The organism is Bacteroidales bacterium (assembly GCA_035342335.1).
GTDB lineage: Bacteria > Bacteroidota > Bacteroidia > Bacteroidales > JAGONC01 > JAGONC01.
In genome coordinates this window covers 115,343-171,829 of record DAOQWY010000006.1, presented here as the reverse complement: position 1 = coordinate 171,829, position 56,487 = coordinate 115,343, and the positions used below count along the sequence as shown (strand labels likewise).

General features: G+C 46.8%; 45 protein-coding genes and 2 tRNA genes (1 of these 47 running past the window's edge). 22 read left to right on the top strand and 25 right to left on the bottom strand.

Going from position 1 to position 56,487, the window contains the following annotated elements:
* Positions 1 to 36 precede the first annotated feature (36 nt).
* Positions 37 to 1,248 (bottom strand): carbohydrate porin, encoded by a 1,212-nt coding sequence (locus PKI34_05090; GenBank protein HNS17180.1) that lies wholly within the window; start codon positions 1,246 to 1,248, stop codon positions 37 to 39.
* 513 nt (positions 1,249 to 1,761) lie between these two features.
* Positions 1,762 to 3,306, bottom strand: a complete 1,545-nt coding sequence (locus PKI34_05085) for a DUF1254 domain-containing protein (protein HNS17179.1) — start codon at positions 3,304 to 3,306, stop codon at positions 1,762 to 1,764.
* Positions 3,307 to 3,703: 397 nt separating this feature from the next.
* Here PKI34_05085 and PKI34_05080 point away from each other — a divergent pair, with 397 nt between their 5' ends.
* Together PKI34_05080 and PKI34_05075 are read left to right on the top strand one after the other, a co-directional pair.
* Complete coding sequence (locus tag PKI34_05080) at positions 3,704 to 4,147, top strand: hypothetical protein (protein ID HNS17178.1); 444 nt, start codon at positions 3,704 to 3,706, stop codon at positions 4,145 to 4,147.
* 132 nt (positions 4,148 to 4,279) lie between these two features.
* Positions 4,280 to 5,272, top strand: a complete 993-nt coding sequence (locus tag PKI34_05075; GenBank protein HNS17177.1) for an HAD family hydrolase — start codon at positions 4,280 to 4,282, stop codon at positions 5,270 to 5,272.
* Positions 5,273 to 5,509: 237 nt separating this feature from the next.
* Here the strand turns inward: PKI34_05075 and PKI34_05070 are convergent, their stop codons facing one another.
* Positions 5,510 to 5,863 carry an HXXEE domain-containing protein gene (locus PKI34_05070; protein ID HNS17176.1) on the bottom strand — a complete coding sequence of 118 codons (354 nt, stop codon included), beginning with the start codon at positions 5,861 to 5,863 and terminating at the stop codon, positions 5,510 to 5,512.
* Between the two features lie 668 nt (positions 5,864 to 6,531).
* Between PKI34_05070 and PKI34_05065 the strand changes: the two genes are divergently transcribed.
* The 3 genes from PKI34_05065 to PKI34_05055 all read left to right on the top strand — a co-directional run bounded on the left by PKI34_05065 (position 6,532) and on the right by PKI34_05055 (position 11,962).
* Entirely contained in the window at positions 6,532 to 6,939 is a 408-nt protein-coding gene (locus PKI34_05065) for a hypothetical protein (protein HNS17175.1), read from the top strand.
* Entirely contained in the window at positions 6,936 to 8,168 is a 1,233-nt protein-coding gene (locus PKI34_05060; GenBank protein HNS17174.1) for a T9SS type A sorting domain-containing protein, read from the top strand. Before PKI34_05065 ends, PKI34_05060 begins: the two co-directional genes overlap by 4 nt.
* 365 nt (positions 8,169 to 8,533) lie before the next feature.
* On the top strand, positions 8,534 to 11,962 hold the full coding sequence (locus PKI34_05055) for an adenylate/guanylate cyclase domain-containing protein (GenBank protein HNS17173.1): 3,429 nt from the start codon (positions 8,534 to 8,536) through the stop codon (positions 11,960 to 11,962).
* Between the two features lie 195 nt (positions 11,963 to 12,157).
* On the opposite strand, the gene PKI34_05050 is transcribed toward PKI34_05055, so the two are convergent.
* Positions 12,158 to 12,234, bottom strand: a tRNA-Asn gene (locus tag PKI34_05050).
* A 170-nt stretch (positions 12,235 to 12,404) separates the two neighbouring features.
* Between PKI34_05050 and PKI34_05045 the strand changes: the two genes are divergently transcribed.
* Both PKI34_05045 and PKI34_05040 read left to right on the top strand, forming a co-directional pair.
* Positions 12,405 to 13,379, top strand: a complete 975-nt coding sequence (locus PKI34_05045) for an adenosine kinase (GenBank protein ID HNS17172.1) — start codon at positions 12,405 to 12,407, stop codon at positions 13,377 to 13,379.
* Positions 13,380 to 13,478: 99 nt separating this feature from the next.
* Positions 13,479 to 15,677 carry an elongation factor G gene (locus PKI34_05040; protein HNS17171.1) on the top strand — a complete coding sequence of 733 codons (2,199 nt, stop codon included), beginning with the start codon at positions 13,479 to 13,481 and terminating at the stop codon, positions 15,675 to 15,677.
* Positions 15,678 to 15,752: 75 nt separating this feature from the next.
* Here PKI34_05040 and PKI34_05035 read toward each other — a convergent pair whose 3' ends face one another.
* The 5 genes from PKI34_05035 to PKI34_05015 form a co-directional block, all read right to left on the bottom strand.
* Positions 15,753 to 16,898, bottom strand: a complete 1,146-nt coding sequence (locus PKI34_05035; GenBank protein HNS17170.1) for an iron-containing alcohol dehydrogenase — start codon at positions 16,896 to 16,898, stop codon at positions 15,753 to 15,755.
* Positions 16,899 to 16,919: 21 nt separating this feature from the next.
* Positions 16,920 to 18,014 carry a tRNA 2-thiouridine(34) synthase MnmA gene (gene mnmA / locus PKI34_05030; GenBank protein ID HNS17169.1) on the bottom strand — a complete coding sequence of 365 codons (1,095 nt, stop codon included), beginning with the start codon at positions 18,012 to 18,014 and terminating at the stop codon, positions 16,920 to 16,922.
* 86 nt (positions 18,015 to 18,100) lie between these two features.
* Entirely contained in the window at positions 18,101 to 19,153 is a 1,053-nt protein-coding gene (locus PKI34_05025; GenBank protein HNS17168.1) for an ATP-binding protein, read from the bottom strand.
* A 6-nt stretch (positions 19,154 to 19,159) separates the two neighbouring features.
* Positions 19,160 to 19,843: a response regulator transcription factor gene (locus PKI34_05020; GenBank protein ID HNS17167.1), complete on the bottom strand. Its 684-nt coding sequence runs from the start codon at positions 19,841 to 19,843 to the stop codon at positions 19,160 to 19,162.
* Positions 19,844 to 19,896: 53 nt separating this feature from the next.
* Positions 19,897 to 20,862, bottom strand: a complete 966-nt coding sequence (locus PKI34_05015) for an NAD-dependent epimerase/dehydratase family protein (GenBank protein ID HNS17166.1) — start codon at positions 20,860 to 20,862, stop codon at positions 19,897 to 19,899.
* 136 nt (positions 20,863 to 20,998) lie between these two features.
* Here PKI34_05015 and PKI34_05010 point away from each other — a divergent pair, with 136 nt between their 5' ends.
* Both PKI34_05010 and PKI34_05005 read left to right on the top strand, forming a co-directional pair.
* Positions 20,999 to 22,120: a GNAT family N-acetyltransferase gene (locus PKI34_05010; GenBank protein ID HNS17165.1), complete on the top strand. Its 1,122-nt coding sequence runs from the start codon at positions 20,999 to 21,001 to the stop codon at positions 22,118 to 22,120.
* Positions 22,121 to 22,194: 74 nt separating this feature from the next.
* Positions 22,195 to 23,433: a glycine C-acetyltransferase gene (locus PKI34_05005; protein HNS17164.1), complete on the top strand. Its 1,239-nt coding sequence runs from the start codon at positions 22,195 to 22,197 to the stop codon at positions 23,431 to 23,433.
* Between the two features lie 115 nt (positions 23,434 to 23,548).
* Here PKI34_05005 and PKI34_05000 read toward each other — a convergent pair whose 3' ends face one another.
* Positions 23,549 to 23,914, bottom strand: coding sequence for a four helix bundle protein (locus tag PKI34_05000; protein ID HNS17163.1), 366 nt, complete (start codon positions 23,912 to 23,914; stop codon positions 23,549 to 23,551).
* A gap of 152 nt (positions 23,915 to 24,066) precedes the next feature.
* Between PKI34_05000 and cysS the strand changes: the two genes are divergently transcribed.
* Positions 24,067 to 25,539, top strand: a complete 1,473-nt coding sequence (gene cysS / locus PKI34_04995) for a cysteine--tRNA ligase (protein HNS17162.1) — start codon at positions 24,067 to 24,069, stop codon at positions 25,537 to 25,539.
* A gap of 200 nt (positions 25,540 to 25,739) precedes the next feature.
* On the opposite strand, the gene tyrS is transcribed toward cysS, so the two are convergent.
* A complete protein-coding gene (gene tyrS / locus PKI34_04990; GenBank protein HNS17161.1) occupies positions 25,740 to 27,032 on the bottom strand; it encodes a tyrosine--tRNA ligase in 1,293 nt (430 codons plus the stop codon).
* Between the two features lie 77 nt (positions 27,033 to 27,109).
* Complete coding sequence (locus PKI34_04985; GenBank protein ID HNS17160.1) at positions 27,110 to 28,561, bottom strand: transporter substrate-binding domain-containing protein; 1,452 nt, start codon at positions 28,559 to 28,561, stop codon at positions 27,110 to 27,112.
* A gap of 423 nt (positions 28,562 to 28,984) precedes the next feature.
* Here PKI34_04985 and PKI34_04980 point away from each other — a divergent pair, with 423 nt between their 5' ends.
* On the top strand, positions 28,985 to 30,412 hold the full coding sequence (locus tag PKI34_04980) for a DUF5723 family protein (GenBank protein HNS17159.1): 1,428 nt from the start codon (positions 28,985 to 28,987) through the stop codon (positions 30,410 to 30,412).
* Positions 30,413 to 30,442: 30 nt separating this feature from the next.
* Here the strand turns inward: PKI34_04980 and PKI34_04975 are convergent, their stop codons facing one another.
* Positions 30,443 to 30,895 carry a DUF2147 domain-containing protein gene (locus PKI34_04975; protein HNS17158.1) on the bottom strand — a complete coding sequence of 151 codons (453 nt, stop codon included), beginning with the start codon at positions 30,893 to 30,895 and terminating at the stop codon, positions 30,443 to 30,445.
* A 132-nt stretch (positions 30,896 to 31,027) separates the two neighbouring features.
* Here PKI34_04975 and PKI34_04970 point away from each other — a divergent pair, with 132 nt between their 5' ends.
* The gene (locus PKI34_04970; GenBank protein HNS17157.1) at positions 31,028 to 32,398 is read left to right on the top strand and encodes a thioredoxin-like domain-containing protein; all 1,371 of its coding nucleotides are present in this window, start codon (positions 31,028 to 31,030) and stop codon (positions 32,396 to 32,398) included.
* Between the two features lie 7 nt (positions 32,399 to 32,405).
* Here PKI34_04970 and PKI34_04965 read toward each other — a convergent pair whose 3' ends face one another.
* Together PKI34_04965 and PKI34_04960 are read right to left on the bottom strand one after the other, a co-directional pair.
* Entirely contained in the window at positions 32,406 to 33,020 is a 615-nt protein-coding gene (locus PKI34_04965; protein ID HNS17156.1) for a hypothetical protein, read from the bottom strand.
* A gap of 4 nt (positions 33,021 to 33,024) precedes the next feature.
* Positions 33,025 to 33,261, bottom strand: coding sequence for a hypothetical protein (locus PKI34_04960; GenBank protein ID HNS17155.1), 237 nt, complete (start codon positions 33,259 to 33,261; stop codon positions 33,025 to 33,027).
* 322 nt (positions 33,262 to 33,583) lie between these two features.
* Between PKI34_04960 and PKI34_04955 the strand changes: the two genes are divergently transcribed.
* The gene (locus tag PKI34_04955) at positions 33,584 to 33,991 is read left to right on the top strand and encodes a hypothetical protein (GenBank protein HNS17154.1); all 408 of its coding nucleotides are present in this window, start codon (positions 33,584 to 33,586) and stop codon (positions 33,989 to 33,991) included.
* A 166-nt stretch (positions 33,992 to 34,157) separates the two neighbouring features.
* On the opposite strand, the gene PKI34_04950 is transcribed toward PKI34_04955, so the two are convergent.
* The 5 genes from PKI34_04950 to PKI34_04930 are packed head-to-tail and all read right to left on the bottom strand — an operon-like array spanning position 34,158 to position 40,688.
* Positions 34,158 to 34,451 (bottom strand): hypothetical protein, encoded by a 294-nt coding sequence (locus PKI34_04950; protein ID HNS17153.1) that lies wholly within the window; start codon positions 34,449 to 34,451, stop codon positions 34,158 to 34,160.
* A 39-nt stretch (positions 34,452 to 34,490) separates the two neighbouring features.
* A complete protein-coding gene (locus PKI34_04945) occupies positions 34,491 to 37,616 on the bottom strand; it encodes an efflux RND transporter permease subunit (GenBank protein ID HNS17152.1) in 3,126 nt (1,041 codons plus the stop codon).
* Between the two features lie 41 nt (positions 37,617 to 37,657).
* The gene (locus PKI34_04940; protein ID HNS17151.1) at positions 37,658 to 38,722 is read right to left on the bottom strand and encodes an efflux RND transporter periplasmic adaptor subunit; all 1,065 of its coding nucleotides are present in this window, start codon (positions 38,720 to 38,722) and stop codon (positions 37,658 to 37,660) included.
* Between the two features lie 24 nt (positions 38,723 to 38,746).
* Positions 38,747 to 40,045, bottom strand: a complete 1,299-nt coding sequence (locus PKI34_04935) for a TolC family protein (protein HNS17150.1) — start codon at positions 40,043 to 40,045, stop codon at positions 38,747 to 38,749.
* Between the two features lie 37 nt (positions 40,046 to 40,082).
* On the bottom strand, positions 40,083 to 40,688 hold the full coding sequence (locus PKI34_04930; protein HNS17149.1) for a TetR/AcrR family transcriptional regulator: 606 nt from the start codon (positions 40,686 to 40,688) through the stop codon (positions 40,083 to 40,085).
* A gap of 38 nt (positions 40,689 to 40,726) precedes the next feature.
* Here PKI34_04930 and PKI34_04925 point away from each other — a divergent pair, with 38 nt between their 5' ends.
* Positions 40,727 to 40,960 carry a hypothetical protein gene (locus PKI34_04925; protein ID HNS17148.1) on the top strand — a complete coding sequence of 78 codons (234 nt, stop codon included), beginning with the start codon at positions 40,727 to 40,729 and terminating at the stop codon, positions 40,958 to 40,960.
* Here the strand turns inward: PKI34_04925 and PKI34_04920 are convergent.
* Positions 40,903 to 43,434 (bottom strand): serine hydrolase, encoded by a 2,532-nt coding sequence (locus PKI34_04920; GenBank protein HNS17147.1) that lies wholly within the window; start codon positions 43,432 to 43,434, stop codon positions 40,903 to 40,905. The genes PKI34_04925 and PKI34_04920 overlap by 58 nt on opposite strands.
* Before the next feature lie 313 nt (positions 43,435 to 43,747).
* Between PKI34_04920 and PKI34_04915 the strand changes: the two genes are divergently transcribed.
* The 4 genes from PKI34_04915 to PKI34_04900 all read left to right on the top strand — a co-directional run bounded on the left by PKI34_04915 (position 43,748) and on the right by PKI34_04900 (position 48,985).
* On the top strand, positions 43,748 to 45,082 hold the full coding sequence (locus PKI34_04915) for an exo-alpha-sialidase (protein ID HNS17146.1): 1,335 nt from the start codon (positions 43,748 to 43,750) through the stop codon (positions 45,080 to 45,082).
* Between the two features lie 462 nt (positions 45,083 to 45,544).
* Positions 45,545 to 47,347 (top strand): KamA family radical SAM protein, encoded by a 1,803-nt coding sequence (locus PKI34_04910; protein ID HNS17145.1) that lies wholly within the window; start codon positions 45,545 to 45,547, stop codon positions 47,345 to 47,347.
* Between the two features lie 29 nt (positions 47,348 to 47,376).
* Entirely contained in the window at positions 47,377 to 48,675 is a 1,299-nt protein-coding gene (locus tag PKI34_04905) for an aminotransferase class I/II-fold pyridoxal phosphate-dependent enzyme (protein HNS17144.1), read from the top strand.
* A gap of 76 nt (positions 48,676 to 48,751) precedes the next feature.
* Positions 48,752 to 48,985, top strand: a complete 234-nt coding sequence (locus PKI34_04900) for a hypothetical protein (protein ID HNS17143.1) — start codon at positions 48,752 to 48,754, stop codon at positions 48,983 to 48,985.
* A gap of 65 nt (positions 48,986 to 49,050) precedes the next feature.
* On the opposite strand, the gene PKI34_04895 is transcribed toward PKI34_04900, so the two are convergent.
* Entirely contained in the window at positions 49,051 to 49,932 is an 882-nt protein-coding gene (locus PKI34_04895) for a hypothetical protein (protein HNS17142.1), read from the bottom strand.
* A 138-nt stretch (positions 49,933 to 50,070) separates the two neighbouring features.
* Positions 50,071 to 50,493, bottom strand: coding sequence for a transposase (locus PKI34_04890; GenBank protein ID HNS17141.1), 423 nt, complete (start codon positions 50,491 to 50,493; stop codon positions 50,071 to 50,073).
* A gap of 195 nt (positions 50,494 to 50,688) precedes the next feature.
* Here PKI34_04890 and PKI34_04885 point away from each other — a divergent pair, with 195 nt between their 5' ends.
* The gene (locus PKI34_04885) at positions 50,689 to 52,047 is read left to right on the top strand and encodes an FAD-dependent oxidoreductase (GenBank protein HNS17140.1); all 1,359 of its coding nucleotides are present in this window, start codon (positions 50,689 to 50,691) and stop codon (positions 52,045 to 52,047) included.
* Positions 52,048 to 52,245: 198 nt separating this feature from the next.
* Here PKI34_04885 and PKI34_04880 read toward each other — a convergent pair whose 3' ends face one another.
* On the bottom strand, positions 52,246 to 52,968 hold the full coding sequence (locus tag PKI34_04880; GenBank protein HNS17139.1) for a DUF364 domain-containing protein: 723 nt from the start codon (positions 52,966 to 52,968) through the stop codon (positions 52,246 to 52,248).
* Between the two features lie 246 nt (positions 52,969 to 53,214).
* On the opposite strand from PKI34_04880, the gene PKI34_04875 reads away from it, so the two are divergent.
* Complete coding sequence (locus tag PKI34_04875; GenBank protein HNS17138.1) at positions 53,215 to 54,360, top strand: ATP-binding protein; 1,146 nt, start codon at positions 53,215 to 53,217, stop codon at positions 54,358 to 54,360.
* Between the two features lie 118 nt (positions 54,361 to 54,478).
* On the opposite strand, the gene PKI34_04870 is transcribed toward PKI34_04875, so the two are convergent.
* A tRNA-Arg gene (locus PKI34_04870) sits at positions 54,479 to 54,550 on the bottom strand.
* A 1,004-nt stretch (positions 54,551 to 55,554) separates the two neighbouring features.
* On the opposite strand from PKI34_04870, the gene PKI34_04865 reads away from it, so the two are divergent.
* Both PKI34_04865 and lysM read left to right on the top strand, forming a co-directional pair.
* A complete protein-coding gene (locus tag PKI34_04865) occupies positions 55,555 to 56,163 on the top strand; it encodes a DUF937 domain-containing protein (protein ID HNS17137.1) in 609 nt (202 codons plus the stop codon).
* 24 nt (positions 56,164 to 56,187) lie between these two features.
* Positions 56,188 to 56,487 carry the 5' portion of a peptidoglycan-binding protein LysM gene (gene lysM / locus PKI34_04860; protein ID HNS17136.1) on the top strand. 180 nt of this gene lie beyond the right edge of the window, so only the first 300 of its 480 coding nucleotides appear in the window; its start codon is at positions 56,188 to 56,190; its stop codon lies beyond the right edge, outside the window.

The following is a 56,487-nucleotide window of genomic DNA, read 5'->3' as shown; positions in this document are numbered from 1 at the left end:
AAGTGGTATCATTTACGGCTATTTGCCGGTATCAGTTTAGATCGGGATTAAAAAGAGAGCATAAGTAACGTAAACACGGATGGCCGGCCGGCTTAGAATTTTATTCAATGGGGATAATTGAGGGGCAATGGTCATTTTCAACAGAAATCCTTCATTGGCATCCGACTGGCTGGTGTAGTCGAATCCGAATTCACCCACGATGGATACATACCTGCTCAGGTGATAGGATGGCCGTAACCCGGCCGAATACCAATTCAGTTTATTGGTGGGCGACTGACTGTTGTCGAGGTTCTGGTAAAGCAATAAGCCCAGCAACGAAACCTTTTCACTTATGTCAATCTGCAGGTCATTCAGCACCCTGAATCTCCTGAATTTACTCACCTCCAGGGGAATCCCGGCAACGGGAACAATGCCCACGGGTTGTTCTATAATCGCTTTATAGTTTTGAGCGGCTCCGGTCCCGTAAAACAGGTTCAGCCGGTTTCTTCCTCCCCGGAACGGCACTTCGTGAAACAAACCCAATGACCAGCCATCGCTGCTTTCAATAGTATAATTCCCCTGACTGGTAACCAGTGAATCCCCGTTGAACATTGACCAGTCGAACGTCATTCCTAAATTGCCCGGACCAACAGGAATGTCATATAAACTAAAATCCAGGGTTGCTTTATTAAATACAAATTCATTTTCGGGATAAACGCTGCCGCTTGAGCTTAGCTGGTCGATGGAACCTCCCAAAAACGCTGCCGACAGTTTGATCTCCTTTCCCAGCACCAGATCTTCAAATCCGCCGCCAAATCCGCTCATGTCGCGGTACCAGTAATCTATCATATGAGCATCATGTCGGTCGTAAAAACGCTGACCTGCCCAATAGGCCAGCTCTTTCCGTTTCTTGTGGATCCCCGTCATTCTTACATAGGCCTCCCGTACCGAGGTTGTGGTCACAAAGGCATTGCTTTTACTTGTCGGGGTAACAAAGGCCAGTCGTAAGTTTGTTTCGAACCGGGCTTTATTCTCATCTGTGGTTGCATACCGAAAGAGTGCTTCAATATATGCCTCGGCTTCATTACCCAGCCGGTATTTAGCTTCGGCGTTGGGTGCTTTAAAAAAATCAAGGGGGCCACCCTGTCCGTCCAGCCCGAATCCCGATCGGAAATAGCCGTAAAATCCGAAATTATCGGCGTTTTGTGCCAGTGAAGCAGTACTGATGATGAGAAATAATGAAATAAAACAGATCCCGGGTGATTTCATGAAATACGGTTTAGATCAGCCTTATTCAAATGGTGAGAATTTAGTATCCATTATATCAATTGTCTGGTTGAATACACACAATTTGCTTTTTGATGTATCGGGTATTGGTGGTAAAATCTCTTTGCGGGTCCTTATTCAAAGATGTAGTAATATACGGTAAATATACTAGAAATCAGGAAAATATATTCGCCCTGTTCAGTTTATTTATTCATACATGATGACCATTGACATTCCCGCTTCGATCACCACTCCGGATGTCGTTGAGACTTCGTTGGGCACAGTGCGATTCTTCGATAGGTTCCCCGATTCGGCGACCGACCAAAAGGTATATGACAACCTTGACTTTCAACGCGGGGTGCAGGCGTTTCTCACCGAGTTAACGTCTGCCTATGCCTCCAAACAAAACTGCGAAGGATTTCTGGTCGGTGATTGTCTACGATCCACAGACCCGATCGCTGCTACAGACGGACCAGCAGTACCCCGGTTCCAACAGCCAGAAAACGGGCCTTATCTTCAATCCAGTCTTTCAAGATCATTCAATTTCCAGGTTTTATCCATCAGGTCCTCCAGTGGGCCGTAAAACCTGAAGACCAAAAAGAAGCCTTTTTCCGGATGGGTAGGGACCCAGTTATTTTCTTTTCCTTCGGGTGCTTTCGGACCGAAATACACATCAACCGATCCATCGGCATTCACCTGCGGACCGGTGCGGTTACCGATCGACTTATTCATGTTGCCACCGGCATCGAGCAAACTCCGGGTGGCCGGATCATAGGCCGTAACAGCCCAAAAATTCTTTGCCGGTACCCCGGGTGAGACATGTAATTTATATTTTTTACTTCCATCCAGGTATAGGCCGTTGTTATCCCGGAATGTGGTCACGTAAGCTGCTCCCGCACCCGGGGTTGTTGAGATCAGGTTGGGAGAGACCACCACACCGGAGTAGTGCCAGCGAATGCGGGCATCGATGTCGGCTACACCATCACGAACAAACGTAGTATTGTACAAAAACATGTTTTCCCAGTGCCGGTCGGGCCAATAGGGGCTGTCGGGAGAGCGGGAGTCAAACACGATGGCCCTGCACATGGCCGCTCCAAGTTTTGCGCCCTGATCAAGTATGCGATGCATGCGTTCATCGGGATGAAAGGGCTGTCCCTGAACAATGCCTAGCGTAGCCAGTCGGCCTAATTGCTCATCCCCAAACAGTTCTTTCGGTTCATACTGTATAATTTCAGTCAGCATTTCAAATGCGGAACCATCTTCCGGGACAAGGGAATTCAATCCCATTCCGTTGGTGTTGATGTAATTCCCATGGCGCAGTCCGGTGGCAAGGGGATAAATTTTCAGATTTTGCCTGAAAAAGTCAACAGCTTCTTCTCCGGTGCCGATATCACCCCAGCCGCGCATCATGATAAACACCCTGTAACTGGGCGATTTTACCTCGAAGTATCCCTCCGGAATAGTGCCGCTGTAACCAGGAGGCAGGAAGAGATAATTCCCTCCTTTTCCTTTGTCAGGCCCGACAAAACCAAAATCAACCAGGAATTTATAAGCTGCATCGTTTGCTGTTCCAAACATGCCTGGCGGAATTTCCACCACCGTTGCACCATCAATTTTCAGGTCCAGCGAACCCGATGCATAAACGGTGGAATTATTGCCTGTCAGGACAAGTTCGCTTGGCATAAGACCAGGTCCCGGCGCCACCCCTATATCCGATGCGCTTTTAAATCCAAAGTCACGGATCTGCCCTTTTACGCAGGCATAGACTGAAAGCGCGGGTTGAAAATCAAGGTAAGCCTGCGTGGCTCTTTGCAGATCCAGTTCATCATATATCTTTTGTGCAGTTTCTTCCGTGGGGTAAGCTTCCAGCTCAAACTTCAGGGTACCGAAACTGGTCTCCATCAAAGACGGGGCTGGTTTGAAATCTTCATTGGTCTGCTTTTTACCGGCCGTCTGATAGAGATTTTGCATTGTCGCATCCACCTGGGCAGATGCGGGGAAAAAAATAACTACTATCAGCCAGCTGATCAGCATGGATTTCAATAACGATGTTGATTTCATCTTTTGTTTTTTTGATTATAAATAAAACCTGTCATTAAACCAGATAGCTTTATATGGGTAAATGCTTGGATAAAGGTCTACAAATATATAGCGTGTAAAATGAATTTCTTTGAAAAGTGGATAAATTAAAAAACTCGTTGGAAAATGTTGGCATGTCGTTTCTAATTGGATATATTTGGATAGTCATTCTGATAAATAATTACACATCACTTGTAAATCGTCAGCATAATGTTAAATAGTAAGTTATAACTTTAAGATGTGGTTTGCTGCACGCGTGGGATGGATTGACCACCCTGCTCAGCTCTGTCCAATAAGGTACTGAAACTTGTTTTTTGTTATAGCCTATCTGGTCTATCAATTATTTAAAAGGAGGTCTTAAATGGTAAAAAAGAATAATTTGTCTAAGATTGCTGAAGGCGTGTTCGTTCTGACGCTTTCCGCAACTATGGCAACGGTGAATGCACAGCAGGTCAGGCATAAGATGACCACCGAAATTCCAGCTTCGATCACCACCCCGGATGTCGTTGAGACTTCGTTGGGCACAGTGCGACTCTTCAATGGGTTCCCCGATTCAAAGACAGTTCAGAAGATCTATGACAACCTTGACTTTCAACGCGGGGTGCAGGCGTTTCTCACCGAGTTACCGTCTGCCTATGCCTCCAAACAAAGCTGCGAAGGATTTCTGGTCGGTGATTGTCTACGATCCACAGACCCGATCGCTGCTACAGACGGACCAGCAGTACCCCGGTTCCAACAGCCAGAAAACGGGCCTTATCTTCAATCCAGACGGATCGGTAGATATTTATTTCGGCCCTGGACCACCTCCCGGCAAAGAGAATAACTGGATCCAGACAATCCCCGGTAAAGGGTGGTGTACAATACTCCGTCTTTACGGTCCGCTCGAATCCTGGTTCGACAAGACCTGGCGGCCGGGTGAAATTGAGTTGATGAAATAAATCAAACAAATTTTATAATGAAAATAATCAAATTTTTAATTCTTGTATCTGTAGCATTCATAGGATTCAGTTGTTCGCAATCATCCTTCCACAATGCTCAAAATGCCAGTGATCCCCTTGATCAGTGGAATGAAGGCCCGGCAAAAACGTCCATTTTAAATTTCATTAAAACAGTCACCGATGAAACCAATCCGAATTTTATTCCTATACCAGACCGTGTGGCCGTTTTTGATATGGATGGAACCTTTTTGCTGGAAAAACCCAACCCGGTAAATTTTGATGTTATCATCAGATGGATGGTCCAGCAAATGTCCGGCAACCCGGCGCTAAGTCAGAAACAACCCTACAAGGCCATTTATGAAGAGGACTGGGCATATTTTGACACGCTCGGCTATTTTGGAGATGATGGGCTCTACAGTATTTTGCTTAAGGCTACTGATGGTTACACTGAAGACCAATACAGGGACGCCATCCTTAAATATTTTAATGTGGTTGCTGACAAACGGTTTAATAAACCATACGATCAACTGGTTTATGTTCCTATGGTACAATTGATCCAATTACTGCAGGATAAACAGTTCGAGGTTTTTATCGTTTCGGGTTCAGATCCACAGTTTACACGCGCCTTTTGTGAAGAGGCAGCTAATATTCCAGCTCAAAATGTCATTGGCTCAACCGTGTTGACCAAATGGGTCGAAACCGATACAGGATCCTATTTTATCAGGGTGCGCGAATTTGTGGAACCTATTAACGATGAAGCCGGCAAACCGGTTAATATCCTCAATAAAATCGGCAAGGTTCCAGTGATCGCTGTTGGAAATTCAGCCGGCGACTATCACATGCTTGAGTACAGTAAAAATGTCCCCTTTAGCTTGCAGATGATCGTAAACCATGATGATTCGGTAAGGGAATATGATTACGAGGCTGAAAAGATGAAAAAGCTATGTCAGGACAATGGATGGCAGGAGATCAGTATGAAAAAGGATTTTAAAGTGATTTTCAGCGATTAACGCATGAAAAAAGCCCGTGGCGATAACCATCGGGCTTTTTTGCCACGCCCCTTACTTACGTAAGTTGCAAACGGATGACTTCCTATACCGCTCAGCTTTTCTTAAGGCGAGCCAGCCTTCCCCGGGTTTTTGCACCCAGAAATCCACCTATTATTATTCCAAGAAGTACCGAGAGGCCCCAGTCTGTCCAGGTGAAAAATTCCGTCGCCTGTATAAATGTCCAGGTCCCGTATGGAATCAGGAGGAATGAATTGGTAAGAAGTCCTGGATTGTACGAAGGTTTTTTCCCCTGGAAAAAATAGTATGCATCACGTTGTTTATGGCAAGCTCGAACCATATCATCGAAAATCCTACCCAGGGAGCAATGTTGGCCAGAATGGCTCCGATAATGATGATGGGCCAGGCAATGATTATGTTTACCTGGAAAACATAGCCTTCGTCCAGGGGAAATTCAGGATCCGTACCCGAGCCCAGACGGGTCTTAAGGTTAGCAAATTCTTTGAAACTGAGAGGTGAAAGGACATACTCTTCCGCCTCGTGAAACATCAGCAGAGGCAGGTGAAGCCATAACAACCATTGAAAAGGCGCCATGTCAGGCCTGAGCCACACCAGGACCACAATCAGGGCCGGTGCAATAATAAGCGTGGCACTCTGCCACAGAAAGACGCCAAGCTATAACAAATTCCATCGAATATCGAATATCGTTCAATCGGTTAATCGGATATCAAAAAAGCCCATCGGCTTTCGCCGTGGGCTTTTTTTTTTCCGCTCCCCTTAATGCTCAAAGTTGCATCCAGATGACTTTTGCTCTGTAGATATAAAGTGTTCATATTGTGAATCTCCTATTTATCAAGAACCTTGGAGTAACGGTCTTTATGTCCTAAACCGACTCATCATGCACGATAATCAGTTGGTGGTTGAAACTATTCCGACCCCATAAAAAATAATTAACCGGTTTGCTGTTCGTCAACAATCTTCATCTGGGGATGGTCAATTCAAATCGGCCGAGGAGTGGTTAGTTTGTTATGCCTGACCAGCTACTTGCAAATCGATCATTTTAAACCATCCAACTTCTTGACATTCACCCCTTTTTCACTATATTTGAACATTCTTAAGGGATTTTATTGTCCTTGACGATTTGATTAATCTCACACTACCCATTACTGCCATTCTTCTATACCGCATGGGTAGTAATCTCTTATCTGGTAATATTATGCAATTAAGCTAAGATGATATGGGGTACATTTAAAACCATTCCAATGAAGAGGTTCTATATCCTTATAATTGCGCTGCTTATAATTAGCGGCGTAAAGCCACAGTCTAAACAGCCTTGTTCGTCCTGTCTGCCAGAAGGCATTACATTTTCCACGCAAGCGCAGATTGACAGTTTCCAGATAAATTATCCCGACTGTTCAGAAATTGAGGGCGAAGTTCATATCATGGGCGACGATATAACTGATTTGAATGGATTAAGCGCATTGACTTCCATTAATAGTCTCATAATTAAAGGTAACTATTCACTGAAAAGTTTAACGGGACTTGAGAATGTAAATTCCATCGGCGCTTACTTGAACATTTCCAGCAACTTTTCCCTTGCCAATCTGACTGGTTTAGAAAACCTGACTTCCGTAGCTGGTCCTCTTGAAATTACGGGTAACAATGCTTGATCAATTTAACGGGTCTGGAGAACCTGACTTCCATTGGAGGGGGACTTCTTATATATTGGAATGATTCCCTGGCCAGTCTTACGGAATTGAAGAGCCTGTCTTCCATCGGGAGTGATCTTTGGATTCAGGATAACCATTCTTTATCCACCTGTGATGCGGAATGGCTTTGTGAATACTTATCGAATCCCAGTGGTCGGGTAATTATAATAGGCAACGAAATTGGCTGCTTAAGTGTGGTTGATGTCGGAATGGCCTGCGGGGCTCTACCTTACCTGCCCTATGGCAATTATTCTTTTCTTTCACAAGCCGATATCGATAATTTTCAAACCATTTTTCCTGATTGCACGGAACTCGAGGGCAATGTTAGCATCATCGGTAATGACATTGCCAACTTAAATGGCTTAAACGGAGTGGCTTCAATCGGGGGGAGTCTTGGGATAGCTATGACTAATTCCCTGACAAGTTTGACGGGATTGGAGAACCTAGTTTCCGTAGGAAGTGGACTTTGGATTAATGAAAATGCTGACCTGGCCAGCTTAGACGGATTGGGAAAGCTAACTTCAATAACAGCATCTTATTTGCTTTGGGAAAATGATATCCTGACCAGTTTGATTGGACTAGATAACCAGGCTTCCATTGGTGGTAGCCTGGTTATTGGAAAAATATTTCCTCCATTCGGTGGAGGAAATCCCGCCCTGATCAATTTAACAGGCCTGGAAAGCCTAATTTCTTTAGGGGCTGATCTGTTGATCCGCGATAACCCTAACCTGAAGGATATAACGGGACTGGATAATATAATTGCTGGCTCAATCCTTAACTTGTTTGTTTATGAAAACGATTCTTTATCTAATTGTGATATAAAAGGCATTTGTGATTATCTGGCAAGTCCGAACGGAACGATTGAAATCCACCATAATAAAACTGGATGCAACAGCCGAGAAGAAATCCATCAGGCTTGCACATTTGGATTGGACGAAAATAGCGCAACAGAAAGCCACATCAATAATTTCACCAATCCCACATCCAAAACAATCACCATCTTAATGCCCACCATGCCTGACAAGAACACATTTATGACCATTTATAACATTAACGGTCAGGGACTCCTATTGAGACAGATAAAAGAAAAACAAACGGTGGTGGATGTGTCGGGATTGACTACGGGGATTTATATTGTACGGGTGGTTGATGATAATGGCGTGAAGGCGGGGAAGTTTGTGAAAAATTAAAGAAACCCAGCAAAGAAAAGTTCAAAATCCAACGAATTTTATCAGATTCGGGCTTGTTTCTGGCAACACAATAAAAAAACCACTTACAAAAAGTATATAAGTGGTTGATTTTGTGAGCTCCCCTAATTTATGGATTATCGAACTTCTTCAGCCCCCTCCCAACCATGAACGGGTTTAAAGTTCAAACTGATAATTGCAAAGTTTAAGTTAAAGGCCAAAGTTGTTTAGTTAAATTACTATGTTCAATATTCAATCGATCAATGACTCAATCGTACAATGAAACAACTGAAATCAGATTGAAACATTGTAAAAGCGAATCTTTTCATGTATCTTTGAAAAGGTCAAAAATCCCTAATAGTATAAGTATGCAAGATCAGGACAATAGGGAGGGCGAACGCCGTAATGTAACGGTCATGTTTGCCGACATCTCTGGCTTTACCAGTATATCGGAAAGGATGGATCCGGAAGAAATGATTTTGATCATCAACGAATGTTTCAGGAGCATGGGTGAATTAGTGGAAGCTAATGGAGGGACGATCGATAAGTACATCGGTGATTGCATCATGGCCATTTTTGGTGCACCAGCAGCAATAGAAGAAGCCCCTCGAAACGCTTTGAATGCAGCTATAGAGATCTGTAACTGGATGGATGACTACAACGAAACGAAAAGCCACGGGAACACATTGGGAGTGCATATAGGCATCAACTCGGGAATGGTGATCGCCGGTCCCGTGGGATCAGGTGACAAAAAAGAATACACCGTAATGGGTGATACGGTTAATGTAGCATCTCGTTTAAAAGATGTTTCACATAGCGGTCAGATCTTTGTCGGCCATGAAACTTACAGGTATACCAGTCAATATTTTAGCTTCTTGGAACTTGAGCCTTTAAAATTAAAAGGAAAGGAAATGCAGGTTAGAGCCTGGAGCCTGGTTTCGCGGAAAGAAAAAGTCCATCGCGCATCATTGTTTCTGGGAAGAAACTTAGGATCGGTCATGGTTGGCAGGCAATGGGAATTCGATCAACTCATGCTTGGGTTGATGAAGCTGGTTAATGGTGAAGGAGGCATTATCAACGTGATCGGAGAAGCCGGGATCGGAAAATCACGATTGATCGCAGAACTTCGCAATAAGGATGATATCCATAGGGTAACCTTTATGGAAGGCAGAGCCTTATCGTTCGGTAGGAACCTGTCATTTTATCCTATCAAAGATGTCATTAAAAGCTGGGCGAAAATAAACGAGAACGATAGCGATAAACAAGCCTATTATAAACTCAAGGATCATACTAAAAAGTTACTCGCAGATAATGCAGAAGAGATCTTCCCGTTTATCGCCACAATGATGGGTATGCAGCTTAATGAGGAGGACAGTGCCAGGACAAAAGGTATTGAAGGGAAATCACTGGAAGGGCTTATCCTGAAAAGCATGGATACCCTGATCGTTAAATCTTCGCAGCAAAAACCCATAGTTATCGTAATGGAAGATATTCATTGGGCTGACAACTCTTCCATAGATCTTCTGGAATCACTGTTCAGGCTGTCTGAGCAATACCCTGTCTTATTTATAAACCTGATGAGGCCTGGTTACGAGGAGACCGGTAAACGAATACTTCAAGCAATCCGGTCAAGGTATCCTGACAGAAATAAGGAGATCATACTTAAGGTACTAAACAATGACGACAGCGATCATTTAATCAGAAACCTTATTAAAATGCAGGGATTTCCCGGCAAAGTTAAAAACGACATTATCAAGCAAACTGGGGGAAATCCATTTTTTATCGAGGAGATCATCCGCTCGTTTATCGATGAGGGTGTGATCCAGCAAAAAGGTGATTCCTTGTTTGTCAATGATAAGATCAATTCCATAAAGGTTCCTACAACCGTTATGGATGTCCTGATGGCCAGGATAGATCGACTGGATGAGGATAGCAGGTCCCTTCTCAAGGTTGCATCGGTAATTGGCCGGAATTTTTATTACAGGATACTCCGACGCATAAACGAAGACCGGGAAGATGTTGATAGCCTGCTGAATCATCTTGAAGATGTCCAATTCATTCGCATGCTGGAGGACAAGGCTGAAATCCAGTATATTTTCAGACATGCACTGGCACAGGAGGCGGCCTACTCATCCATCCTGCAAACAAAGAGAAAACAATTGCACATGCAGACGGCAAAAGCCATTGAATCCATTTTCTCTGAAAAGCTGCCCGAGTTTTATGGGATGCTTGCCATGCATTACAGTAAAGCAGAAGATTTTCCCAAAGCAGAAGAGTATCTGTTAAAAGCCGGTGAGGCGGCCATCAAAACATCAGCCTCCAGTGAAGCGGTACATTATTTTAGTGAAGCCCTCGAATTATATTCCAAACTTCATAGCGATCAAGCAGACCCGCATAAGGTCGTACAGATGGAAATCGCCATAGGAACCGCACATGTTAACAAGGGACAATTGGGAGAAGCTCTTCCTTATTACAGGAAAGCCATGGCTTACTATGGCATAAAATTAAATGACAGTACTTTATCTCTGGTATACATGCTGCTTTCCAGTACAGTGAATTTAATCGTTGGCATGAACTTCCCCTCACTCATTTTTAATAAAATACCCGATCGCAAAGAGAGGGAGATAATTGAGCTACATAACAAGCTATCTTCAGTCAGTGCATTCGAAAGTGATAAAATGGTAGGAGTAATGTCTTTTTGGGCGCTGCGAAAAATGATGCGGTATGACCCGGGAAAATGCAATGAAGCTGCACAAATAATGCTTATGTCTTTTTCATTGTATTCATATATCGGCATTTCAGGTAAACTACACAGGAAGGCCCTGAAGTTAATCAAAGGAAAACTGGACCAGGGCAACGTGAGAACAATGATCAATTACGAAGCTTCCAGGGCCATCAACAGCCGGTTCGAAGGGAAATGGAATGATCAGGATTATGATACCGAACTGGTAAACAATTGCCTCAGATTGGGTATAACCTGGGAAACCAGCACTTATATCCTTATGGTTTTCTTTACGGATATCGCCCGTGGAAAATTTGAGGAATCGGAAAGGAAAATAGATAAACTTGCCGAGATAGGCAGGGAATTTGATTATAACCTGGCTGTAAGCTGGCATTTGATCACTGCTGCCAGGCTTAATTTGATCAGGAGGAACCTCGACCAGGCAATGAGTTTTGTCAATCAACATATCGCATATAGTAAAAAGATCAATGATCTTCCTCCAATTTATTGGGGCTATTCCACCAAAGCCATGATCCAGGTCCTGTCACGTGATCTGGATGGAGCGGAAGAATCGCTCCAATCAGCCAGGAATTACCCCCAGGGCAGTAAGCTTAGGGTATACAGCACAATATATGTTACTGCCCGCTTTGTGATCGACCTACTCAGGTTGGAAGATGCAGTTTCGTCGAAAAGAGACAAAGATTTTGGTAAACTTAACACGAATGCCCGGAGGTCAGGAAAACAAGCATTAAAAGACGCTGCGGTATTGTCAGATAACCGTATTGAGAATTACCGCCACATGGGTACGTACTATTGGCTGATAGGCAAGCAGAAAAAGGCTTTGAAATGGTGGAACAAAGCTGTAAAAATAGGTGAAGAATATCAAGCTATGCCTGAGCTGGCAAGGGTATACCTGGAAGCAGGCAAGCGGATGGCCAGAGACAAGGCAAGGTTTAAATTGATAAGCGGCAAAACGCCCGTTGAATGTTTGGAAAGAGCAGCTTCTATATTTAAGCAATATCATCTTTCCCGGGACCTGGAAGAGATGCAGAAAGCCAGCCTGCACCGTGTATAAATAAGGCGGCCTTATGATCATTGCCTTTTGATCGACGGCTAAAAGCATATAAAATTATTGAAATAATCGGCTAAATAAAAAACGATCATCGAACCCACTCCGAAAATGTCTTTATCTCAGCAATGGTCAATAAAATCAAGGATTTTGAAAAAGGTAAAATAGAAAAAGCTGACATTTCTGCCAGCTTGTCCCGTTTGGCTCCCCGACCTGGACTCGAACCAGGGACCTACTGATTAACAGTCAGTCGCTCTAACCGGCTGAGCTATCGGGGAAGGAGATCCCGGTCTTGATCCGGAATTTCAAAAAGTGGTGCAAAATTAAAGATTAATTTCGAATTAGCAATACCTTTGCCGCAAAAAGCTACAGGCTACAAGTGATGATACAACAATAAATATCTTTAGACTAAAAGCTTGTGGCTTGCAGCTTATAGCAAATAAACCCAATGCCAAAGGTTCTCGGTATCGGCAACGCCCTCGTCGACATCATCATCACCCTGGAAGATGATCACTTGCTGAAAGAATTTAAGCTTCCCAAAGGAAGCATGCAACTGGTCGACAGGGGATTCTCCGACCATATCCTCAACGAAACCGGTTCGCTCCGGAAAACCATCGCCTCAGGGGGCTCCTGTGCAAATACCATCCACGGTCTGGCCAGCCTCGGTGTGGAAACCGGATTCATCGGAAAAATATCCCACGACGAGTTCGGCACATTCTTCCTGGATGACCTGCGATCAAAAAAGATCCGGCCATTCCTGTTCTTCAGCCAAACCGAAACCGGACGGGCCATCTCCCTGGTGAGCCCCGACAAAGAACGGACGTTTGCCACTTTTCTCGGTGCCGCAATGGATCTGACTCCGGATAACCTGGTCCCGAACCTTTTCAACGGATACGATATTGTCCACTTCGAGGGCTATCTCGTCCAAAACCACGCCCTGCTCCTGAAAGCGATGGAACTGGCCAGACAAAACCAGATGAAGATTTCGCTCGACCTTGCCAGTTATAACGTCGTGGAAGAAAACCATGATTTCCTTATCAGCGTGGTCAACGACTATGTGGACATACTGTTTGCCAATGAAGACGAAGCAAAGGCCTTCACAGGACTGCTTCCGCAGGATGCCCTGGACAAAATGGCACAGGGGTGCGATGTGGCCGTGGTAAAAATGGGAAAACTTGGCTCCTGGATCCGGTGTTCCGATGAAGTTATCCCCATCCAGCCCAACCGGGTCGACATCCGGGACACGACCGGCGCCGGAGACCTCTACGCCGCCGGATTCCTGTTCGGCTTTGTCAACCGCCTGCCGCTCGAAAAATGCGGCCAGATCGCCGCCTACCTCGCCTCAAAAGTCATCGAAACCGAAGGCGCAAAGATTCCGGAAAATAAATGGAAGGAGATACGGAAAACCGTGGAAGGGATGTGAAACATTTATCCCTTCTCTTTGTTTTTTTATTCCCGCCTTTTTCATAATTTTGCAGCCTTTTGAAAATCAAGTAATCAAATCATCAATCTGTTTTTTGCAATGAAAGTCTATCAAACCAATGAAATCAGGAACATCGCCATCATAGGTGGAGCAAAATCCGGGAAAACTACCCTGGCTGAAGATATGCTTTTCGAAGGCCAGAAGATCAACCGAAGGGGTAGCATCGAGGACAGGAATACAGTATCGGATTATCGTGAAATTGAACTGGAGAGACAAAATTCGGTCTTTGCCACCGTGCTTTTCACGGAATACAACGGGAAAAAGATCAATATCCTGGACACGCCCGGTTTTGATGATTTCGTTGGCGAGGTGGTCACCTCCCTTGTCCCCGCAGATACCGCCATCATGGTGGTGAATGCGCAAACGGGTGTGGAAGTTGGAACGGTCGTGACCTGGAAATGGGCCGAGAAGTTCAGCAAACCGGTCATCCTGGCCATCAACCACCTGGAACACGAGAATTCCAATTTCGATGAAACCGTTGCACAGCTTAAACAACGCTATGGCGGAGGGATCACGGTCTGCCAGTACCCGCTGCATCCGGGTCATGAATTCAACTCGGTGATCGACCTGCTGAAAATGAAACTGCTCAAATTCAAAGATGGCGGGGGACAACCTGAAATCCTTGACATTCCCGACAGTGAAAAAGCAAAAGCGGAAGAACTGCAGGGCAAACTGATCGAAGATCTGGCTTCCAGCGACGAATCCCTGATGGAAACTTTCTTCGAAAACGGAACCCTGACAGAAGAAGAGATGCAAAAAGGTCTTCAGATCGGACTAAAAAACAGAGGCATCTTCCCGGTTTTCTGCATCAATGCCAAGCACAACATGGGCGTGGAGCGCCTGCTGGATTTCATTTCACTGAATGTCCCGGCCCCCAACGAGATCCATCAGGTGAAAACCAAAGACAAAAAGACACTCACCTGTAATCCGGGTGACCCCGCAAGCGCATTTATTTTTAAAACCGTTATCGAACCCCATCTCGGTGAGGTTTCGTTCTTTAAGGTCTACAGCGGTGAGATCACAGAAGCCATGGATATGGTGAATGCCAATACAAACACCAAGGAACGGCTCTCCCAGCTGTTTGCCTTCCAGGGGAAAAACAGGGAAAAAGTGGATAAGCTGATGGCCGGCGATATTGGCGCCACCATCAAACTTAAAAATACACCCACGAACACAACGCTCAACTCTCCCCAGAATGCCGACGATATCATTAAACCGATCACCCTTCCCGATCCCAAGTTCAGAACGGCAGTCAAGGCCAAAAATTCGGCAGACGACGAAAAGCTGGGTGTGGCGCTGAATGAGTTAAAGAAGGTGGATCTCACGCTGAAGGGCGGTTATTACAAGGAACTGAGACAGCTCATCATGGAAGGACAGGGAGAACTTCATCTGAACATCGTTAAATGGCATCTTGAGAACCAGTATAAGATCCCGATCAACTTCATGGCGCCCAAAATCCCCTACAGGGAGACGATTACCAAAGTGGCGCAGGCCGCCTATCAGCATAAGAAACAATCTGGAGGCGCTGGGCAGTTCGGGGAGATCAGCATCGTGATCGAACCACACACCGAAGGAATGCCTGAACCATCCAAATATAAAGTCAGGCAAACCATGCGTAAATCTTCGGTCACCCCGCTTTCCATTCAGAAAGGAGATACCGAAGTAGCTGTCACGGTCAGGGGAAAGGACGAAATTCCGCTTGACTGGGGAGGCAAACTGGTATTCTACAACTGCATCGTTGGAGGTGCAATCGATGCGCGATTCCTGCCTGCCGTGCTCAAAGGTGTCATGGAACGCATGGAAGAAGGCCCGCTGACAGGATCCTATGCCCGCGACATCCGCGTGTGTGTCTATGACGGGAAAATGCATCCTGTCGACTCGAATGAAATCTCGTTCAAGCTGGCGGGAAAAGCTTCGTTCAGCATGGCCTTCAAGGAAGCCGGCCCCAAGATCCTCGAACCCGTTTACGATGTGGAGGTCATTGTCCCCGAAGATAAGATGGGTAACGTAATGACCGACCTCCAGGGCCGCCGCGCCGTCATCATGGGGATGGAACACGGAACCATCCGCGCCCGCGTGCCCCTGGCAGAAATGCTCCGCTACTCAACAGCCCTGAGCTCCCTGACCAGCGGCTGGGCGACGTACAACATGAAATTTGCGGAGTACGCTCCCGTACCCACCGATATCCAGGAAAAACTGCTGAAGGAATACGAAGAACAGGCGAAAGAGGAAGAGTGAAAGATATCTGATGAACGATTAATCGATATTTGATTTCTGATTGAATTTTTGATTTTTGCTCTTTATAATTTGATCTTAAATACAAAGAGCAATGAGCCTTGAATAATCCTCCTCGGATAATTTATGATAATTCCCGCCTACCTGGTTATGGATCATCACCTGAAGGATCTCCTTCTTTTTATCCGGTCCGATGCCCACCTGCGACAGCCTGACCGGGCAGCCAAGCGAAGTGAAGAACGCTTCAAGCTCAGCAATGGTTGCCTCCGGCGTGGCCACACCAAACACTTTCTTGCCTAAAAAGGCAATCCTGTCGGGAATCCGATCCTTGTGAAGCTTTAACCAGGCAGGAAAACCGATCGTCAGGGTGGCACCGTGGGGTATGTCGTACAGTAACGACAGCACATGCCCGATGGCATGGACGCCCCAGTCGCCTGCATTCTTCCGGCCGTTCATGGTCATGATCTTATTCAGGGCCGCCGTGGCAGCATACATGATCCGCGCCCGAAGATCGTAGTCATCCAGATGATCCAGCAACGACGGACCATATTCAATGGCCTCCTGCAGGATCGAAAATACAAACCGGTCCGACAGCGACGCATCTCCGTCATCAAAATACGCCTCCAGGCAATGGGCCATCAGGTCAGCAATGCCATAGGCCGTATAGTTCCTGGGAACAGAATACGTATAGGCCGGATCCAGAAAGGAATGACGGGGATACATCAAATCAACACCCCCGCCCAGCTTCTGCCGTTTGGCGTGATTCTGCACCACGGCAAACGGATTCATCTCTGTCCCGGTAGCTGCCAGGGTCAAAACAGCGATCAGGGGAACCGCCGTCACCGGCTTATAGCGTTTCGCATAAAAATCCCAGCCTGATCCGCTGTACGGGATCGTGATCGAGATCACTTTGCCGGAATCAATCACGCTTCCCCCGCCCACGGCCACAATGACATCCACCCGATGCTCCCTTCCCGCTGCGGCTGCCGCATCCACATCCTCAATAACGGGATTGGGACGGATGCCACCATACTTCCATACTGTCGCACCTACGGTGCTCAACTGATCCATAACCTGATCATAGATTCCATTTCGGGTAATGGATCCACCACCGTAAACCAATAAAACTTTGCTTCCGAACTCATTGACTGCTTTGCCCAATCCTTTGATCACCCCTTTTCCGAAATGCAGTTTTGTCGGATTATAGATTACGAAATTTTCCATAGAGATTTTGAATTTTGTGATTTAGATTTTTTCTGGTGCCTGGATTTTGGGATTTGCTATGACCCCACTTCCTAAACACTTTCCCTTCCTTACATCGTAAACAACTCCGAACTGGCCCGGTGCCACACCGGCAATCCTGGTCTCCGGTTCGATCCTGTACCACTCTCCCTCCTTCCATAACCGGCCCCGGGTAAATTCGGGTGTATGCCGGATCTTGAAGGTGATCTCAGCACCATCACCGGGTTCCTTAAAAGGATCCTCCGTGATGAAAAGAAAATCTTCCAGAAACACCTCTGTACTGTACTGGGAATCAGGATCGTATCCTTTCGAAACGTACAGGATGTTCTCGTCCGTGTCCTTTCCCACCACGAACCAGGGTCCCTGGCTCAGTCCGAGCCCTTTGCGCTGCCCGATGGTATGAAACCAGTATCCGCTGTGATGTCCAAGGATCCGGCCGGTTTCCAGTTCCACGATGGCGCCCTTCCGCTCACCGGTAAACTGCCGGATGAACTGGTTGTAATTGATCTTGCCCAGAAAACAGATGCCCTGGCTGTCGCGCCGGCTGGCACTGGGCAAATGCAACCTCGCAGCCATTTCCCTGACCTCTCTCTTCAGCATTCCCGACAGAGGAAACATAGCTTTGGATAATTGCTGGTAGGTGATCCTGCCCAGGAAATAGGTCTGGTCCTTTACCTGGTCCTTTGCCGTATGCAGCCAGTACAGTCCATCCTCCAGGATGACATCCGCATAGTGTCCCGTAGCGATCTTATCAAAGTCCTTCCCATAGCGGTCTTCAAAACTTCCGAACTTGATGAACCGGTTGCACATCACGTCAGGGTTCGGTGTCAGGCCTTTCTTTACCGCTGAAACGGTATACTGCACCACCCTGTCCCAGTACTCCCGGTGCAGATCGGCGATCTCGAACCGGCATCCATATTTCCGCGCTATCCAGGTTACGATCTCGATATCCTCTTCCGAAGGGCAGTCCATGAATCCGGGCTTGTCCTCCATACCGATCCGGATATAGAAAATCACCGGATCATATCCCTGTTCTTTCAGCATTGGAATGATCACCGAGCTGTCGACGCCTCCGGATACAAGTGCTGCAATGGTCATGGTGAAAGTATATGACCTCACCCCCTTGCGGGAGAGGTATCAAATTGCAAAAATAAACAGAAAACATGGCTCTCTGACGAGTCTGATCACCCCTTCCTCAGGGTGAACGAAAAGGTGGATCCCACACCGGGTGCACTCCTTACATTGACGACCTGGGTATGTGATTCAATGATGTGCTTGACAATGGCTAGTCCGAGACCTGAACCGCCGATGCTCCTGGAACGGCTTTTATCGATCCTGTAGAATCGCTCGAAGAGTCTGGGCAGATGACGGGCCTCGATGCCAATCCCATTGTCCGAAACTTCAACCAGGATGTTGTCGTCCATGTCATAATAGCTCACCTTGGTCCTTCCGCCGTCTTTTCCGTATTTTATTGAATTGTCAAGCAGGTTCATCAGAACGTGTGATATCTTTTCCCTGTCTGCGGTCACAAAGATCTCTGTTTCCCTTGTGACGCCATCCTGGAACGTAAAATGAACTCCGCCCTGTCTTGCTTTCTCCTCCAGAAGCTCAAAGGCTTCCCAGGTCAGCGCCACAATATTGAACCGCGAGAAGTCCAGTTTCACTTCCCCTGTTTCAAGCTGTGAAATGATCTCCAGGTCTTCAATGATGTTGATCATCCGTTCGATGTTTTTTTCGGCCTTCCGGAGATAGGACCGGTTGACTTCCGGATCGTCAAGTGCCCCATCCAGCAGGGTCAGAATATATCCCTGAATGCTAAAGATGGGTGTTTTCAGCTCGTGGGAGACATTTCCCATGAATTCCCGGCGGTAAACCTCCTGGTTCCTTAGAAAATCAAGCTCCTCCTTTCTTTTCAACGACCATTCCCTCACCTCCTGGTTGACTTTGTCGATGTGGTCCTCCGTCAGGTTAACCTTGATGCCTTTTTCTTCCCTGGTAAGCTTGAGGTTATGGATCGTTTTGTATACGAGCTTGATCCGGTCATGGATGGTGATCTTCAGAATGGAATGAAAAACAGCAAAGGCAGTAAGAAAAACAGCTGCCCCGGAAATAACAAACAGAATCCAGTCAAAATGCCTGGCGATTAAAAGTGAAACGGTTACGTAAACAATGCCATAACCCAACAGAACGGAAGCAGAACCGAGAAGAAGATGATGATATGGCCTGGATGACTTCATCCCTGATCATTCCTCATACTTGTAACCCACGCCCTTGATGGTCACAATGTTGGGGGAACATAGTTTTTCACGGATTTTTCTGATATAGACATCAATGGTCCGCTCTCCCACCAGCACGTCATTTCCCCAGACCTTGTTGTAGATTTCATCCCTTGTAAAGACACGGTTTGGCCTCGACACCAGCAGGCTTAGCACTTCAAACTCCTTCTTCGGCAAAACAAATGGCTGTCCCTTGTAAAACACCTTGTACTTCTCAAGGTCAATCACCATCTCCCCGGTCCCGATAACGGAGGATTTCCTGTCGCCTGGTTCGAGCCTTCTGAGCAACGCTGCAATTTTATTGATCAGCAGCCGCGGCTTAATGGGCTTGGTGATATAATCATCCGCACCGGCTTCATATCCGGCAATCTGGGAATAATCTTCGTTACGGGCGGTGAAGTAGGTGATCAGCGTATTTTTCAGATCAGGGTTTTCGCGTAATTTTTCGCAGGTTTCGATCCCGTCCATCCCCGGCATCATAATATCCAGGATGATCAATCCGGGCTGATGCTGAGCGGCCAGCCTGATCGCCTCGGGACCGTTTGTGGCGGTAATTACCTGGTATCCTTCCTTTCGGAGATTATAACCGATAAACTCCAGGATATCTTCTTCGTCGTCAACAATGAGAATGGTGATGTCTTCTTTGTTCATGTGTGAAGTAATCACTGGTATGTTATCCGGGTTGCAAGCCCCGGTGATTTTGCCTATTTAATGATTCCTTTTCTGTATTTCTCACCGATCACCTTCAGCATGTCATCCGTCATCGCTTCCAGGTTCCATTTCGGGTTCCATCCCCACTCCTGGCGGGCAGCAGTATCGTCCATTTTATTGGGCCAGGATTCGGCAATGCTTTGCTTGACAGGATCAACATCGTATGCGATCGTCATTTCCGGGATCCGTTTTTTGATGGCATTGAAGATGATCTCCGGATCGAAGCTCATGGCGGTCACGTTGAAGGCGTTACGATGGATCAGTTTTGCCGGGTCAGCCTCCATGAGCTGTATGGTGGCGTCGAGTGCATCGGGCATGTACATCATGTCGAGAAACGTCCCCTTTTTCAGAGGGCAGGTAAATTTCTTCTCTTTGATGGCAGCATAATAGATCTCCACGGCGTAGTCGGTGGTTCCCCCGCCCGGAAGCGTCAGGTTGGAGATGATGCCCGGAAAACGCAGCCCCCTGGTATCCACGCCAAAACGTTTGAAGTAATAATCGCTCAGCAGCTCTCCTGCCACTTTCGTCACCCCGTACATGGTTCCCGGGCGCTGGACCGTATCCTGGGGTGTATTGTCCAGCGGTGTCGTCGGGCCGAAGGCTCCGATCGAACTCGGGAAAAACACCGCACATCCATTCTCCCTGGCCACCTCCAGTACATTGTAAACGCCATTGACACCCACGTTCCAGGCGGCCTGTGGTTTCTGCTCTGCCACAGCCGATAACAGCGCAGCAAGATTGAAAATGGTATCGATCCTGTACTTGTTCACCACTTCCGCTATGCGCTCAGGCTCAGTGGCATCCACCCGTTCCAGCGGACCTGATTCTGCCAGTTCGGCCGAAGGCTTCGTGCTTCGCCATCCCGCAACCACATGGTCGTTTCCGTAGATTTCCCTCAAACGCATGGTCAGCTCAGATCCGATCTGTCCAACCGAACCAATGATCAATATTCGCCTCATATTAAAATAAATTTATTTGTTATTTTATTAACAGAAGCGCAAAGATACTACTTTTATCATACCGTAAAAATAGCTCAGATAAGTACGTTCCCGAAGTCCGCAAATTCATATCAAAATTCAGATATAATCCCAAAATATGAGTGTACTGACCATACGCCAGGTACAATCCGAATCAGACAGACGCACGTTCGTGAAGTTTCCGTTTCAGCTGTACCGCAACAATCCTTTCTGGGTACCGCCACTGATAGCGGATGAGATCAGGACGTTACAAAAAGAACATAATCCGGCCTTCGAATTTTGCGACGCCGCTTTCTGGCTGGCCATGCGCGACGGTCAATGCGTGGGGCGTCTTGGCGCACTCATCCATCACCTGCATAATGAAAAGACCGGTGAAGATGCCGGACGGTTTACCCGTGCTGAGTTCATTGATGACCGGGAAGTTACCGATCTACTCTTCCATACGGCTGAAAAATGGCTGAAGGATAAAGGAATGAACAAGGTCTACGGACCGCTGGGATTCACCAACCTCGACATGCAGGGTATGCTGGTGGAGGGATTTGATCATCTGCCTTCCGTTGCCTCGGTCTATCACCTGCCTTATTATCAGGAACACCTCGAGCGGCTGGGCTACCGGAAACACATCGACTGGGTCGAGTTCAGGCTCAGGGTTGTGGAAACTCCCGAAAAGGCCCGACGGCTGGCCGAAGTCATCAAAACACGGCAGAATCTTACGGTCCAGAGCCTGAGATCGAAAAAGGATATGCTGCGGGCCGGATTGCAGATATTCGATGTGCTGAATGTCGCTTTCGCAGAATTATTCAGCGTTGTGCCACTGAACGACAAGATGAAACGGTATTACATCAACAAATACCTGAACGTACTGAATCCCAGGTTCATCAAAATCATCCTGGACAAGGATAAAAACATGCTTGGATTCATCATTTCCGTGCCTTCACTTTCCGAGGCCATGCAGAAGGCTAACGGGAAACTGTTTCCTTTCGGCTTCTTGCATCTGCGGAAAGCTTTTAAAAATCCGGAAGTGGCCGATCTGTTCCTGACTGCGATCGACCCCAAATACCAGAAAATGGGATTATCGGCGTTGCTCATCAATGAATTGCAGGCAATCCTTTTGGAAAACGGGGTAAAGTATGCCGAGACCACCGGCATACTTGAAACCAACCACGATGCCATCCAGCACTGGAAAAACTATGACCATATCCAGCACAAGCGGAAACGTTGTTATATTAAACCGCTGTAATGACACCAGAAGCAAAAAATTGTATCTTTGCGCACTGTTAGCGAATTCACAGTAAAACATTAAAACATAAGCGTATGTACGGAAAAATGAAGGAGTATCTCCGTGAAGAACTGGCAAAAATTGAAGATGCCGGCTTATATAAGCATGAACGGATCATTGAAAGCGAACAGGGTGCGGAAATCGTCGTCAAGGGCAAAAAGTGCCTGAACTTCTGTGCCAACAACTACCTGGGCCTCTCCTCCCATCCGGAGGTGGTCAAAGCTGCCCATTCCGGTATTGAGAGCAGGGGATATGGATTGTCTTCTGTTCGTTTCATTTGTGGAACCCAGGATATTCACAAGGAGCTGGAACGGAAAGTCTCTGAGTTTCTTGGGATGGAAGACACGATTCTTTTTTCCTCCTGCTTTGATGCCAACGGGGCTGTATTCGAACCGCTGCTGGGTGAGCAGGATGCGATCATTACGGATGCGCTGAACCATGCTTCCATCATCGACGGGATCAGGCTTTGCAAGGCACAGCGCTGGATTTACAAGCACAGCAATATGCGCGATGTGGAAGAAGAGGATCCGGCCACCGGTAAAATGGCCAAGGGGCTGGAGCGTTGCCTGAAGGAGTCGCAGAGCTGCCGTTTCCGCCTGATCGCCACCGACGGCGCCTTCAGCATGGACGGGGATGTGGCCCGCCTGAAAGAGATCTGCGATCTGGCTGAAAAATACGACGCACTGGTCATGGTCGACGACAGCCATTGCTCCGGATTCATGGGAAAAACCGGCCGCGGCACCCACGAGTACCACGGGGTCATGGGACGGGTCGACATCATCACCACGACGTTCGGAAAAGCGCTCGGAGGAGCATCCGGCGGTTGCATCTCCAGCAGCAAGGAAATCATTTCCTGGATGCGCAACAAGGCACGCCCGTACCTGTTCTCCAATACCGTCGCCCCATCGGTGGTACGCGGTACGATCCAGGTGCTGGATATGCTTTCTTCCACAACCACCCTGCGCGATAAACTGGAAGCCAATACCATCTATTTCCGGAAGAAAATGACCGAAGCCGGGTTCGACATTATCCCCGGCGAACACCCCATCGTCCCGATCATGTTCGGCAAATACCCCGACAGCGCCAAGCTGGCCGTGACCTTTGCCAGTAAAATGCTCGACGAGGGGATCTATGTGGTGGCGTTCTCCTTCCCGGTGGTCCCCAGGGGAAAGGACCGGATCCGGGTCCAGATCTCAGCCGGCCACGAGATTGCACACATCGACAAGGCCATTGCAGCGTTTGTGAAGGTGGGGAAAGAACTGGGGATGATATAAGATTAACCGATTAACCGATTAACCGATTAACCGATATTTGATTTTGGATTTGATTTTGGATTTGATTTTGGATTTAAATCAAATATCAGATATCGGTTAATCGGTTAATCTTATATCATTTTTGTTGGTTTTTATAAGCGGTCTGGATTGTTCTGACAAAAATTGAAATCAGTTCATTCGTTTCCCTGATTGTTTTTATCAGAAATTCTTCATTTGAGCATATCCGGATTCTTTTAATGATTCTTAATGCGATATGCGTTTCTCGTAGCTCCTTCAAGAGTATTTTGATTTTATGGATAAAATCCTTGCTCGACTCTGCACTAAGAGCTTCACCATAATTTAAAGCTACCGAAGCGGATGAACGGATGATCTGATCCTTATAGTAATATCCTTCGTTTTCCTTTGGCAATAGTTTTGCAACCTGATATACCGATGCGGCAAAATCAACCAGTCTTTCCTCCAATTCCTGTCGTGTCATCATCACATTTTATTGGTTAATCCTCCAATGCCCCTAAACGTACCACCAATAATTCATTTTTTTATAAACCCAAATCATTCAATCATCCCTCCCAAATAAATCAGATATCAACTATCGGTTAATCGTTTATCAGATATCTTCTTATTTTTGCACCTATGGAAACCAAGCTTTATCTCTACAACACGCTCTCCCGCCGCAAGGAGCTCTTCATCCCGCAAAATCCTCCGTGTGTCGGGATGTATGTCTGCGGGCCGACGGTTTACGGCGACGCACACCTGGGCCACTCCCGCCCTGCCATCACCTTCGACCTGGTCTACCGCTACCTGCTCCACCTGGGGTATAAGGTCCGGTATGTGCGGAACATTACGGATGTCGGACACCTGGAGCATGACCTGGATGAAGGCGAGGATAAGATCGCCAAAAAGGCGCGGCTCGAACAGCTTGAACCGATGGAGGTCGCACAGCACTATGTGAACTGTTACCATCACAACATGGAACAGCTGAACACGCTTCCTCCGAGCATCGAGCCCGTGGCATCCGGGCACATCATCGACCAGATCAAGACCATCGAACAGATCCTGAAGAACGGATTTGCCTATGTGGTCAACGGTTCGGTATATTTCGACATTCAGGCCTACAGCAAAAAACATAACTACGGAAAATTGTCGGGCAGGAGGATCAGTGACCTGATCACGGATACCAGGGAGCTGGAGGGGCAGGGAGAGAAGCGGTTCCCGGCCGACTTTGCCCTGTGGAAAAAAGCCAGTCCCGAACACATCATGCGCTGGCCGTCACCCTGGAGCGACGGATTCCCGGGCTGGCACCTGGAGTGCTCCGTGATGGGAGCCAAATACCTCGGGATCCCCTTCGATATCCACGGAGGCGGAATGGACCTGATCTTCCCCCACCACGAATCAGAAATCGCCCAAAGCGTGGCCGCCTACGGACAGGAACATGTCAGGATCTGGCTGCATAACAACATGGTGACCCTCAACGGTCAGAAAATGGGCAAATCACTGGGAAATGCCATCAGCCTCGACGACGTATTCACCGGTAACCATCCCCTGCTGGCACAGCCCTACTCACCCATGACCATCCGTTTTTTCGTCCTGCAAGCCCATTACCGCAGTACCCTCGACTTCTCCAACGAGGCCCTCCAGGCAGCAGGAAAGGGACTGAAACGGCTTTTTGCAGGCCTGGATGCGCTTGAAAAAATCAAATCCTCGGAGCACTCCTCCGTGAAAGTCAGGGAATGGGAAGAAAAATGCTATGAAGCCATGAACGATGACTTCAACAGCCCCGTGCTCATTGCTCAGCTGTATGAAGGACTGCACACCGTCAACCTGATCGGTACAGGTGCCGAAACCATTTCCGGGGAAGACCTTGCACACCTTACGAACAGCTTCCATACCTTCATCTTTGATGTACTTGGCTTAAGACGCGAGGAGCAGGAACAGCAATCCGGACTGGTCAACGAACTGATGGATACCCTGCTCCGGCTCAGGGCAAAGGCACGCGAAAAAAAGGACTGGGCGCTGGCCGACCTGATCCGTGATGAACTGGTACGACTAAAAATCAATGTAAAAGACACGAAGGACGGTGCGGAGTGGGAGCAGATATCAGATTAACCGATTAACCGATATCGGATATCTGATTTAAATCCCAAAATCACTGGTATGAACCCCAGGGCAAGCCCTGGGGAATTTATCCATTTACCCCTCCCCCGTCCCCTCACCTGCTGGCAGGGGAGGGGTGCAGGGAAGGGGTACATCAAATCCCAAATCAAATATCGGTTAATCGGTTAATCGGTTAATCGGTTAATCTGATATTATTTTGTTTTAACCAGAAAATAGTTCTTTTTCCCTTTCTGCACCAGGATATACCGGTTGTTCAGAAGACACCTGCCGTCGATGATGTACTCCTCGGTTGCTTTTTCTTTGTTGACGGAAACGGCATTTTCCTTCAGGGTCCGGCGGGCTTCTCCTTTGGAAGGAAAGATCCCGGTTTGTTCGGTCAGGAACTCCACGATACCGATACCTTCTTCCAGAACCTGCCGGCTGATCTCCGACTGCGGAACTCCCTCAAAAACAGCAAGTAACATTTCCTCCGAAAGGTGCAGGAGCATATCGGTAGTTCCCTGTCCAAACAAAATAGCCGACGCCTCCACCACCATTTCGTAGTCCTCTACGGAATGGACCCGGATGGTCACGTCTTTGGCCAGTGCTTTTTGCAGGATCCGCAAATGAGGAGCCTGCTGATGCTGCTGGATCAGAAGGTCGATCTCTTCCCGCGACAACAGGGTGAATAATTTGATAAAACGGGTGGCATCCTCATCCGGGAGGTTAAGCCAGTACTGGTAAAACAGATAGGGCGATGTTTTTGCAGGATCCAGCCAGATATTCCCGCCTTCGCTTTTTCCGAACTTACTTCCGTCGGATCTGGTGACCAGTGGACAGGTCAGTGCAAACGCTTCCGCTTCCTTACCCTCCAGATCAAAATACATCCGGCGTATCAACTCGGTACCGGTCACAATGTTCCCCCATTGGTCCGAACCGCCCATCTGAAGTTTGCAGTTCATATTCCTGTAAAGCCAGTAGAAATCATAGCCCTGCACAAGCTGATAGCTGAATTCGGTAAACGACATTCCGGATTCCAGCCGCTTCTTCACCGATTCCTTCGAAAGCATATAATTCACCGTAATGTGCTTACCGACATCGCGGATGAAACCCAAAAAGGTATAATCACGGAACCAGTCGAAATTATTGACGATTTCCGCTTTATTTTCTCCCGTTTGAAAGTCGAGAAACTTCATCAGCTGTTTCTTCTGGGCATTCAGGTTGAAGGTGATCTGCTCCGCGGAAAGGAGCTTGCGTTCTTCCGTTTTCCCGGAGGGATCTCCGACCATTCCGGTAGCACCCCCCACCAGGACGACCGGTTTATGGCCGCACCGCTGAAAATGCAACAGCAGCATGATGGGCAATAAATTGCCGATATGAAGCGAATCGGCAGTCGGATCAAAGCCGATATACGCAGAGGTCATCCCTTTGATCAATTGTTCTTCCGTTCCGGGCATCAGATCGTGGATCATGCCCCTCCAGCGGAGTTCCTCAATAAAGTTCATAGACTGGTTTTTGGCGCAAAAATAGGAAGAATTGGTTAAGCTGCAAGATGCAAGTTTAAGCTTGAAGCTTGAAGCTCCTAACGGCCGATCCCCCGGTAATAGTCGTAACGTGCAAAAACATCCCCGACAAACTGATAGGGTTCTTCGCCCCTGGCGTAGCCATACTGGACCACAGAATCGGTGTAGAAGAACGGATCGGATTTATTCAGGATGAAATAATCGACATTATCGGTCCATACGGCCGGATCCCTGCCGTATTTCTCGGCCAGCCGCATGGCGTCATAAATATGTGCAATGCCCACATTATAGGCTGCCAGTACGAACTTAACGCGCTCATCATCATCCAGTACCCTGTACCTTAGCTGCTTATCCAGCCATTGAAGAAACCTGACGCCGGCAGCGATATGGTCCTGGGGAGAAGAAGTGGTATCGATGCCGAATGTTTCCATCGTTTGCGGCATCATCTGCATCAGCCCAAATGCCCCTTTCCTTGACCTCACGACAGGGTTGAACGTTGATTCCTCGTAGATCAGCGACGCCAGGAGTCTCCAGTCCCAGTTCAGCAGTGCACTTTGTTCTTTGATAATGTCGTCAAAGACAGAGATCATGCCCCGATAGGCCGTCTGTTTGACGCTTTCCTTTACAGGAGCCCTAAGCGGGGCAGTGAAGTATTTACGGCTAACCAACTGATTGGCACTGTCAGGACGAGTTTCTTCAAGCCAAGAATTAATGGCATCCAGAAGAACAGGGGAGTCTTTTCGTACAGCCCAGGCTACATTCTGGTAGAAGCTCACCGGAGTGGCCACGTCAATATCCGGATAGTAATGCCGATTGATGGAAGCGATCTGTTCATCGCATACGGTATAACTGATCTCGCCTGATGCCACCATCTTGATGAGATCCTCGGCTGTCTTCTCAGGCTCCACTACGATATAGATCGTATCACCTATACCCCTCTGCAAGCGGTGTAGCTGCTCAACCAGAAATGTATTTGCCTGAATATGGATCGTTTTGTGGGCCAGATGTGCAGGATTGCGGACCAGGCCCTGTTCTGTTGCAGACTGGTAGCCTGGAATATTCCGGTGATCGGGTTTGCGTTGTACCAGCACCTGGCGGGTTTGACCGAAAGGATTTGAAAAATCCACCCTTTGCTTTCGCGCTGAGGTAACCGTCAGATCCTGTGCGATCAGGTCACAGTCACCGTCCAGCAGATCAGTGAAAGCACCCTCAACACTGTTATTCACTACAATTTCAAGCTCCACTCCCAGATAATCCGCGAACGATCTCAACAGGTCATATTGATATCCCAAGGGCTGGCCACGATAATTAAAATAACTGGTTGATCCGTAACTCGTCAGGGCAACCAACTTACCGCGTCCCTGAACAGGATCCATCAACCACGAATTATTTCCCGTCCGCATGTCCTTCGCCAGCTCGCTGCGCTGAGGACTCGAACAGGAAAACAGCACCAGAATGGCCAGAAATAAGACAGTCGCCCGTAGAAATTCTAAAATTTTGCTGCGTAGCATACGGTTAGAATTCGTTTAACATATTGTTGATCAGGATTTTAGACAAAAAAAGACCTCAGATTCGGGGAGGCCTCCATTATCAATAATCAGACCAATAAGTTTACTCAAAATGAAAAAGATTGCAAAGATAGCTTTTTTTCTATAATTTTTACGAATTATAAAATACGAAGGTTACAAATTGATAATCAATTTTTTGATGAAAGGACAATCGTGTAGAGGTATTTCCTGGCAGCAGTTCATTTGAATGACCCTAAAACGCAGCGATTGATATCTCAGTATGCATTGATTGAAATTTTTTGGATGCTGGACGGATCCCTGGGTGCTCTGCAGTATATTTTAACACGTTATTCACAAAAAAGTGCCAGATGATGTTTACTGTTTCCTATATTTGAAACCGAATAACCAACATAAAAAAATGATCCCATGAAAAAACTTCTAATGACCTGTGCGGTATTTATCCTTTCAGCCGGTTCGTTGCTGGCACAAACGGAAATCAGTGCTTTCACCGCAACGGGGGGAGCCTACAGTACGACATTCCTGACCGATTACCAGTGTCTTGGCATCAATCCGGCCAATCTCGGCTGGACACGCAACGACCATAAAATGAACCTTGGCCTTGGTGAAGGTACCGTTTCCATTTATTCTGAGCCTCTGACAAGAAAGGAGGTTTTCAACGACCTGTTCAATGATGAGGACTGGTTAGATAACCAGGGAAAGAAAGATGCTGCCAAAAAGTTTACAGATACCCGGCTCCTCGGAATAGGAGCATGGACGTGGGTCGGATTCTCCTATCAGGATGAGAAAATAGGCGGTATCGCTTTCAACATCAGGGAGCGGCTGATGTGGAATTCCTCCTTGAACGAAAAAGCTGCCAGTTTCCTGTTCACGGGCTGGAGAGATCCCTATTTTGATCAGAAAATCACGAATCAATACGGAGACACCATCGAGGGGATCTCATCCAATTCACAGTATGCTTCAACGGTCTATAAGGGCACCGACCAGCACCTTCTCCACATCCGGGAGTTCAACCTCGGTTACGGACGGAAACTTCTCGAGATTGACGATGATATAACCTGGTATGGAGGCTTTGCGGTTAAATACCTCCTGGGATTTGCCGGCGTTCAGTATTATCAAAATGAGAATGGGGAACTGATGGCCTTTTCTGCCCTCAGCCCCATTTATGATGTGGATTATGACACGCCAACTCCATCAGCTGTTTCGGGAAGCGGAATGAAAAAGGTAGGCTCAGGGTTTGGCTTCGATATCGGGACCACTTTCCGGTATAAAAACCTGAAAATTGGAATTGCCGTGAATGATATCGGAAGCATCAAATGGGACGGCAATGTGTACGAAGGTAATGATGTCAGGGTATACAGCATTGAAACAGAAGGGATGAACAACTATAATATCTTCGAGCAGGGGGAATTGATCGTGTCGGATAATCATCCTGATGATCCCAATGAATGGACGGGGTTGGAGAATAAAACGGTGAAGCTGCCCATGAACCTTCGGGGAGGTGCAAGCTACCGGATCATGGAAGCGCTGGAGGTGGGGGTGGATCTTTATGTGCCACTCGGCGACAAGGTCCCCGGATATTATGATGCAGTGGTCTTCGGGCTGGGCACCCATTATGATCCTGCTCCCTGGATCCAGCTATCGCTTGGCCTTGTCTCAAAAGGAGATTTCGGCGTAAACATACCCATGGGGGTTACCTTCTTTCCTGTGAATAATGAAAAAAGAACCTGGTCAATGGGATTGGGAACCGGTGATATGATCACCTGGTTCTCCGATACTGATCCAACCGTTGCCCTGTGCTTCGGGTTACTGCGTTTCAGCTTCGGAGAGAAGTAGGATTCAGGAGAGATCCCTGGAATATCTTTGTCACGGACGCGTCCAGACGGTTGTGCGGCCGAGCCCCATCCATTCTTTGCCAATATAGCCCCGGATGTTCAGCACCGTGGCTGATCCTTTCTTGACCGTGCACTTGTAAGTCTTCCCGTTGTCAGGATCGTAGATCGTCCCGCCGCTCCACTCATCCTTATCAAAAACAAAATCCTTCAGGATCTCAAGTCCCATAATAGGGCGTTTTTGCAGAGCAGGATCAGGATTCTCTTCATCCACCTTGGGCAGTCCGTTGTCTTCATTGGGCTCCTCCAGCCAGACAATTTTTCCGAAAAACCTGCCATTGGTAACGGTTATTTCAATTCTTGCATCCTTCTCCTCGTTCAGCCAGAAACCAAGAATATCATTCGCCTTGACAACCTGGCCACTCACAGATAAACTACCTGTAAGCATACCTGCCAGAAACAGAATAAAAACAGTGACTTTGTTCATGGGTTCCAGTGATGTTTAGGGTGCTAAGATACATTGTTTAGTTCATCCTGCTCCGATGTACAGGTAATTTCCTTTCTCAGGAAAGATTTTGTTCACTTTTTGTACTTTTGTCCAACCACGATCCCGCAAGCTATGAAACCAATCTTTGCTTTTCTGATGATGATGACGGTCCTGGCTGGTTATGCACAAAACTCCCATGAAATCAGCGGTAGTGTCACGAACCTGAAGGAGCCAAAGGTTTTCCTGGCTTATTTTTACGGGGAACAGGTGCACATCTTTGATTCTGCCGTTGTTTCTGATAATGGCAGTTTTAAATTTTCAGTCAATGCATCCCATCTGCCCGGCTACTACCGGGTCATCCTGAAAAAAGATCATTACGTGGATCTTATTCTTAATGATGAGGACATACGCTTCCGGACTGATTTCAATGAGCCCCTCGATAGTTTAAGGATCCTGCAATCCAGGGAGAACCAGATCTATTATGACTTTCTGGAACAGGCTGGTAAAAACCGGCTCAAACAGGATCTGCTCACCACACTGATCGATTATTATCCAAGGGATGACACCTTTTATCAGGAAATCAGGGACCGGTACCATGCTGTCCAGAAAAATGTTGACCGTTATGCCGACAGCATCGTATGGAACTTTCCTGCCCTTTATGTCGCCCGTGTGATCAAGGCTCAGAAAAGACCCTTTCTGAACGCAGATCTTAAGCCTGAAGAACGCATGCAATACCTTCGTGCGAACTACTGGTCGTCCGTTGACATGACCGATACCACGCTGCTCCGAAGCACGGTCTATACCAATCTTGCCATCGATTACATGTCGCTTTACGGGAACCGGCAGTTCAACCAGGAACAACTGGAGAATGCATTCATCCAGGCGGTGGATGTGATGCTTACAGTTTCCATGGCCAGTGAGGCCGTTTACCGTTTTATGCTGGAATACCTTGTCAAAGGTTTCGAAAAGTACCATTTCGACAAGGTGCTGGATCATATTTCCACGACCTATGCCGTGGAGGAAGGATGTGAAAATGAGAGCATTGATGGCGAAGTGATGAAACGGCTGAAAAATTACCAGAACCTGTCGGTGGGGAAGCCGGCACCGGGAGTTTCCATACCGGATACCACCGGAAAAATGATCGATCTGCAGCAGTTTTCAAACGATTACCTGCTGATCATTTTCTGGGCGAGCTGGTGTCAGCACTGCTCGGAGCTGATGCCCCGGCTGAAGGACGTTTACCAGAAATACCGTCCCCGCCTTGAAATGCTGGCCATCTCCATTGACCACGACAAGGAAGCGTACGTGAAAGCCCTCAGGGAAGGAAACTTCCCCTGGATGAACGGTTGTGACCTGAAGGGATGGGGAAGCACCCCGGCAGTTAATTTCAATATTTACGCCACTCCCACGATGTTTCTGCTGGACAAGAACAAGACCATCATTGCCAAGCCCATTACGCTCAGGGAGCTACAGAATGAACTGACCAGGGTTTTTAATTTCTGATTCAGAATTATCTCGCTGTCACTGTCTTGCCTTTCTGGATGCTGAATTCCAGATTGCTGAGTGCCTGCTCGGCTTTTGAGATCCTTTCTTTCCGCTCCTGATAGATCTGCTCGGTGATTTTACCCTCTTTCTTGTCTTTTTCCAGCTGAGCTTTGGCCCGTTCTATTCTTTCCCTTGCCTCTTTCGCCTTTGCTTCGCCCTGAACGATCTTCTCATCCAGTTCTTTACCCTTGACATCACGGTTCAACCTTGCCTCTTCAGCCCTCTGCTGTCCGAACTCCTTTCCCTGAAGGTCGCCCTTGTTTTTTCCATAGGCATTTCCCTGGGGCTCTTTTTCAACGCGATGCTGGTACTGCTTGTTTCCGGGAGACTCCTGTTTTTCACCCTGTACATCCGTGGATTCCTTTTGTGCGGGCATTTTGTCTTTCTGGACTCCCGGTGCAGGTTTGACATCCGGTTTTGGCTTGACAGTGTCCACCTGAAGCCTGGGTTTCTGCTGCGTTGTTGTTTCCCTGGCCGGAACGGCCGTTGTCTTTGTCTGGGCATAGGTACCCCCGCTGAAGGATGCCAGAAGACATACGATGACCATATACCACAGCGGATTTAAGCTGATTCTTTTCATTTTCTTACTCATTTAAATCATTTAATAATTGATCCAGTTCCTGTGAAGATTCCTCAATGGCCTGTGTGGCACTGTCGATGGCGACTGTCACCGAATCGAGCGTTGCCTCCAGGTCTTGGGATACCTGTTCTGTGACTGTCCCTTCATCCTGGGGACCGGTTTTACTGTCAGGATTTCCTGCGCATCCTGCGAGGACCGCCAGTGAAAATGACACAGCGATCCAAGTGTTGAACATTTTCATGTGTGTGGTTTTTGATTGAACATTCCCTATCCCCTTCCCGTCAGGGACTGATTGATGAGTGCTTGATTCTGTTCCAATGAAAAGATTTCATTGACGTCATAAAAATACATCTTATTATCCAATGAGCTGAAAAACACAGGCATTATTTGTCAACAGGATGAACATCGGGTGTGATGATGGTTGACCATAATGCTAAATCTTATAACCCTTTCCGGTAATAATGTAACAAAATGTAAATATTCCTATATATCTTTGGCACTTACTAAAAGTAATTCGCCCAGCAGATTTCATCGGAATCAGTAATAATTTAAAAAGTACAAAAATGAAAACACTATCTGTATTCAAAACGGGCCTGACTGTTCTTGTAATGGGTTTGCTTCTTTCACTGCCGTTCAGCGTTTATTCCCAGGAAATCATCGATATTCAGGTTTCCCCGAGTACGTTAAACCTTCAGAATCAGGGCGAATGGGTGACAGTTCATACCGACATTGCTTACGGCCTCGTTCTGGAGAGCTCTGTAACTCTTAATGGAATCGCAATCGAATGGTCAAAAGTGGATAACCAGGGAAATTTTGTGGCCAAGTTCGTTATTGGAAGTATCATCGGAATACCAGGACTCAACATAGGTGATTACAATACACTGACGTTGGAAGGGGTTAAAACGATTGGAGGAACCTTCACAGGGAGCGATGAGGTCATGGTCATTAATCCTATCCCTAAGAAGAAATAAACCTGGGGTTTCTGGGGTTTGGCTGGATAAGAGATGCTGATGAACAACTAACATGATCTGGAAGACATCCGGCCATCAAATCCTTTATACCTAAAATCCCAACTACATCAAAAATCAGGTATCCGTTAATCGGTTAATCTGATATCTCAAAACAGTGTGATAGCTATCACACTGTTTTGAGTATATCCCATACAAACGTCCGTATCCCCACCTCCAGGTTCACCTCATCCAGTTTCCGGATATCTGTCAGAAGCTCCTCCACCTGTTCATCGGGAATGATGGTCAGGGCGGCCGAATTCATTTCCGGCCAGGTATGGGTTCCCATTCGGGGTTCACCCGTTTCGCTTCCTCTGCCCTGAACCTCCGGCCACCAGGTGTAACCCCTGATCCCCAGACGATCGAACACATACTCCACCCTTTCGGTATGGGCCTGATTGAATATGATAAAAACCGCTTTCATAACTACCATACTTTATGACTTACAGACAATTACATTTTTTTATTGATCGAGGAATACGAAGCGTTTGCGGAGCTTCATCTTTTTGTCGCGCTCGCCGCGGCGTGCCAGGATGGCATACATCACCGGGACAATGACCATGGTGACGACCGTGGAAAACACCAATCCTCCGATCACCGTGATACCCATTGGCGACCAGATCTCGGATCCTTCGCCCCGGCTCAGGGCCAGGGGAAACATACCCAGCATGGTCGTTCCTGCCGTCATCAAAACCGGGCGTAAACGTGAACGGCCTGCCTTCTGAATGGCCTGATACAACTCGTTACCCCTGTCGCGCATCAGGTTGATGAAGTCGACCAGCACGATGCCGTTCTTCACCACGATGCCGATCAGCAGCACGGCCCCCAAGGCTGCGATCAGGCTTAAGGTGGTGCCGGTCAGGAACAGGCTTAGCACAACACCGGTGAAGGCAAATGGAATGGAGAACATGATCACAAAAGGCATCGCAAACGACTCAAACTGCGATGCCATGACGATAAAGACCAGGATGAGGCTTACGATCATCAGCAACCCGATATCCTGGAACCCCTCCATCTGATCTTCATAGGCTCCGCCAATGTTGATCATGATTTCCGGCGGAACCTGCACGTCTTTCATTTCTTCCCTGATCCTGGTGGCCAGTTCGCCCAGGGATATGCCGACAGGCTTGACGGAAACTTTCGCGATCCTTTCCCTCCGCTTGTGTTCGATGTTGGGTGGCGACCAGTATTCCTTCACTTCACCCAGCTCGCTCAATTTGATCTTATCCCCGGATGGATTGATGATCGTGATCTCCTGCAGGTCCGTGATTGAATTTCTGTAATCTTCCTCAAAGCGAACATCAATGTCATATTCATCCCCCTCTTCCCTGAACACAGAAGCCGTCAACCCATCCACCCGGTTGCGGATATAGGTGGAAACCATGGCGCTGTTGAGTCCTTTCAGGGCCATCTTTTCGCGGTCCAGCACCACCTGAAGTTCAGGTCTGTCCTTCTCGCGGCTCAAGGTGATTTCCTTGGCGCCTGCTATGGTGGCTACACGGTTCCTGATCTCATCGGCAAGCTGATTGGTTTGATTGAAATCGTATCCAAAAATTTCGATATCAACCGTATTGGTACTGCCGCCAAACATGGAACTGGAAGTTGAAACCTGATATGTTACGATCTCCGCGATCTGATCGAGCTGGTTCCGAAGGTCATCAGCAACCTCAAACACGGAGCGGGATCGTTCATCGACAGGAACCAGCCTCATCATCAGGTTTGTCCGGTTCGATCCGGTAGCCATGAACAGGGAAAAGAAACTGCCTTCATCGTCGGCCCCCGTGGAATTGGAGACCAAAATGATCTCGGGATACCGGTCGCGGATGATCTGTTCCACCTTGCGGGCCGTTTTCAGGGATTCCTCCATCCTGAGCCCTGTTTGCATTTCGAGGGCTACCGTCATGCTGCTCTCGTCGCTTTCCGGGAAAAAATCCGTTTTGACAAAAAATGCCCCAAGGATCAGACTGCCCACGAATACCAAAATGCTTATCGCAACAACAAAACTTTTATGGTGCAGTGCCCACCTGATCGTATTCTCGTAAAATGCATCCAGCTTATCAAGAAAGACCCTGATCGTCCTGTCGTACGCCCTGTTCATGACCTTTTCCTTTGGCAGCCTCATCTTCAGCAGCCTGGACGACAGTACGGGTGTCAGGGTGATGGCCACCAGGGTGGAAGTGACAATGGTGATGGTCACGATCCAGCCGAGTTCGTTGAACATCACCCCCGTCATCCCTCCCACCAGTGTCAGCGGCATGAATACGGCAACGATCACCAGGGTGGTGATGATGACGGCCAGCCAAACTTCATTGGTTGCATAGATGGCTGCCTCCCGCGGACTGCTTCCCCGCTCGATGTGCCTGGTGATGTTCTCAAGGACAACGATCGCATCATCCACTACCATCCCGATGGCAATGGACAAGGATGAAAGGGATATCACGTTAAGGGAGCTTCCTGTAAAATACAGATAGATGAAGGAAACCACCAGGGAGATGGGAATGGTAAGGATGATGATCACAGTGGCCCTCCATCGTCCCAGAAAAAACAGCACGACCAGGATCACAAACAGGAACGCCCACATCAATGTTTGAGACAGGTTGTCGATCGAACCGCGGATAAAATCCGACGTATCCATGATCGGCTCAATGGTAATGTCGGGTGGAAGCCCGATGGTTAGCTCTTTTAGCATTTTATTGACATCCCTGGCTATCTTCACCGTATTGGCCCCGGATTGCTTCTGGACAATCATTCGCATCCCTTTCTTGCCGTTGATGCTTTCATCGATATATCCGTACTTGAGGGTGTCACTTACAACGGCAATATCTTTCAGATAGATTGGCTTTCCGGCAACCTGGGAGACAATGATCCCCTTCAGCTGATCACTTTCCGAAAACTCCCCTTCCACGCGCAACTGATAATCGAACTGCCCCATTTTCACGTTCCCGGAAGGCATGTTGAGGTTTTCAGCGCTGATCATGCTTCCGATCTGTTCCAGAGAAAGTGCATATGCGTCCAGTTTTTTAGGGTCAACGTCCACATAAATGATCCTTTTCGGCCCGCCCATGGTAGACACTGAGCCGATCCCTTCGATCCGGTTCAGAGGATTGACCAGTTTCTCCTCAATGATCTTCTCCAGTCCCGGATAACTCTCCTCGGCCGTGATGGCATAGAAAAGGATCGGCATCATGCTGGTGCTGAACTTAAAGACCGAAGGCCGTTCACATCCCTCAGGCAGGTAGTTGTACGTTCCATCAATGACCGACCTCACATCGTTCATTACCTCGTCGAGGTTGGTGCCCCATTCGAATTCCATGCTGACCAGTGAAAGGTTATCATACGACAGGGAAGTGACTTCCTTCAGGTTATCCACTGAATTCATGGCATCCTCGATGGGCTTGGTCACATTGGTCTCGATATCCGCCGCATTGGCACCGGCATAGGTGGTCATGACACTGATGAACGGCGGCTCCATTTCCGGGTAAAGGTCGATGGGGATATTCCTGAGGGAGAACAGACCCAGCACCACCACCGCTATGAAGATCATGATCGTTGTAATGGGCTTATTGACAGCACTTTTATAGATACTCATACGTATGCTCTTAAACGTTGATAAACCGTTCCATTCACCCTTTAATCCGTGACAATTTCAACAGGGACCCTGTCAATCAGCCGGGATTGGCCCGCAATGATCAGCCTGTCCCCCTCCTTGATCTCCGGGGAAATAATTTCCACCAGGTCATCGAACCGCTGGCCAAGGGCTACCGATACCCTCCTGGCAAGGCCCTGTTCTTCCAGGAAAACATACCGTTCGTTGGATCCCTGCATTTTAAGCACGGCAGGGGCCGGGACCACAAGGGCACTCATTTCACCAAGCTCCAGTACCACCCTGGCAAACATCCCGGGCCGAAGTTTTTCCCCCGGATTGTCGATCCGGATCTCAACCTGGAATGAATGGGTGTAGGGATCTATCGTGGGATATTTCCGTATGATCGTACCCGTATAGGTCTCACCGGGATAAATGTCGCATTGTATCTTTGGCTTCATCCCCTCGTTGACCTGTGGATAATAGGTCTCGGGAATGTTGACCAGGGCTTTCAGCGGATTGATCTGAACCACCGACAGGATCGCGGCTTTCCCGGAAGCCGTGTTGGGAGCGCCTGAATACATCTCGCTGTCTTCAAAGTATTTTCCTGAAATGATTCCATAAAAGGGAGCCACCAGCCGGGTGTTCTCCTGAAGGAATTCCACGTTGGAGCGGGCAATCTCGTATTGGGTGGCAAGCTGGTCGAACTGCTGCCGGGTCACGCTCCCTACTTTTTGCAGCGTATCGAGCCGCCTGTAGTCGGTCTCCAGGTTTTTCAGCTGGATCATCGCCTGATGCAGCTGGGTCTGATCCATTTGAGCCAGCAGGGCGCCCTTTTTGACCCTGCTGCCCACTTCGACAAAGATCCGGTCGATCCTACCCGGGGAGGACGGGACCAGGTGCACCTCCTCGTAAGGTAGCAGCGTTGTTGTATATTCGATGTTTCTACCGATGACCTGTGTCTGGAGGGCCATGACCTTGACCTTCTCCACCTTTACAACCGTGGATGACGGGTCTCCGCTTTGAGTACTGTCCGTTCCCGTGCCGGAGGAACATCCCGCAAGGATCAGAATTATTGCCATCAGAAAAGAAAAATTTCTTATGATTTTCATTTCTTTCAGTGTTTTGATAGTCTGTTAAATTTTATTCATCAGTTTCTCAAGATCAAGCCGTGCATTCAGCAACGTGATAATGGATTCCAGGTAATCAGCTTCCGCCTGCAGGTAATTGTTGTTGGCAGTGGCCAGATCAAGGCTGGAGGACACTCCCTGTTCATATTTGAACTGATAGCTCTCGTATATCCGGAGGGAAACTTCCACGTTGTGCTTCCGGTTCAGGTACTGATCGATCGCACTGGCCAGGTTGACCCGAAGCTGCCTCTCGGTCAGCAGCAATTGTTCTTCCAGTAAACTCTTGTTGTTCAGCGTCGTCTCATATTGAATCCTGGCCTGGTTCACCTGAGAGCTCCTCATACCGCTGGAAAGGATCGGAATGGCCAGATTCAGCCCGATGACATTCTTGGGGGCAAGGTCAAAGTCAGATTTCAGGATCTTGCTGGTATAGGTGTAATAGCTGCTCAGGGTGGGAAGAAAATTCATTTTCTGCAGGCCTACCTGCCGTTCCGACAGTTTTTCCTGGTTGAGCATGACCTGGTAGTCAAGATTTTCCTGAATGTTGAACTGCTCATCGAGCATATCGGCAAAGTCAACGTTGTCAAGAAAGTAATTCAGCGAATCGGTCAGTTCCAAAGGGGTGTCCACCGGTACGCCAAGCTGGAAGCGCAGGAGGTTGTAAGCAAGTTCTTTCTGGCGCTCAGAGGATTTCAACGCATTTTCCAATGTTGAAAGCTGTACTTCGAACTGGTCCAGGTCGAGCCTCTCCGCCACCCCGACCAGCACCATCGCTCTGGTATTCTCCAGTATCCTCAGCGTGTTGTCGAGGTTCTCCTGGATGATCAGAATGGAAAGGTCGGCCACCAGGGCATTCTGATAGGCCCGGGTGGTCAGTTCCCGGATGTTCTGTTCCGTTTTCTCATAATTCGTTCCCGACATCTCTTTATAGATCTTCAGCATTTGCAGTCCAACGATGAAATTCCCGCTGAAGATCATCTGCGAAACCGTGGCATAAAGGTTACTGGTGGCCTTGAAAGGGATGGTGGTGGGAGGCATCTCTTCGCTGAATCTGAATTCCATCTCCGCCCCGAGGTAATTGGAATAATCCATGGCGACATCCGCCTGCGGCAGGAACGAGGAAATGGATTCGTTGATCCTTTTCTGGGCCAGGTCCACGGCCAGGGCCGCATTTTTCACCTGTTTGTTGTAGGCCAGGGCATGGGACTTTGCGTCTTCAAGCGAAAGGGGCAGTTTTTCCTGCCCGGCCACCAGGCCCGGCAACAGGAAGACGCATAATGAAATGAAGAAAGCTTTCGTTTGCATAATCCGTGTTGATTGTGATTGTAATGGTGACAGCTTGTCACTCAAATAAATTACCGTACTGTTCGATCAGTTTCCTTCCCTTTTCAGTGGATATCCCCACGAAATAAGGATTGATGATGTTACGGACCAGGTCGTGCGGGGTGGCATTCTCCGGAAAAATATCTTTTTTGTGAAACGTGTCCATCATGACGCTAAAAAAAGCATCAACGATTTCCAGGTTCAGATCGTGCATGAAGATCCCTTCTTTGATTCCACGCTCCAGGATGCCGCAGCTGAGGGATCCTCCGGACGGTTTTGATCTTTTCTTTTGTGCCTCCCACAAATGGGGGTAGATCCTGCGGATATCCTCAAAGAACAAAGGGTTGATCTCCGATTTTACCCTGTGCCCGTGCTGGCCGAACTTATAAAGCGCTTCGATGACGTTGGAGGCATTCGCAAGGATTTCATTCACTTCCCCCAGATAGAGCTCATTCATCGCTTCCAGGGATTCCTTTATTAGGGTGTCCTTATCCCTGAACATCTCATAAATGGTCCTTTTCGACATGCCTACTTCCTCTGCGACCTGGTCCATGGTCACCTGCCGGATCCCATACCGGGTGAACAGCTCGATGGATTTTTGAATGACGCGTTGCCGGGGTTCCATTGGAAAAAATTTCCGGCAAAAATAATAAAACTAAGATAGTGTATTTAGTTTTCGAGAAAATTTTTTATCCGGATGAACCGGTCTTCAATATTCCCAGGGTGGGGAAATTCCATTTAAGAGACTGGCAGGACCACGAATTGAGCGGGATCAGGGCTTCCGGTGAAGGGGTGTTCAGGTTTTATCCCTGGGAATCAAAGGTCACCCTTGTGGATGATCAGGGTGTGACCAGCAGTTTTTTTACTTCACTGATCTCATTGCAGATGAACCGGTAAAGATACAATCCCGGAAGCAGCTCCCCGGGCTGAAACACCAGATGATGGATGCCTGCCGTCTGATATTGCGCCGCAACTGCTTTCAATAAACTGCCCTTTGCATCGTAGATCATCAGGCTGACGGTTCCCGGGCGCTCCAGGATGTAACTGAGCTGCACGGGATCCCGTAAAGGATTGGGAAAGATCCGGACATTGCCTGCGGCTGTTTCAACCGGTTCCTCATCTGTTCCGACATAGGATCCGAAAAAGTCCAGTATTCGCTGCAGCACTTCAATCCTGTTTTCCTGTTCATTGATTCCTTCAAATCCGAAACCAAAGAACACGGTTTTATAAGCCGGGCTTTGATAACTGACTGCGGCACCCGTAGAAGTTGAGAAATACTGAAAAGCCACCTCTCCGCCGCTGACCGGCTCAAGCTCACTCATGGAGGATTGGTACAGGGCATCCGTGCCCTGATTGAGGGTCAGGTACAAATTATCACCAATGGGATCTCCCGGAATCCCCATCAGCGTATCCTGGCCGGCATAAGTGTCGCGGATATGTTTCACGTGAAGGTATTCCATTAAAAAAGGACTACCCCCCAGGTCTTCACTGATGTTTTGCCCCGACAGGAACAGATTTCCTCCGTTTTCAAGATAGCCTGAAAGCACTTCCTGGTTGTAAGGCGTCAGGGTTTGTTCATCCTGCAGTCCGGTGAACCAGATCACAACCGGGAAATTTGAAAGAAACTCCAGGGAGGGATCTCCCAGTAACTTCAGATCATAGTCGTATATCTCATGCTGCAGTTTATGCAATGCATATTTATACCAGGCAACGGGCTGGATGAAAAGACCATTGAAGCTGGTGCCGTCATTGACCAGCAGGATGTCGGGATTGCCGATCTCCAGATTCAGATAGGTCTTGTAATTATTTGATTTTCCAAAGGAGATGTTCAGGCCAAACAGGGAAGTATAGGGCTGGGTTTCGGCTCCGATGGTGATCAGAAAGGGAATTTCCAGTGTTTCCTTAACATCCAGGTATGCCATCATGCCCAGAGGCGATTCAGAAACTTCAATACCGATGTTGGGATCATCCGAGCTGAGCAGGAGGTTTACATTCTGGATGGCTGAGGTAACATTGATGTTGTTACGGATGCCCAGGGTGATGATGGCCTCCTCTCCCGGTTCCAAAACCTGGTCCCCGTCCGAGTCGGAAAGGGAAAGGGCTTCAATGGAGAATGGTTTGTAATGATGGGAATAGCTTAACAGGAGATATTCCGTGAACCAGCTCCAGTCGGAGTTGGTACCGTTCCCAAGGCAGATCATTCCGGATGATTTGTCCCAGCTGAAACCATACTCACCCTGGGCCCCGGGAAAAGAACCCCCGTGACTGAAAAAACCATAGTTAAATTGCCATATCAACCCCATCAGGTCGGGAAAGGTGATTTCGGGGTATTGTAGGGTGGTGATCAGATCAACGGTGGCGTCTTCCAGGATCTGAACCTGATCATACGAACCTCCGTTCATATACATCGTCAGTATTTTGGAGAGGTTCACTGCGCTGGTTCTCAGCGTCCCCGCCGGATAGACAGGAAATCCGGCATGCGGCGACGGTACAAGCACATCATTCTGCCGGATGTAGGGTGTGGCGATCCGTGACTGATCCAGGTTTTCCAAACGAAATGAAGTCTGTTCCATCCCCAGGGGGCCAAAGATGTGTCGCTGGCAATAGGATTCAAAATCCATTCCGGAGAGCACCTCAACGATATGGGCCAGCAATGAAACTCCAACGTTTGAATAGCTGTAGGCTGTTTGCGGGGGAACCTGCAAAAAATTCTGGGGAGAAAAATAAATTCCATCCTCAAGAAGATAGGCCTGTAAAAAATCCTGCAACGCGATGGGCGAATCGTATCCGTAGGTTACCAGACCATTGATGAGGGACAGATCATCGGAAATGGACGACAGATGGGTCATCAGGTGACGGAACGTGATGATGCTGTCAGGAAAGGATGGATTGAATACATCAAAGGGCAAATAATCATTTACGGGATCATCCAGCTCAAACAGACCCTTCTCATGGATCTGCATGCAGGCGGTTAGAACAATGGTTTTAGAGATGGAAGCAGTGAGAAAGACCGTAGAATCACCCACGGGAACCGCCTGTTCAATGTTGGCGTAGCCAAAATGTTTTTTCCAGTATATCTCACCATTCTCCAAAAAACATAAGGAAATACCCGGAATCATGGCTTCATCCATGATCCAGGTGACCCATTCTTCAAAAGTGGCGGGATCCATATTTCGGATGTAATTCGTGGTTCCGTCATCCCTGTTCGGAGGTAAAAAGGCATCCATGGATTCAAAAAAGGTTCGTTCTGCTACTTTTTCGCTTTTCGTTTGATTTTTGGTAAAAAATCCTTGTCCGTTAAGCGTCATTGGATGGATACAGAAAATACAGGATATCAGCAGTACAGGGATGGGTGTTTTTAAAATCAGCATAGGATCAGGAATCTGAGAAAAAAATCGTTGAAAGAACTGCGATGGCATCGTTCCCCTGCAAAGCTACAAAAAATAACATTTATAGTTACGTGAATGGCACAGGATATCCGGTCTTCTTTTCTGAGCCAGTACCCGGGTTTTGGGCGCATTTCTGATACTGATAATCCCTTGCCACTTCACGGATTCCTGGTATTGTTTCATCTCAGTACAAATAATCCGCAAAGGACCTTGTATTTTTCTTTTAGTTATTTTATTTTTGGGAGGTATCCGGCAGGCCTGTCAATTTCATTCAATTTAAAAATTACACAGTACCATGAAAAGCGCAATCATTGTTGTATTCATCTCATTTTCAGCATTCTGTTCTTATTCCCAGTTTCAACCTGACGTTCGTCTGACCAACAATCCGGGCGAATCCATCGCTTCTCCGAACAATGCACGTTGTGTGGCTGCCAGCAACGATACCATTCACGTGATCTGGCGGGACAACCGCTTCGGGAACAGGGAAATCTTCTACAAAAGATCCCTCAACGGAGGGGTTACCTGGGGAGAAGATGTCCGCCTGACATTCAACGCAGCTCCATCAGAGGATCCCTGCATTGCAGTATCTGGTTCAACCGTTCATATTGTCTGGTCCGATATGCGGGATGGCAACTGGGAGATTTACTACAAACGTTCCGTGGACGGAGGGACCAGCTGGGGAACCGATACCCGGCTGACCATCGATGCCAATGAATCGGTGAGCCCTTCGGTGGCCGTATGCGGCACAACGCTGCATCTGGTGTGGATGGATGCACGGGATTTGAACGCGGAGATCTATTATAAGCGTTCAGCAGATGCAGGCCTGGGCTGGGGAGCGGATGTACGGCTGACAAACACGGTCACTGCCTCCTATAATCCCTGTATTGCTGTTACCGGTACGACCGTGCACGTTGTCTGGGAAGAAGAATTCTCCGGGACCGATACCTATGAAATCCATTACGTGAATTCTCCGGATGCAGGTGCCACCTGGGGAGCAGATACCCGGCTGACCTGGGATGATGCCGAATCACTGAATCCCTGCATTGCGGCATCCGGTGCGAATGTCCATGTGACCTGGTACGACGACCGCGACGGAAACGAGGAGATCTACTGCAAAAACTCAGCGGACGGTGGGCAGAACTGGGGCGCGGACACCAGGCTTACCAGCGCGGACGATACCTCCTACAGGCCTTCTGTATGCACCGACGGACAAAATGTGCACATCAGCTGGGTGGACTACCGGGATGGAAATAATGAAATTTACTATAAGAAATCATCCAATAACGGAAATACCTGGGATCCCGATCTGAGGCTGACCAATAATGCAGCGCCTTCCTGGCGCTCTTCCGTTGCACTGGCCGGTACAGCCGTTCATGTGGTCTGGGAAGATACCAGGGATGGTAACTACGAGATCTATTACAAACAGGATCCGACGGGCTCGGTGATGGTTATCCCGGGCGATGCCAACTGCGACGGAATCGTCAATGTACTGGATGTGATCACCGTGATCAACTGGGTCTTCGGCCAGATCCCCGATCCGTTCTGTTTCGCCAACGCCGATGTCAATGCCGACGGGATCATCAACGTTCTGGATGTGATCGGTACGGTGAACGTCATTTTTGAAAATTAAGTTCACCAGGTCACTGTTCCGCCTGATTCAAGCACATTCGTCTTGTCCGGATTGTCGTGGCCAATACCCGGATAAACATGAGCACAAAGCAGAACAGTAAAAGCATTGGCTGAATTGAACATCATAAACGCTGTACTATTTCTCGCCTTCACCATCATCATCCGAATAATTCTTTGCCTTTTATCGGGAGACTTGCAGCTTCCAGGTGTCTCCCTGAAAACAGATGAAGTCGGGGTGTTCAGCAAGTCCTTCAGGTTCTCTGTCGGGAGAATGTCAGGATAAATACCCGTGTGATCCCTGGGGAAACCGGGCCGGCACGTGATGGATCAGCCCGGTCTTGACTGTTCTGCGTTGGTCATTTAGTGAATGTGGGTCTTGAGTATAATGACAAGAAATATTGGATGGTTCTTGGCCATTTCAGAAAAAATGACTAATTTTATAAAAATCCAATTTTACTTCATTATGATGGAACTTATATCAAAACCAAAATCACAACTCATCAAACAACTCTGGGAGTCCGATCCGGTCATCAGGAAGATGCTTGTTCAGTCGGATAATCCGCGTGTTGCGCGGGAAAAGCTGTTCGAATATCTGAACCAGCTGGAACGTCACTATTTCAATATTTATTCGGATAAACCTTTTAAAGAAACTCATATTATTGATAAGGCCAATGCAAAGGAGTGCATCCGTGTATTAAAAAACATCATACGAACTGAAAATGAAGAAATAACTAATTTTTCAGCACTTGAACAACTCTTCCGTCTTGCTAAAAATGATTCTTCCATCACCAATATTTCCAAAGGATTTATTGCTGAATTCATCTTTTTGTTCCGGGGTATCAATGCAAATTCGGGAATTACAGTGGACAAATTCATTCTTCCCGCGGATGACCATCAGGCATCTTTGTTAAGATCTGAAAAACTGGATGAGTATGCTGAAAAAATGCATTTTTCTTTAAAGAAATTCAAAAGCGGCACTGATACTGAGTTGCAACAGAGAATGAGGTCAATGAAAAAAAAGATCCTTGAACATTTCCAGTCTTCTGAAGAGGATTGGGAACAGTATACCTGGCATTTAAAGCACATTATTAGTGATACCAAAACACTTAGAAAGCTGGTAAAACTTGAGAAAGAAGAACTTCAGGGATTACAGTATGCTGAACAAAACGGGATCCCGTTTCAAATAACACCCTATTACCTGTCCTTGTTTAATGAAGATGGCAAAACACGGGAAGACAGGGCTATCCGGGCACAGGTCCTGCCCAGTATGCACTATGCTCAAAAAGTTCGGGACAACAAGCTGTTTCATATGGACATGGATTTTATGGGAGAGAGGTCAACCAGTCCTGTGGAGGGGATTACGCGCAGATACCCACAGATTGTCATTCTGAAACCGGTGGACATTTGCCCACAGATTTGTGTTTATTGCCAGCGTAACTGGGAGCTTAAACCGCTTAAAGAATCCAGGATGACCAAAGCCAAGGTGGCAAAAGCGATTGAATGGATAAAAAACAATGAACAGATATCGGAAGTGTTAATAACTGGTGGCGATCCCTTTATCCTTAACAATGAGAATATCGATCTGATGTTGGATCAGCTGTCAGCAATAAATCATATTGAACGAATCCGGATCGGGACCAGGACACTGGTGACCCTGCCATTCAGGATCAATCAAGCGCTGGTGAACATTTTAAAGAAATACCACAAACCCGGATCCAGAGAGATCTGCATCATAACCCATGTGGAACACCCAACTGAAATTACATCCGATACCATTCAGGCGATCCGTAAAATCAGGGAGGCGGGAATAAGTATCTACAATCAGCAGGTTTTCACTTACTTCAACAGCCTCCGGTACGAAACCTGTTCGCTGCGGCTCACGCTGAAACGTGCGGGCATAGATCCCTATTATACTTTCAATACGAAAGGAAAGGATGAAACGGAGGACTTCAGGGTTCCGATCGCCAGGCTTGAACAGGAACGAAAGGAGGAAGCACGGTTTTTACCAGGGGTCATCCGAACCGATGAACCGGTCTTCAATGTCCCCAAACTGGGCAAGTCACATCTGAGAGCCTGGCAGGACCATGAGCTGATTATGATATTGGATTCCGGCCGGCGCATGTACCGGTTCTTTCCCTGGGAATCAAAGGTTACGCTTGTGGATGATTATATTTATACCGATGTATCCATCTATGATTATTTAAAAAGACTGTATGGGGACAAGGAAGATATAAATGATTATAAATCAATCTGGTATTATTTTTAATCTTCTTTTGTCAAAATCCTTAAGGAAAAATGTCACACCACAGCATGCATCCTTACCACATCAATCTTAACCTGAATGTCAGAGGGCTGGAACCTTCAGCTACCTTGGCCATCAATGAAAAAAGCAGCCAGCTGATCAAACAGGGAAAGGAGGTATTCAGACTCGGTCTGGGGCAATCTCCGTTTCCTGTTCCGGAGGAAGTGGTGGAATCACTTCGGCAAAATGCGTTTCAGAAAGACTACCTTCCCGTCAGGGGACTGCCTCAGCTAAGGGAAGCCATAGCCGACTTCAATTTCAGGATGCACAAAGTCGACGACCATATGGAAGATATCCTTATTGGCCCCGGAACGAAGGAATTAATATTCATACTGCAACTGGTCTATTATGGTGATCTGATTATCCCGACGCCAAGCTGGGTGTCGTATGCACCCCAGGCAAAGATCATTGGGAGAAACGTGTATTGGGTACCCACGCGCCACGACAATGACCTGAGAATGAGCCCGGACATGCTGGAGGAGATTTGCGAAAAAGATCCGGATAAACCAAGGATCGCCATCCTGAATTATCCTTCCAATCCAACCGGGGTGACCTACCCCATTGAACGATTGAAAAGACTTGCGGAGGTTGCCCGAAAATACAGGGTGATCCTGGTCTCGGATGAGATCTATGGTCTGTTGCATCATAATGGTCAGCATGTGTCGGTGGCCAGGTATTACCCCGAAGGAACGATCATCAGCAATGGGCTCAGCAAGTGGTGCGGTGCGGGAGGCTGGAGGCTTGGTTTCTTTTCCTTTCCATCAGGATTGAGATGGCTGCACACTGCCATGGCCATGGTGGCGAGTGAAACCTATACTTCCACCAGCGCACCGATACAATACGCAGCAGTAACCGCCTTCAAAGGGGGGCCATTTATGGACGAATATCTTTTACAAGCAAGGAAGATCCTGAAAACGATCCTTAAATATATCACGGTTCGTTTCAATGAATTGAACATTACCTATCCTTCACCACAGGGTGCCTTCTATCTTTTCCCTGATTTTGAATTCTACCGCGCAAAACTACTGAAAATGGGTATTGAGACCAGTCAGGAACTCTGCGATCGCATTCTTGAGGAAACAGGAGTGGCTATGTTGCCAGGATCGGATTTTGGACGCGATCCGGCCGAATTCTCCGCCAGGATAGCGTATGTGGATTTCAATGGCAGAGATGCAATGAGCGCATATGATCAACTTCTTCATGAAGCAAATAGCAATGACTCATTCGTTAAGGAATATTGTCCCAGGATAACCAGTGCAGTAGAACGACTGGGCAACTGGCTCCTGCATTAAAGCATCCACTGAGTCTGTCATTGAAGGTCTGCTGTAGACCAAGCCCAGGGATATCATTACCCTGATCAATTAAATCATGGGATCCAGCCCGGATCCATTTAACACGGAAGCCGCGGATCTCAATGCTGACAACACCATTCATGTTCTGGATGTGACTTCAATGGTCAATATCATCATGCAGGTGGGGGGTATCTTCTGTCCCTGCTTTCCTTCGATTTCTTATAAAGGACGGACCTACACCGCTGTTCAGATCGGCTCGCAAGGCTGGATGGCGGAGAACCTGACTATGGGCGAAAAAATCCCAGCTTGATAGTCGGACAGAGAAGGATGTTCAATTCAACTGGTAACGAAGGGTCAATGTGTCAGGATATGCACTCACTTCACATCCGGTAACAACCGGATAAGTCCTCCAAAGTGCTCATCATCAGTGCCGAAGAATATCTCTTTGTCACTGCCGGGCATTTCCCGGATCGCAATGCTTTCAACTTTCAGCCCATCCAGGTCAGCCAGCCTGTTATTGAGTCCCAGTTCAACAACAGGGTTTCCCTGTCCGTCATCATTCACTTTGCCTATCTGCCAGATCACGCTTCTGAAAGGTCCATCATCGTTTCCTGAATCATAAGTTGATACGATGTAGATATAGCCTTCAGCGTCGATATCCATGGCTACAACAGGCCGGGTACCGGGTCCAACCGGATCAACTCCTTCGTAGAGAATCTCTTCAAAGTCCCATAAATTCATGGGATCCAAAGAAAACTTCGCCCAGCGTATTTTCGTGCTGGCACTATCTTCTGCCCGCTCGGCGAAGAAGAAAACAAGTTGCTGCCCCACCTGGCTGACTTCGGTTGCTTCGACATTTATAATATCTACCGGCCAGTCAATATAATCATTAATTTCCAGCTCACCATTGTTGTAGATCCCATGAAAGATGCGACGGTAATTGGTTCCTTCCTGTCCGCTTTCCACAAATAAAAAGTCTTTTCCTCCGGGAATACTGCAGGAACTTTCCATATCACTTGAAACACCTCCGGGTCCCGGAAAAGATAGGTACAACGGTTCCCAAATGACCCCCTCGAATTCCGACTGGGGTAATCTTATCAGGCTGAACCGCGGCCAGTCCTGTTTTTCCGGACTGTTTTTCGAATCATGTACCCCAATGAAGACGTCATCGGCCACCCACGACAATCCGCTCAGGTTGGGCAGAGTGGAGGGAAAAACCGTATCGTCATCATCTGTGCAGGAAAACGGCAAGATCATCAAGAAGGTAACGGACAATAGCATGTTGAGCACTTGCAGACATTTGAAATGACGGTTGTTCATAAACAGTTGATATGGAATATAGGTTAGGGAAGGCAAAATTATGAAAAAGTATTTACATAAATTTCGCTGGTGATTTTAAGTGGCCTTTTTCAGTTCAGGACTGTCAAGATTCAATAAATCTTGAAAGGTTTCACTATGGCGGATCAGCGTATCCATCACCCGTTCATCGTCGATCTGGAAAACTTCAGCAATGATTCTGACGAGTTCCGGCAGGACTCCCCGGATGCGTTCGGTGACCGAGAGCTGCACCACCCCATCGGTGGCTTGATGGAAAAGTCCACCAAGTGTTTCATAGGCTGTGAAGCGTTTAACCGTTCCGAGGATGTTGTATTGAAGCACTGTAATGGATATCCTGGCAATCTGGGAAGCGAAGTCTCTGGACTGGGATTTCCCCAGCCCCAGCATGCTCTTGCTTTCTTTAAAGTTCAGCTCAATGCCCCAGCGCTTTTTGTTAAGGATAGCAGCCTCCTCGGCCGTAATGTCAGAGTTATCGGTCAGATCCGACAGAATTTATTTCTATATTTCTACTCTTGTCCTTTTGTTTGCGGTAACAATTACAAACGTACACCATGGGACGAACCCTTCAGGGGAGTAGCCCCTTTTAAAATTTTAGTCAATCAGTAGTGATAAATTTATTTAAGTACATTTGAACATAAAATCAAATCATGGATTCTCTAAAAAATTTTAATCCTTATGAAAAACACAGATGTTCTAATTATTGGTGGAAGTGCAGCAGGTATGGTGGCGGCTATTACTGGTAAATCTTCCTGGAATGAAAAAAGTTTTATTCTGGTGAAAAAACAAAAAGATGTCATGGTACCGTGTGGGATTCCTTATATTTTTGGCACGCTGGACAGCAGTCAATTGAATATTATGCCAGTAGATAACATGCTTGCAAAATCCGGAATTGAATCGATTGTTGATGAGGTGGTCAGTTTGGATAAAAATTCAAAAACTGCTAAGATTTCAAGTGGTGAAGAGATCCGTTATGATAAGCTGGTCATTGCCACGGGATCACTGCCTCTCATTCCAAGGTGGTTAAAAGGCACAAGCCTTGAAAATTTCTTTGTTATTCCCAAAGACAAGACCTATCTTGACCGGATGAAGGAAAAAATGGCCAGCTTGAAAAAAGTCGTTGTCATTGGAGCCGGATTCATTGGGGTTGAATTTTCCGACGAATTAAATAAAAGCGGTCATCAGGTCATATTAGTAGAAAAGGAAAATACAATTCTGGCAGCTGCTTTCGATGAAGAAGTTGCTGTAAAAGTTCGTGAAATTCTTGAAAATCGCGGAATTAAAATCATCACAGGCAATGGTATCAGTGAAATCGTCGGCAACTCAAAAGTTGAGAAAGTTAAATTAGAAAACGGGGAGATTCTTGAAGCGGATGCAGTCATCTTATCTGTTGGTTATCAACCAAATACAGAACTTGCAAAACAATCCGGAATTAACGTTGATGAAAGTGGTTTCATTGCGGTGGATGAATATATGAGAACACATGAAAAGGATATTTTTGCCATTGGCGATTGTGCCCAAAAGCGGGATTTTGTAACGCGAAAAAGAGTTCCAACAATGTTAGCTTCAACAGCCTGCGCCGAAGCCCGGGTTGCGGGTATGAATTTATTTGGAATTAACATTGTGAAAACGTTCAGTGGAACGATCAGTATTTATTCAACGGCTATTGGCGATTGGGGATTTGGAACAGCCGGAATTACTGAAAGACATGCAAAAGAAGAGCATATTTCTGTTGTTACCGGATTATTTGAAGGCATCGATCGTCATCCCGGTAATTTACCCGATATGCACAAACAACTTGTTAAACTTATTGTTGCGAAATATTCAGGTGTGATTGTCGGAGGAGAAGTGATCGGGGGTCTAAGCGCAGGTGAATTAACCAACGTGATCGGGCTGGCCATAGAAAACCGAATGTCCGTCAATACTTTATTGACTTCTCAAATTGGAACACATCCGTGCTTGACAGCATCTCCCGCTGCCTATCCATTGATTAAAGCTGCTGAAATTGTTGCTGAAAAAATGAAATGCAAAGAATAAAATCAGATAACCATAAAGGTTTTATTCCTTATACGAACAGGCCACTGCGTTCAAGTTTACCTCCCCCGCTACCGAGTTAATGCAAAGTCTTTTAGCACCACTCGTGAAAAGGTGGAAACTTCTACCGCACTAATTGTCACAAGTCAGGACAGTCACTATACAAAGAACGCAAGCAGACTGAATCTGCATTTTTGGCTTTCAGGTGTCGAGGTTCAATACTTTTTTTACGCCAAACTTCTGAAAATCCCTCGTGCCTCCGCCTTGTTCAATAACATGGAGCACCCTTTCATCCCTGTTGAAAAAGCCGGTTCCAAAAATCATTCGGAGTTGACCGTACACGGTGAAAAAAGGATGCATGATCGATGAGGGTCCCAGCAGGTAGACGTGCGAATCACCGGATATTTGGCGCATTATTTCAAGGAATGTGCCATTGGAAACAGATGTCGAGGTAAGAATGATGGCTTCAGATGTGCTCAGGTAACGTGATTTTTCTTCGTCGGGAATGACACCAGCCTCGCTTTTAATCAGATCAAATACCTTTAAATCAATTCCTTCATTGGTCAGCCTGTCGATAACAGGTTTAAAATATCCTATCATGGTAACATGTTCAACGTTCCCAAAATCGATGGCTTCACAAATGTCCGTATTTTCCATACCCGAAACCCGGGAATTCAGCAATGCATTCAGGTACGCATTATAGATGATTCGGCTGGCCCTGTTGTTCAGGTCAGGGACAAGAGCGTTCTTCCCACGCACATCCACGCTGACTCCAAGGTTTGCGCAAACTCCAATATCCCCGTTCTTTAACATCACGGCGGAATACTTCATTCCTGTGACAAATTTTTCAATCTTTTCCTGATCAAAACCATATTCCCCCATAAAATACTCCAGGGGATCCTCATCTGTCCAGCAATGGATCATATTTTTGCCCTCTGGAATCGTTTTTTCTGAATATAATCTGTCATAATTCCTGAATAGACACCATGCTATCTCAAACAAATTATACGTTACATAGTGTCATTACATTTTGCAAGAATAGGTATTTTTTTTACAGACCACTTTCGTTTCATATCTCCAATCGCATTCAGGGACCATATATTTGAACATTTTTGGAAATTTAAATTATTTGTTTTACATTTGGACGTCTAATTGTAAATTATAGTTTGTATGGTACCGCGTCCGTTTTGGATTGATAGAATCAATCAAGCATGGGAAACTCGTTCAATCGTTTGGCTTTCGGGGGTTAGAAGGGTGGGTAAAACAACGATTGCCAAAATGCTACCTGGCATAGAATATTTGAATTGTGATCTTCCTTCAACCCAACGAAGAATTGAAGATCCGGAATCCTTTTTTTATGGACTAAAAAATGTCCGTTATCTTGTACTGGATGAGGTTCACCAGCTTGAAAATCCCAGCAGTGTTTTGAAAATAGCTGCAGATGAATTTCCTGAACTCAAAATCCTTGCAACAGGTTCTTCCACCCTTGAAGCAACTAAAAAATTCAGGGATGCACTCACTGGCAGAAAACATGTCATCTATCTTCCCCCAGTCCTGTGGAATGAATGTCGGCAGCAATTTGATATTCACAATCTGGATCATCGGTTGTTTTTCGGGGGCCTTCCTGAGCCATTACTTTCCAGGTCAGGAGATCTGTCATTTTTTTCAGAATGGTTCGATTGTTACTATGCCCGGGATATTCAGGAACTGTTCAATGTGCGTAACCGGTCAGGTTTCTTAAAACTGATGCATCTTTTATTCAGGTCGAGTGGCAATCTGATCGATTACACAAATTTATCAAAACTGAGCGGTCTGTCACGGCCAACAGTTTTATCCTATTTAGAGGCACTCCGTATTGCAAATGTTGTGTTTCCACTTACTCCCTATCATGGTGGTGGGAGAAGAGAGTTGACTCAACAGCCTAAATATTATTGTTTTGACACAGGATTTATACGGTTCGTTAAAGGATGGAATGAACTAAGAGAAGAAGACCGTGGATTTCTGTGGGAACATCTTGTACTGGATATGCTAAGGGCCTCTATTCCATATCCTCAGATCTTCTACTGGCGGGATAAATCAAACAGGGAAATTGACTTTATCATCAAGCGATCAGGTGAAGCGGTCGATCTTATAGAATGTAAGATTAATCCTGATCATTTTTCTGGTTATGCTGTAAAAGTTTTCCGTGAATCATATCCCCTGGGCAATAATTATTGCATCAGCCCTTATATTACAAAAAGCTATTCAAGCAAAAGGGATGATCTTCTGATAACCTTTATTGGAGATTTGGAAGAGTATTCAGCTATTTTGATCTGAGCACAAACCAGTTAACATTATCATTTCCGGCTCCGATTGAGCCAAATAAATTAAAAATCAACCATCAGATATCCTTAATCTGATATCAAAAAACCTGAACTCCCGTTCAGGTTTTTTGTAGCCCCACCAGGAATCGAACCTGGATTTAAAGTTTAGGAAACTTCCGTTCTATCCGTTGAACTATAGGGCCGGCTAAAATATTTTCCGCTGCAAAGATATGAAATCCGGAGCTGATATCTGATTAACCGATTAACCGATATCTGATATCTGATTTTTATTCATCATTCAAATCCTAAATCAAATATCCGTTCATCGTTAATCTGATATCTGTTTTTCTGTTGTACAGAAAAACAGAAGGAGCGTGCCACCCATAACACGCTCCTTACTAAAGTAACCCAAATCTTGAATTACGAAACAGTAGTATAGTAATTCACCCAATCACTGACTTAATCCGAAAAAATGAAAAAGGTAATACGATCTCCATAACAATTTTTACAAAATTTTATGGAGAGAAGTAAAGATTTACGAACAAGGATTGATGATTTGTGGTTTTTGAAGTGAATTCAAAGATCTTTGTTCCTTGTTCGTCAATCATTTTAAAACACCTACAGCCGTTGTCCTGCCGCAAACAAATGAAAAGAGCGTGCACCCATTCACGCTCTTTCATTAACCCGGTTTTTTACGTAACAGAGGTTAGTAATTCACCCAATCTGAACCTTAATCGGAAAAAATGAAAAAGGTAATACGATTTCAATAAAATTTTTTTTAAAAATTTTATTGAAAGAAGTAATGATTTACGAACAAGGAACAAAGATTTATGATTTTTGAAGTGAGTTCAAAGATCAAAGATCTTTGTTCCTTGTTCGTCATTCCCATTCCTCTGTTTGTTAATGACTAACGTTTTTAGCTTTACGTTGAACAATCTTGTGGATCCCGTGATCCTTGCCCGACCTTTGCACCAAAGTATGAACCGGTGCCGGAAAGGCAATGCCTTTCCGAATCTCCAGAACGGGATAAGATTATACTGCGGTTCAGGGATGGTCACTTTTACCACCAAAGGCGCTCTGTTTTAAGTCCGGGAATTGAACTGAATAAATAAACAATGCTTCCTCCGTGAAATATTAGTGTACTATTTTGTACCTTTGCCTCCCCATTCTGATGATGGGATTGTAAGTACCACTTAACCTTTAAAAAATGAATGATTTGTTTGAACTGATCATTTCCCAGCTGGGAAATGATACCGTGGACAGGATGAGTGCACGGGTAAATGAAAATCCATCCAACACCCAGAAAGCCATCCAGAACGCCATCCCGATCCTTGTTAATGCACTGGCAAGAAACTCTTCCAGCAGCGAGGGTGCAAGTTCACTGCTGAATGCTCTTACCAAGGATCATGACGGAAGCATCCTGGAGGACATGACAGGTTTTCTTACCAATCCGGCAGTGGCAAACGGAGCCGGTATCCTGAAACATGTACTGGGTGGCAACCGCAATAAGGTAGAAAACTATCTGAGCAAATCCAGTGGAATCAGCCTGAGCTCAGCCGGTAATATCCTTGAAATGCTCGCTCCGATCCTTATGGGATTCCTGGGCAAACAAAACAGGTCTTCCGGAACAGGCGGAGGAATCATCGATATCCTGCAGTCAGTGCTGAACAAGGGGCAAGCTGCCGATCCACAGCAACAAGCCAAACAGGAATCAATCTTCAACAAACTCCTGGATAAAGACGATGATGGTTCCATCGCCGACGATATCCTGGATATCGGTACGTCGATCTTCGGTAAATTTTTACGAAGAAAATAATTATTCATTTAACACTTTTATGTCATGGGATTAAGAAATTTTATCAAGAACATCGGTAAAAAACTTACCGGTGTTGAAACAGAAACCAAAACACTCAGCCCTGCTGAAATTCTCCAGCAAAATGCAACGGCAACACTTGCCCTGAAGAACCTGCTGGCAAAAATGGCACTGCCCATTGAAAACCTGAATGTCATCTATGATCAGGGAAAAGTGACCCTGTTCGGGAAGACCGAGTCGCAGGAAACCTCTGAAAAAGCGGAATTGATCGTAGGAAATACACAGGGTGTGGCGGAAGTGGACAACAACATCGAGGTGGTGGTACCG

Bases quoted from the DNA above. Each gene is read 5' to 3' on its own strand.
- PKI34_05055 (HNS17173.1), top strand. From the start codon at position 8,534: ATGCAAGATCAGGACAATAGGGAGGGCGAACGCCGTAATGTAACGGTC.
- PKI34_05005 (HNS17164.1), top strand. From the start codon at position 22,195: ATGTACGGAAAAATGAAGGAGTATCTCCGTGAAGAACTGGCAAAAATT.
- mnmA (HNS17169.1), bottom strand. From the start codon at position 18,014: ATGACCATTGCAGCACTTGTATCCGGAGGCGTCGACAGCTCGGTGATC.
- PKI34_05000 (HNS17163.1), bottom strand. From the start codon at position 23,914: ATGATGACACGACAGGAATTGGAGGAAAGACTGGTTGATTTTGCCGCA.
- PKI34_04885 (HNS17140.1), top strand. From the start codon at position 50,689: ATGAAAAACACAGATGTTCTAATTATTGGTGGAAGTGCAGCAGGTATG.
- cysS (HNS17162.1), top strand. From the start codon at position 24,067: ATGGAAACCAAGCTTTATCTCTACAACACGCTCTCCCGCCGCAAGGAG.
- PKI34_04875 (HNS17138.1), top strand. From the start codon at position 53,215: ATGGTACCGCGTCCGTTTTGGATTGATAGAATCAATCAAGCATGGGAA.
- PKI34_04940 (HNS17151.1), bottom strand. From the start codon at position 38,722: ATGAAAATCATAAGAAATTTTTCTTTTCTGATGGCAATAATTCTGATC.
- PKI34_04960 (HNS17155.1), bottom strand. From the start codon at position 33,261: ATGAAAATGTTCAACACTTGGATCGCTGTGTCATTTTCACTGGCGGTC.
- PKI34_05045 (HNS17172.1), top strand. From the start codon at position 12,405: ATGCCAAAGGTTCTCGGTATCGGCAACGCCCTCGTCGACATCATCATC.
- PKI34_04975 (HNS17158.1), bottom strand. From the start codon at position 30,895: ATGAACAAAGTCACTGTTTTTATTCTGTTTCTGGCAGGTATGCTTACA.
- PKI34_05010 (HNS17165.1), top strand. From the start codon at position 20,999: ATGAGTGTACTGACCATACGCCAGGTACAATCCGAATCAGACAGACGC.
- PKI34_04970 (HNS17157.1), top strand. From the start codon at position 31,028: ATGAAACCAATCTTTGCTTTTCTGATGATGATGACGGTCCTGGCTGGT.
- PKI34_04935 (HNS17150.1), bottom strand. From the start codon at position 40,045: ATGCAAACGAAAGCTTTCTTCATTTCATTATGCGTCTTCCTGTTGCCG.
- PKI34_05065 (HNS17175.1), top strand. From the start codon at position 6,532: ATGAAGAGGTTCTATATCCTTATAATTGCGCTGCTTATAATTAGCGGC.
- PKI34_04895 (HNS17142.1), bottom strand. From the start codon at position 49,932: ATGATCTTGCCGTTTTCCTGCACAGATGATGACGATACGGTTTTTCCC.
- PKI34_04945 (HNS17152.1), bottom strand. From the start codon at position 37,616: ATGAGTATCTATAAAAGTGCTGTCAATAAGCCCATTACAACGATCATG.
- PKI34_04910 (HNS17145.1), top strand. From the start codon at position 45,545: ATGATGGAACTTATATCAAAACCAAAATCACAACTCATCAAACAACTC.
- PKI34_05090 (HNS17180.1), bottom strand. From the start codon at position 1,248: ATGAAATCACCCGGGATCTGTTTTATTTCATTATTTCTCATCATCAGT.
- PKI34_04880 (HNS17139.1), bottom strand. From the start codon at position 52,968: ATGATCCATTGCTGGACAGATGAGGATCCCCTGGAGTATTTTATGGGG.
- PKI34_04865 (HNS17137.1), top strand. From the start codon at position 55,555: ATGAATGATTTGTTTGAACTGATCATTTCCCAGCTGGGAAATGATACC.
- PKI34_04950 (HNS17153.1), bottom strand. From the start codon at position 34,451: ATGAAAGCGGTTTTTATCATATTCAATCAGGCCCATACCGAAAGGGTG.
- tyrS (HNS17161.1), bottom strand. From the start codon at position 27,032: ATGAACTTTATTGAGGAACTCCGCTGGAGGGGCATGATCCACGATCTG.
- PKI34_04965 (HNS17156.1), bottom strand. From the start codon at position 33,020: ATGAAAAGAATCAGCTTAAATCCGCTGTGGTATATGGTCATCGTATGT.
- PKI34_04905 (HNS17144.1), top strand. From the start codon at position 47,377: ATGTCACACCACAGCATGCATCCTTACCACATCAATCTTAACCTGAAT.
- PKI34_04930 (HNS17149.1), bottom strand. From the start codon at position 40,688: ATGGAACCCCGGCAACGCGTCATTCAAAAATCCATCGAGCTGTTCACC.
- PKI34_04955 (HNS17154.1), top strand. From the start codon at position 33,584: ATGAAAACACTATCTGTATTCAAAACGGGCCTGACTGTTCTTGTAATG.
- PKI34_04900 (HNS17143.1), top strand. From the start codon at position 48,752: ATGGGATCCAGCCCGGATCCATTTAACACGGAAGCCGCGGATCTCAAT.
- PKI34_05070 (HNS17176.1), bottom strand. From the start codon at position 5,863: ATGGCGCCTTTTCAATGGTTGTTATGGCTTCACCTGCCTCTGCTGATG.
- PKI34_05035 (HNS17170.1), bottom strand. From the start codon at position 16,898: ATGGAAAATTTCGTAATCTATAATCCGACAAAACTGCATTTCGGAAAA.
- PKI34_04915 (HNS17146.1), top strand. From the start codon at position 43,748: ATGAAAAGCGCAATCATTGTTGTATTCATCTCATTTTCAGCATTCTGT.
- PKI34_04985 (HNS17160.1), bottom strand. From the start codon at position 28,561: ATGCTACGCAGCAAAATTTTAGAATTTCTACGGGCGACTGTCTTATTT.
- PKI34_04920 (HNS17147.1), bottom strand. From the start codon at position 43,434: ATGCTGATTTTAAAAACACCCATCCCTGTACTGCTGATATCCTGTATT.
- PKI34_05015 (HNS17166.1), bottom strand. From the start codon at position 20,862: ATGAGGCGAATATTGATCATTGGTTCGGTTGGACAGATCGGATCTGAG.
- PKI34_05020 (HNS17167.1), bottom strand. From the start codon at position 19,843: ATGAACAAAGAAGACATCACCATTCTCATTGTTGACGACGAAGAAGAT.
- PKI34_05025 (HNS17168.1), bottom strand. From the start codon at position 19,153: ATGAAGTCATCCAGGCCATATCATCATCTTCTTCTCGGTTCTGCTTCC.
- PKI34_05075 (HNS17177.1), top strand. From the start codon at position 4,280: ATGAAAATAATCAAATTTTTAATTCTTGTATCTGTAGCATTCATAGGA.
- PKI34_05040 (HNS17171.1), top strand. From the start codon at position 13,479: ATGAAAGTCTATCAAACCAATGAAATCAGGAACATCGCCATCATAGGT.
- PKI34_05085 (HNS17179.1), bottom strand. From the start codon at position 3,306: ATGAAATCAACATCGTTATTGAAATCCATGCTGATCAGCTGGCTGATA.
- PKI34_04980 (HNS17159.1), top strand. From the start codon at position 28,985: ATGAAAAAACTTCTAATGACCTGTGCGGTATTTATCCTTTCAGCCGGT.